The 57,671-nt window shown below is 69.6% G+C and carries 50 protein-coding genes (2 of these 50 running past the window's edge); 41 read left to right on the top strand and 9 right to left on the bottom strand.

Going from position 1 to position 57,671, the window contains the following annotated elements; genetic code table 11:
• The 7 genes from nusA to BM355_RS04180 form a co-directional block, all read left to right on the top strand.
• Positions 1–591: the 3' portion of a transcription termination factor NusA gene (gene nusA, locus BM355_RS04210; protein ID WP_091695068.1), read on the top strand. Its footprint begins 384 nt before the window's first position; the window shows 591 of its 975 coding nt (coding positions 385–975); the start codon falls outside the window, past its left edge; the stop codon is at positions 589–591.
• A 103-nt stretch (positions 592–694) separates the two neighbouring features.
• Entirely contained in the window at positions 695–1,060 is a 366-nt protein-coding gene (locus BM355_RS04205; RefSeq protein ID WP_091695065.1) for a YlxR family protein, read from the top strand.
• Between the two features lie 192 nt (positions 1,061–1,252).
• The gene (gene infB, locus BM355_RS04200; RefSeq protein ID WP_091695061.1) at positions 1,253–4,063 is read left to right on the top strand and encodes a translation initiation factor IF-2; all 2,811 of its coding nucleotides are present in this window, start codon (positions 1,253–1,255) and stop codon (positions 4,061–4,063) included.
• 51 nt (positions 4,064–4,114) lie between these two features.
• Positions 4,115–4,699, top strand: a complete 585-nt coding sequence (rbfA, locus tag BM355_RS04195; protein ID WP_091695057.1) for a 30S ribosome-binding factor RbfA — start codon at positions 4,115–4,117, stop codon at positions 4,697–4,699.
• Complete coding sequence (truB, locus tag BM355_RS04190; protein ID WP_091695054.1) at positions 4,696–5,700, top strand: tRNA pseudouridine(55) synthase TruB; 1,005 nt, start codon at positions 4,696–4,698, stop codon at positions 5,698–5,700. The genes rbfA and truB overlap by 4 nt, the downstream gene beginning before the upstream one ends.
• Positions 5,700–6,062 carry a hypothetical protein gene (locus BM355_RS04185; protein WP_091695049.1) on the top strand — a complete coding sequence of 121 codons (363 nt, stop codon included), beginning with the start codon at positions 5,700–5,702 and terminating at the stop codon, positions 6,060–6,062. Before truB ends, BM355_RS04185 begins: the two co-directional genes overlap by 1 nt.
• Before the next feature lie 40 nt (positions 6,063–6,102).
• Positions 6,103–6,462, top strand: coding sequence for a hypothetical protein (locus tag BM355_RS04180; protein ID WP_091695409.1), 360 nt, complete (start codon positions 6,103–6,105; stop codon positions 6,460–6,462).
• 66 nt (positions 6,463–6,528) lie between these two features.
• Here the strand turns inward: BM355_RS04180 and BM355_RS04175 are convergent, their stop codons facing one another.
• On the bottom strand, positions 6,529–7,236 hold the full coding sequence (locus BM355_RS04175) for a DUF937 domain-containing protein (protein WP_091695045.1): 708 nt from the start codon (positions 7,234–7,236) through the stop codon (positions 6,529–6,531).
• A 212-nt stretch (positions 7,237–7,448) separates the two neighbouring features.
• Between BM355_RS04175 and BM355_RS04170 the strand changes: the two genes are divergently transcribed.
• From BM355_RS04170 to BM355_RS04135, 8 genes are all read left to right on the top strand, one after another.
• A complete protein-coding gene (locus BM355_RS04170; RefSeq protein WP_091695041.1) occupies positions 7,449–8,432 on the top strand; it encodes a bifunctional riboflavin kinase/FAD synthetase in 984 nt (327 codons plus the stop codon).
• A gap of 6 nt (positions 8,433–8,438) precedes the next feature.
• Positions 8,439–9,266, top strand: coding sequence for a class I SAM-dependent methyltransferase (locus BM355_RS04165; RefSeq protein WP_245760582.1), 828 nt, complete (start codon positions 8,439–8,441; stop codon positions 9,264–9,266).
• A gap of 100 nt (positions 9,267–9,366) precedes the next feature.
• Positions 9,367–9,636, top strand: a complete 270-nt coding sequence (rpsO, locus tag BM355_RS04160) for a 30S ribosomal protein S15 (RefSeq protein WP_091695035.1) — start codon at positions 9,367–9,369, stop codon at positions 9,634–9,636.
• A 281-nt stretch (positions 9,637–9,917) separates the two neighbouring features.
• Positions 9,918–12,182, top strand: a complete 2,265-nt coding sequence (locus BM355_RS04155; RefSeq protein ID WP_091695032.1) for a polyribonucleotide nucleotidyltransferase — start codon at positions 9,918–9,920, stop codon at positions 12,180–12,182.
• Positions 12,183–12,315: 133 nt separating this feature from the next.
• A complete protein-coding gene (locus tag BM355_RS04150; protein ID WP_091695029.1) occupies positions 12,316–13,629 on the top strand; it encodes a M16 family metallopeptidase in 1,314 nt (437 codons plus the stop codon).
• 99 nt (positions 13,630–13,728) lie between these two features.
• Positions 13,729–15,306 carry an alanine/glycine:cation symporter family protein gene (locus tag BM355_RS04145; protein ID WP_091695026.1) on the top strand — a complete coding sequence of 526 codons (1,578 nt, stop codon included), beginning with the start codon at positions 13,729–13,731 and terminating at the stop codon, positions 15,304–15,306.
• Between the two features lie 79 nt (positions 15,307–15,385).
• On the top strand, positions 15,386–16,159 hold the full coding sequence (dapB, locus tag BM355_RS04140; protein WP_091695022.1) for a 4-hydroxy-tetrahydrodipicolinate reductase: 774 nt from the start codon (positions 15,386–15,388) through the stop codon (positions 16,157–16,159).
• A gap of 11 nt (positions 16,160–16,170) precedes the next feature.
• Positions 16,171–16,608: a hypothetical protein gene (locus BM355_RS04135; RefSeq protein ID WP_091695018.1), complete on the top strand. Its 438-nt coding sequence runs from the start codon at positions 16,171–16,173 to the stop codon at positions 16,606–16,608.
• A gap of 30 nt (positions 16,609–16,638) precedes the next feature.
• On the opposite strand, the gene BM355_RS04130 is transcribed toward BM355_RS04135, so the two are convergent.
• Entirely contained in the window at positions 16,639–17,940 is a 1,302-nt protein-coding gene (locus tag BM355_RS04130; protein WP_177227826.1) for a heparan-alpha-glucosaminide N-acetyltransferase domain-containing protein, read from the bottom strand.
• 41 nt (positions 17,941–17,981) lie between these two features.
• Between BM355_RS04130 and dapA the strand changes: the two genes are divergently transcribed.
• The 13 genes from dapA to dapF all read left to right on the top strand — a co-directional run bounded on the left by dapA (position 17,982) and on the right by dapF (position 32,720).
• Positions 17,982–18,905: a 4-hydroxy-tetrahydrodipicolinate synthase gene (dapA, locus tag BM355_RS04125; protein WP_091695013.1), complete on the top strand. Its 924-nt coding sequence runs from the start codon at positions 17,982–17,984 to the stop codon at positions 18,903–18,905.
• A 27-nt stretch (positions 18,906–18,932) separates the two neighbouring features.
• Positions 18,933–20,618, top strand: a complete 1,686-nt coding sequence (locus BM355_RS04120) for a ribonuclease J (protein WP_091695008.1) — start codon at positions 18,933–18,935, stop codon at positions 20,616–20,618.
• Between the two features lie 97 nt (positions 20,619–20,715).
• On the top strand, positions 20,716–23,946 hold the full coding sequence (locus tag BM355_RS04115; protein ID WP_091695004.1) for an FtsK/SpoIIIE family DNA translocase: 3,231 nt from the start codon (positions 20,716–20,718) through the stop codon (positions 23,944–23,946).
• Positions 23,925–24,542, top strand: coding sequence for a CDP-alcohol phosphatidyltransferase family protein (locus tag BM355_RS04110; RefSeq protein WP_245760581.1), 618 nt, complete (start codon positions 23,925–23,927; stop codon positions 24,540–24,542). The genes BM355_RS04115 and BM355_RS04110 overlap by 22 nt, the downstream gene beginning before the upstream one ends.
• Positions 24,529–25,074 (top strand): CinA family protein, encoded by a 546-nt coding sequence (locus BM355_RS04105; RefSeq protein ID WP_425435589.1) that lies wholly within the window; start codon positions 24,529–24,531, stop codon positions 25,072–25,074. Before BM355_RS04110 ends, BM355_RS04105 begins: the two co-directional genes overlap by 14 nt.
• Positions 25,071–26,372 (top strand): hypothetical protein, encoded by a 1,302-nt coding sequence (locus BM355_RS04100; RefSeq protein WP_091694998.1) that lies wholly within the window; start codon positions 25,071–25,073, stop codon positions 26,370–26,372. The genes BM355_RS04105 and BM355_RS04100 overlap by 4 nt, the downstream gene beginning before the upstream one ends.
• A gap of 176 nt (positions 26,373–26,548) precedes the next feature.
• Entirely contained in the window at positions 26,549–26,983 is a 435-nt protein-coding gene (locus BM355_RS04095) for a helix-turn-helix domain-containing protein (RefSeq protein WP_091694993.1), read from the top strand.
• Positions 26,984–27,094: 111 nt separating this feature from the next.
• Positions 27,095–27,331 (top strand): DUF3046 domain-containing protein, encoded by a 237-nt coding sequence (locus BM355_RS04090; protein ID WP_317726660.1) that lies wholly within the window; start codon positions 27,095–27,097, stop codon positions 27,329–27,331.
• A gap of 255 nt (positions 27,332–27,586) precedes the next feature.
• The gene (recA, locus tag BM355_RS04085; RefSeq protein WP_091694989.1) at positions 27,587–28,645 is read left to right on the top strand and encodes a recombinase RecA; all 1,059 of its coding nucleotides are present in this window, start codon (positions 27,587–27,589) and stop codon (positions 28,643–28,645) included.
• A complete protein-coding gene (locus tag BM355_RS04080) occupies positions 28,645–29,241 on the top strand; it encodes a regulatory protein RecX (RefSeq protein WP_091694986.1) in 597 nt (198 codons plus the stop codon). Before recA ends, BM355_RS04080 begins: the two co-directional genes overlap by 1 nt.
• Positions 29,242–29,287: 46 nt before the next feature.
• Positions 29,288–30,799, top strand: a complete 1,512-nt coding sequence (gene miaB, locus BM355_RS04075) for a tRNA (N6-isopentenyl adenosine(37)-C2)-methylthiotransferase MiaB (RefSeq protein WP_091694981.1) — start codon at positions 29,288–29,290, stop codon at positions 30,797–30,799.
• An 8-nt stretch (positions 30,800–30,807) separates the two neighbouring features.
• Positions 30,808–31,773 (top strand): tRNA (adenosine(37)-N6)-dimethylallyltransferase MiaA, encoded by a 966-nt coding sequence (miaA, locus tag BM355_RS04070; RefSeq protein WP_091694977.1) that lies wholly within the window; start codon positions 30,808–30,810, stop codon positions 31,771–31,773.
• A complete protein-coding gene (gene dapF, locus BM355_RS04065) occupies positions 31,770–32,720 on the top strand; it encodes a diaminopimelate epimerase (RefSeq protein WP_091694974.1) in 951 nt (316 codons plus the stop codon). Before miaA ends, dapF begins: the two co-directional genes overlap by 4 nt.
• A 21-nt stretch (positions 32,721–32,741) precedes the next feature.
• Here dapF and BM355_RS04060 read toward each other — a convergent pair whose 3' ends face one another.
• Positions 32,742–33,371 carry a class I SAM-dependent methyltransferase gene (locus tag BM355_RS04060; protein WP_091694966.1) on the bottom strand — a complete coding sequence of 210 codons (630 nt, stop codon included), beginning with the start codon at positions 33,369–33,371 and terminating at the stop codon, positions 32,742–32,744.
• Positions 33,372–33,532: 161 nt separating this feature from the next.
• Between BM355_RS04060 and BM355_RS04055 the strand changes: the two genes are divergently transcribed.
• The 3 genes from BM355_RS04055 (at position 33,533) to BM355_RS04045 (ending at position 37,943) form a co-directional block, all read left to right on the top strand.
• Positions 33,533–34,141: a GNAT family N-acetyltransferase gene (locus BM355_RS04055; RefSeq protein WP_091694961.1), complete on the top strand. Its 609-nt coding sequence runs from the start codon at positions 33,533–33,535 to the stop codon at positions 34,139–34,141.
• Between the two features lie 101 nt (positions 34,142–34,242).
• Positions 34,243–35,817, top strand: a complete 1,575-nt coding sequence (gene hflX / locus BM355_RS04050) for a GTPase HflX (RefSeq protein ID WP_091695398.1) — start codon at positions 34,243–34,245, stop codon at positions 35,815–35,817.
• Positions 35,814–37,943, top strand: a complete 2,130-nt coding sequence (locus BM355_RS04045) for an ATP-dependent DNA helicase (protein ID WP_091694957.1) — start codon at positions 35,814–35,816, stop codon at positions 37,941–37,943. Before hflX ends, BM355_RS04045 begins: the two co-directional genes overlap by 4 nt.
• Here BM355_RS04045 and lexA read toward each other — a convergent pair.
• The gene (gene lexA / locus BM355_RS04040) at positions 37,921–38,679 is read right to left on the bottom strand and encodes a transcriptional repressor LexA (RefSeq protein ID WP_091694954.1); all 759 of its coding nucleotides are present in this window, start codon (positions 38,677–38,679) and stop codon (positions 37,921–37,923) included. The genes BM355_RS04045 and lexA overlap by 23 nt on opposite strands.
• 233 nt (positions 38,680–38,912) lie before the next feature.
• Here lexA and BM355_RS04035 point away from each other — a divergent pair, with 233 nt between their 5' ends.
• The 8 genes from BM355_RS04035 to BM355_RS04005 all read left to right on the top strand — a co-directional run bounded on the left by BM355_RS04035 (position 38,913) and on the right by BM355_RS04005 (position 50,060).
• Positions 38,913–39,251, top strand: coding sequence for a LysM peptidoglycan-binding domain-containing protein (locus BM355_RS04035; protein ID WP_091694951.1), 339 nt, complete (start codon positions 38,913–38,915; stop codon positions 39,249–39,251).
• 111 nt (positions 39,252–39,362) lie between these two features.
• On the top strand, positions 39,363–45,521 hold the full coding sequence (locus tag BM355_RS04030; protein WP_091694948.1) for an Ig-like domain-containing protein: 6,159 nt from the start codon (positions 39,363–39,365) through the stop codon (positions 45,519–45,521).
• 85 nt (positions 45,522–45,606) lie between these two features.
• On the top strand, positions 45,607–46,722 hold the full coding sequence (locus BM355_RS04025; protein ID WP_091694942.1) for a histidinol-phosphate transaminase: 1,116 nt from the start codon (positions 45,607–45,609) through the stop codon (positions 46,720–46,722).
• A gap of 126 nt (positions 46,723–46,848) precedes the next feature.
• Entirely contained in the window at positions 46,849–47,466 is a 618-nt protein-coding gene (hisB, locus tag BM355_RS04020) for an imidazoleglycerol-phosphate dehydratase HisB (protein ID WP_091694938.1), read from the top strand.
• The gene (gene hisH / locus BM355_RS04015) at positions 47,466–48,107 is read left to right on the top strand and encodes an imidazole glycerol phosphate synthase subunit HisH (protein WP_091694935.1); all 642 of its coding nucleotides are present in this window, start codon (positions 47,466–47,468) and stop codon (positions 48,105–48,107) included. The genes hisB and hisH overlap by 1 nt, the downstream gene beginning before the upstream one ends.
• Positions 48,107–48,274: a hypothetical protein gene (locus tag BM355_RS14310; RefSeq protein WP_177227825.1), complete on the top strand. Its 168-nt coding sequence runs from the start codon at positions 48,107–48,109 to the stop codon at positions 48,272–48,274. Before hisH ends, BM355_RS14310 begins: the two co-directional genes overlap by 1 nt.
• A 38-nt stretch (positions 48,275–48,312) precedes the next feature.
• On the top strand, positions 48,313–49,110 hold the full coding sequence (gene priA / locus BM355_RS04010) for a bifunctional 1-(5-phosphoribosyl)-5-((5-phosphoribosylamino)methylideneamino)imidazole-4-carboxamide isomerase/phosphoribosylanthranilate isomerase PriA (protein WP_091694932.1): 798 nt from the start codon (positions 48,313–48,315) through the stop codon (positions 49,108–49,110).
• On the top strand, positions 49,107–50,060 hold the full coding sequence (locus BM355_RS04005) for an SseB family protein (protein ID WP_177227824.1): 954 nt from the start codon (positions 49,107–49,109) through the stop codon (positions 50,058–50,060). The genes priA and BM355_RS04005 overlap by 4 nt, the downstream gene beginning before the upstream one ends.
• A gap of 57 nt (positions 50,061–50,117) precedes the next feature.
• Here BM355_RS04005 and BM355_RS04000 read toward each other — a convergent pair whose 3' ends face one another.
• From BM355_RS04000 to BM355_RS03990, 3 genes are read right to left on the bottom strand one after another with little or no spacing between them, the layout of a single operon-like run.
• The gene (locus BM355_RS04000) at positions 50,118–50,684 is read right to left on the bottom strand and encodes a MarR family winged helix-turn-helix transcriptional regulator (protein ID WP_245760580.1); all 567 of its coding nucleotides are present in this window, start codon (positions 50,682–50,684) and stop codon (positions 50,118–50,120) included.
• Positions 50,659–51,366: an FMN reductase gene (locus BM355_RS03995; protein WP_091694929.1), complete on the bottom strand. Its 708-nt coding sequence runs from the start codon at positions 51,364–51,366 to the stop codon at positions 50,659–50,661. The genes BM355_RS04000 and BM355_RS03995 overlap by 26 nt, the downstream gene beginning before the upstream one ends.
• Complete coding sequence (locus tag BM355_RS03990; protein WP_091694925.1) at positions 51,363–52,544, bottom strand: LLM class flavin-dependent oxidoreductase; 1,182 nt, start codon at positions 52,542–52,544, stop codon at positions 51,363–51,365. The genes BM355_RS03995 and BM355_RS03990 overlap by 4 nt, the downstream gene beginning before the upstream one ends.
• Before the next feature lie 182 nt (positions 52,545–52,726).
• Here BM355_RS03990 and BM355_RS03985 point away from each other — a divergent pair, with 182 nt between their 5' ends.
• A complete protein-coding gene (locus tag BM355_RS03985; protein WP_091694922.1) occupies positions 52,727–53,338 on the top strand; it encodes an LURP-one-related/scramblase family protein in 612 nt (203 codons plus the stop codon).
• 42 nt (positions 53,339–53,380) lie between these two features.
• On the opposite strand, the gene BM355_RS03980 is transcribed toward BM355_RS03985, so the two are convergent.
• Positions 53,381–53,896, bottom strand: coding sequence for a hypothetical protein (locus tag BM355_RS03980; RefSeq protein ID WP_091694919.1), 516 nt, complete (start codon positions 53,894–53,896; stop codon positions 53,381–53,383).
• Between the two features lie 240 nt (positions 53,897–54,136).
• Here BM355_RS03980 and BM355_RS03975 point away from each other — a divergent pair, with 240 nt between their 5' ends.
• On the top strand, positions 54,137–55,531 hold the full coding sequence (locus BM355_RS03975) for an MFS transporter (protein WP_091694916.1): 1,395 nt from the start codon (positions 54,137–54,139) through the stop codon (positions 55,529–55,531).
• Here the strand turns inward: BM355_RS03975 and BM355_RS03970 are convergent.
• Positions 55,528–57,671: the 3' portion of an FtsK/SpoIIIE domain-containing protein gene (locus BM355_RS03970; RefSeq protein ID WP_091694913.1), read on the bottom strand. Its footprint extends 997 nt past the window's final position; only the last 2,144 of its 3,141 coding nucleotides appear in the window; the start codon falls outside the window, past its right edge; it ends in the stop codon at positions 55,528–55,530. The genes BM355_RS03975 and BM355_RS03970 overlap by 4 nt on opposite strands.

Here is a 57,671-nt window from a genome sequence, read left to right as displayed (position 1 = left end):
CAGGTCAACCTGGGATCGGTGGAGGCGGTGCTGCCGCCGCCGGAGCAGGTCCCCGGTGAGCACTACGGGCACGGCCGCCGACTGCGCGCCTACGTCACCGATGTCCACCGCGGGCTCAAGGGCCCCTCCATCACCCTGTCCCGCTCCCACCCCGGTCTCGTCCGCAAGCTGTTCGAGCTGGAGGTCCCGGAGATCGCCGACGGCTCGGTCGAGATCGTCTCCCTGGCCCGTGAGGCCGGGCATCGCACCAAGATGGCGGTGCGTGCCACGCGGTCCGGCGTGAACGCCAAGGGTGCCTGCATCGGCGAGATGGGCTCCCGTGTCCGGGCCGTGATGAGCGAGCTGAACGACGAGAAGATCGACATCGTCGAGCACTCTGAGGACCCTGCCGCCTTCATCGGACACGCGCTGTCCCCCTCCAAAGTGTCGAGCGTCACCGTGGTGGACGAGGCCACTCGTTCGGCCCGCGTGGTCGTGCCCGAACATCAGCTCTCGCTGGCCATCGGCAAGGAGGGGCAGAACGCCCGCCTGGCCGCCAAGCTGACCGGCTGGCGCATCGACATCACCGGAGACGGCGCGTCTGCCCAGTGAGGGGTTGAGCCCCCTCCACAGGGCCGAGAAGCGACGACTCGGCGTGGAAGCGGCTAGACTGCTGTGGATCCCTGCACGACACATCCCCTGCACAGGACGGTCCATGCCGACTCATTCAGTTCCGACTGAAGGGTCAGCACCCCTCCGCACCTGCATCGGATGCCGTCGCCGCGAGGATCAGAACCTGCTGGTGCGTCTGGCGCTGGACCCGAGCACGGAGACCCGATCCGTGACCGTGGACCTGCGCCGTCGACTCCCTGGCCGTGGTGCCTGGCTGCACCCTGCCACTGACTGCCTGCAGGTCGCGTTGAGGCGTCGAGCCTTCCACCGGGCCTTCCGAGGTCCCGTGGAGACCGACTCCCTAACCGACCTGTTCGAGCAGACGGTGACGAGTGCACCGCCCATGACCGCCGAGGAGCAGGACACACCGGCGTTGACGACCGACAACGAAAGCGGGTCAGAGATCTGATGGAAACCCGATGAGCACCAAGCGATGAGTGCCAGACGATGAACATCACCCCCAGCTCGACCATCGGTCGCGCAGCGCAGCCCGTCAGGGGCCTGCCGGCGACCGGAGCACACACCCAACGGTCCACCGCCGCGGTCGGCAGGAGCTAGACGCTCCAGCCACGGCCCCGGTTCGGACCAGAACAGGAGAACCGTGGCCAAGGTCCGCGTCCATGAGCTCGCCAAGGAGCTCGGCATCACCTCCAAAGAGGCGCTGAACAAGCTTCAGGAGATGGGCGAATTCGTTCGCTCCGCCTCATCCACCATCGAGCCCCCGGTGGTCAAGAAGCTGCGCTCCGCCTATGCGGACGCAGCCCCGAAGAAGTCTGCAGAGTCCAGCACCGCGGCACCGGCCCCGAAGAAGCCCGCTGCGGCGGCACCTGCCGCGCCGAAGACCGAGGCTCCTGCCGCGCAGAAGCCCGCACCGGCCAGCCCGGCCAAGCCCGGAGCACCGGTGCCCGGCCCCCAGCCGACTGCCGAGAAGAAGCAGACGCCTGCCGCTGAGGCGGCTCCGGCCCCGGAGCAGTCCGCCCCTGCGCCCCAGCCCGAGAAGCCGGCGGCCCCGCAGGCCCCTGCCTCCCAGGCGCCCACGCCCGGCCCGGCCGCACCCAAGGCGCCGACCGCACGCCCCGGTGCCCCGCGCCCCGGGAACAACCCCTTCACCTCGAAGCAGTCTGCACGGGACGAGCGTCCGGGTGGACCTCGCCCAGGTGGACCACGCCCCGGCGGCCCCCGTCCGGGCAACAACCCGTTCGCACCCAAGCAGGGCATGCGCTCGGGCCGTCCTGACGAGCGTCCCGGAGGACCGCGTCCCGGTGCCCCTCGTCCTGGTGCACCTCGTCCCGCCGGTGCGGGAGCACCGACTCCCGGCGGTGCCCGCCCCAGCCCGAACATGATGCCGGGACACATCACCCGGCCGGCCCCGGCCGGTGCTCGTCCCGGAGGCGGCCGTGGCCGTCCCGGTGGCGGACCCGGTGCAGGGACCGGTGGGCCTGCCGGCGGCGGCCCTCGTGGCGGTCGCGGCGGCCGCGGCGGCACCCAGGGTGCCTTCGGTCGTGGCGGCGGACCGCGTGGCAAGCAGCGCAAGTCCAAGCGCGCCAAGCGCCAGGAGCTGGAGCAGCAGACACGCGAGATCGGCGGCGTCAAGGTCCCCAAGGGCGACGGCACCGTGGTGCGTCTGCGCCGTGGCTCCTCGCTCTCCGACCTGGCCGAGAAGATCAATGCCAACGCGGCTGCGCTGGTGACCGTGCTGTTCCAGCTCGGTGAGATGGCCAACGCCAACCAGTCCCTGGACGAGGACACCTTCGCGGTGCTCGCCGAGGAGCTCGGCTACAAGATCGAGATCGTGTCCCCGGAGGACGAGGACAAGGAGTTGCTGGAGACCTTCGACATCGACCTGGAGGCCGAGCTGGCCGACGAGTCGAGCGAGGACCTCGAGAAGCGTCCGGCCGTCGTGACCGTGATGGGTCACGTCGACCACGGCAAGACCCGTCTGCTGGATGCCATCCGCTCCACCAACGTGATCGAGGGCGAGGCCGGCGGCATCACCCAGCACATCGGTGCCTACCAGGTGCCGTTCGAGCATGACGGCCGTGAGCGTCGCCTCACCTTCATCGACACCCCGGGTCACGAGGCGTTCACCGCCATGCGTGCCCGTGGTGCCAAGGTGACGGACATCGCCGTGCTGGTGGTCGCCGCGGACGACGGCGTCATGCCGCAGACCGTCGAGGCGCTGAACCACGCCCAGGCGGCCAATGTGCCGATCGTGGTGGCCGTGAACAAGATCGACAAGGACGAGGCGTCCCCGGACAAGATCCGTGGACAGCTCACCGAGTACGGTCTGGTGCCCGAGGAGTATGGCGGCGACACCATGTTCGTGGACGTCTCGGCCCGCAACAACCTGAACATCGATCAGCTGCTGGAGGCCGTCCTGCTGACCGCGGACGCCGCCCTGGAGCTGACGGCGAACCCGGACAAGGACGCACGCGGTGTGGCCATCGAGGCCAACCTGGACAAGGGCCGCGGCGCCGTGGCCACCGTCCTGGTGCAGTCCGGCACCCTGCGGATCGGTGACAACATGGTCGCCGGCACCGCCTACGGCCGTGTGCGCGCCATGTTCGATGAGAACGGTGATGCCGTGGAGGAGGCGACCCCGTCTCGTCCGGTGCAGGTCCTGGGCCTGTCCAGCGTCCCGCGGGCCGGCGACACCTTCCTGGTCACCGAGGATGACCGCACGGCTCGCCAGATCGCTGAGAAGCGTGAGGCCGCCGAGCGCAACGCCACCCTGGCCAAGCGCCGCAAGCGGATCACCCTGGAGGACTTCGACCAGGCTGTGGCCGAGGGCAAGATCGACACCCTCAACCTCATCATCAAGGGCGATGTGTCCGGTGCCGTGGAGGCACTGGAGGACTCGCTGCTGAAGATCGAGGTCGGCGACGACGTGCAGCTGCGCGTCATCCACCGCGGTGTCGGCGCCATCACCCAGAACGACGTCAACCTCGCCACCGTGGACAACGCCATCATCATCGGCTTCAACGTCCGCCCGGCTGAGCGCGTGGCAGATCTGGCCGACAAGGAGGGCGTGGACATGCGCTTCTACTCGGTCATCTATGCCGCGATCGACGACATCGAGGCCGCTCTGAAGGGCATGCTCAAGCCCGAGTACGAAGAGGTCCAGCTGGGTTCGGCCGAGGTCCGCGAGGTCTTCCGCTCCTCCAAGTGGGGCAGCATCGCCGGTTCGCTGGTGCGCACCGGTCTCATCCGCCGCAATGCCTCCGCCCGTCTGGTGCGGGACGGCAACGTGGTGGCCGAGAACCTCAAGATCGAGTCGCTGCGCCGCTTCAAGGACGACGCCACCGAGGTCCGCGAGGGCTACGAGTGTGGCATCGGCCTGGGCTCCTTCAACGACATCAAGGAAGGCGACGTCATCGAGACCTTCGAGATGCAGGAGAAGCCGCGGGTCTGACCCGCTGGAGCATCAGCACACATCACCCCATCCACGAAAGGAAGGTGCACCATGGCAGATCCGGCACGCGCGGCCCGGCTCGCGCAGCGGATCAAGGTGCTGGTCGCCGAAGCCCTGCGCAAGCGGGTCAAGGACGACCGGGTGGAGGCCGTGACCGTCACCGAGGTGCGGGTCACCAACGACCTCCAGCACGCCACTGTGTACTACACCGTGTTCGGTGACGACGCCGCGGTGGACGGCGCCCGGGAGGCCCTGGAGGCCAACCGCGGCGCCATCCGCCACGAGGTCGGTCGGAACCTGACCATCCGGTTGGTCCCGACCCTCGAGTTCGTGCCGGACACCGTTCCGGAGACCGCCTCGCATCTGGAGGAGGTCCTGCGCCAGACCAAGGAGCGGGACGCCGAGGTCGCTCGACTGCGCGAAGGCGCCGCCTTCGCCGGCGAGGCCGACCCGTACCGGACGTCCGAGGAGGCCGCGGGGATCCCGTCCGCTCCGTCTGCGGCCGGGACGGACACCCATTGGTCCGACGGCGACGAGCGGCAGCGGCCCGCCGGCGCCGACCAGCGCGACGCCCATGCCGAGCCCACCTGGGAGCGCGCAGGCGACGACAGCTGGGACGAGGACCTGCCCCGGTGAGCCGGGAGCTGCCCCCTGGCGCTCCCGGCACCGAGTCCTCCGGGCTGGTCCTGGTGGACAAGCCGGCCGGCTGGACCTCCCACGACGTCGTCGGGAAGGTCCGCCGGCTGGCCGGCACCCGCAAGGTCGGCCACGCCGGAACCCTGGACCCCATGGCCACCGGCCTGCTGGTGGTGGGGTTCAACAAGGCCACCCGTCTGCTGACGTCCATCACCGGTACGGACAAGACCTACCTGGCCACGGTCCGGCTGGGCCAGACCACCACCACGGAGGACGCCGACGGCGAGATCCTCGTGGAGCGCCTGGCCAATGCGGTGACCGAACAGCGCGTGCTCGACGCCATCGCCGATCTGACCGGCCACATCCAGCAGGTGCCCTCGGCCGTCTCCGCCATCAAGGTGGAGGGGCGCCGAGCCTACGACCGCGTGCGCTCCGGCGAGGACGTGGTCCTGCCCTCTCGTCCCGTCACGATCCACCGCTTCGAGCTCACCGACTTCCGGCGCTCCGAGGACGGTCGGATCGTGGACCTGGACGTCACCGTGGAGTGCTCGTCCGGCACCTACATTCGGGCGCTGGCCCGGGATCTGGGCGAGGCCCTGGACACCGGAGCCCACCTGACGGCGCTGCGGCGCACCGCCGTGGGCCCGTTCCAGATCGCCGATGCAGTGACCGTGGATCAGCTGACCGAGCGGTTCACCGCCACGGAGCTCTCCGCTGCGGCCGCCGGTCTGTTCCCGGTCCGCAACCTCAGCCATGAGGAGGCCGTCGAACTCTCCTTCGGCCGCGCGATCGGTCCCACCGCAGAGCGCACTGACTGGTCTGTCGCTCCTGGCGAGGCCGAGGCCCCCCTGGTGGCCGCGCAGACACCGGAGGGAGCCGTCATCGCGCTCATCCAGGACGGTGTGCGGGCTGGGGAGCCGGTGGCCCGTCCGCAGATCGTCTTCGCCCCCTCCACCGGGCCCGGATCTCGAGCCGACACCACGCCGGAAGGAGCCCGCTGATGATCCTGGACGGCTGGTTCTGGGCCGGAACCGTCATCTGCGCCCTCTCGCTGATCATCTGCGTGGTCATGACCGTGATCCGCACCTTCCCGGACGATGCCTCGATCCTCTCGCTGGTCGCCGTCGAGCTCTTCCTGGTGGTCTACGGGATCAGCGCGGCGGTGCGCACCGCCGGGGGCGAGACCATGTCCGGCCCCGTCTGGGAGTTCTGGGGGTACGTGGCCACGGCACTGATCATCGCGCCGATCGCCTTCTTCTGGGCGGTGACGGACAAGACCCGCTGGTCCAACCTCGTCATGGGCGCCGTGGGACCCACGGTGTTCGTGATGCTCCACAGAATGCAGGTGCTGTTCCTTGGTTGAACCCGTGAAGCGCAATCAGGGACTGGGACGGATCCTGGTGATGGTCTACGCGGTGTTCGCCCTCTCGGCGTTCGCCCGGTCTCTGTTCCAGATCCTGACCGACTTCTCCAGCGCGCCCCTGGCCTACCTGCTCTCGGCCTTCGCCGCGGCCGTCTACATCGTGGCGACGTTCTCCCTGGCCCGCTCTGGACGCACCGCCTGGCACGTGTCCCTGGTGGCGGTGCTGATCGAACTGGTCGGCGTCCTGGGCGTCGGGCTGTGGACGGTGCTGGACCCGGGTCTGTTCGCGGAGGAGACCGTGTGGGGTCACTTCGGTGCAGGCTACGGCTACGTCCCGGCCGTGCTGCCGGTGATCGGCCTGGCCTGGCTGCTCACGCACCGCCCCGCCCCCACGCGCTGAGGGGCGACGGGGCCGAAGCGGGCGCAGGCCACCAGCCGACCACCGGCTCAGGCCGCACCGCTCCGCTCAGCGGCGGCCACCCAGCAGACCGCCCAGGATGGAGCCCAGGTCCAGCTGACCGCCCTGGGGCGCCTGCACCGGCGGGACATCCTTCGCTCCGCCGCCCAGGATGCCCCCGAGCAGATCACCGAGACCGCCGCCGGCCAACCCGCCCAAACCGCCGGGCGCCGGCGACTGGGCCGGGCCACCCGCGGCTCCACCCGGCTGGGCCCCCTTGATCAGGTCCTCCACGAGCCCGCCGAGACCACCGGATGCCTGTCCCTGATCGGAGGGGGCGCTCTGGCCCGGTGCACCCGCGCCACCGCGGTTCATCACCTGATCGGCCAGCCAGGCCAGCACGAAGGGCGCCACGATCGGCAGGACCTTCTTCACCAGGGCGCCCAGATCGATGCCGGCCGGCCCGGCGGCGCTGAGCTGCTGGGCCAGCGGCTCGGTGTTCTGTCCGAGGGCATGCTGGACGATCTTCTGACCATCGGCCTCGTCCACGCGCTGCAGGTCCGGGACGTCACCGAACTGGCCCTGGTGCTGCCCGAGAGCCCCGAGCAGAGACTGCGCGCCCTGAGGGGAGCTCGCGTTGGACTGCATGCCGGCCACCAGGGAGGGCACTGCGGCCTGGACGGCTGCCAGAGCGGACTGCTGGTCCGTCCCCAGGCGCTGGGCGATCTGATCGATCGGCAGGCGGGAGATGAGGTCGTTGATCTGCGGGTTCGCCATGAGTGCCTCCTGTGCAGCGGCGGTCGGAACCGGCCGGTGGGCCGGGCTGGCACCAGAGTAGGCTCTCGCCACGGAGATGCACAGCAGGCCGCACACCCAGGAACGGGTCCCTGAACAGACCGCGGATGAGTGAGTGTCCGCGAGAGTGGATAATGGTCGGTGGCAGTGACCGGCCCCACCGGCCGGCGACCTCGAGACGAAGAAGGACCTCCGTGCACTACTGGGATGGACTGGCCGCCGTGCCGCAGGACCTGGGTCCCACGGTGGTGACCATCGGCAACTTCGACGGTGTGCACCGCGGGCACCGGCACGTCCTGGACCAGGTCGTCGCGGTCGCCCGCTCCCGTGAGCTGACCTCGGTCGCCATCACCTTCGATCCCCACCCCGCCGTGGTGCACCGTCCGCTCGAGCGGCACGAGTCCATCACGGCCTTCGGGGAGAAGTCGCGTCTGCTGGCCGACACCGGCCTCGACGGGCTGGTCGTCCTCCACTACACCCTGGAGTTCGCCCAGGCGACTCCGGAGGAGTTCGTGCGCTCGGTGATCGTGGACGCTCTGCATGCGGCGGTGGTGGTGGTGGGCCACGACGTCCGCTTCGGCCGGCACAACTCCGGAGACTTCGCCACCATGCAGCGGCTGGGCGCCGAATACGGCTTCGAGGTGATCGCCGTCGAGGACTTCGGTGAGGACCGGAGGTGCTCCTCGACCTGGATCCGCGATGCCCTGCGCGCCGGCGACGTGGCCGAGGCCGCTCAGGTGCTGGGGCGGAACCACCAGGTCCACGGGGAGGTGGTCCACGGCTTCGCCCGGGGGCGTGAACTGGGCTTCCCCACGGCCAACCTCTCCGACGAGGTCCAGGGCATGGTCCCTGCCGACGGCGTGTACGCCGGGTGGCTGCATGACGAGTCCGGTCGGCGCTGGCCCGCAGCGGTGTCGGTCGGCTCCAACCCCACCTTCGAGGGGGTGGCCCGTGTGGTGGAGGCCCACGTGATCGACCGTCCGCAGGAGCAGGTCGAGGACTTCGACCTCTACGGCCAGCAGGTCGCTGTGGAGTTCGTCCAGCGCCTGCGCGGCATGGTGGCCTTCGAGGGGATCGCCAAGCTGATCGAGCAGATGGACGATGACGTGGCGCGTACCCGTCAGATCCTCCTGGATGCCGAGTCCGCAGTCTCGGCGGATCCGGCCAGCCGGGGCTGAGCCCCGGTGGACAGGCCAGAGCACGACGACGGCCCCGCGGCTCCCAGCACCGCGCACCCTGCGGTGCCGCCCCGGCCACAGGGCGGTCCCCGGCTCACCGCGGACTCCCGCCGCCGGCTCGCTGAGGCGTTCCGGACCTCCGGCCAGCGCTACGACGCGATCAGGCCCTCCTATCCGGCCGCCGTCGTGCCCTTCCTGTGTCCTGACGGGGCACGGACCGCCGTGGACGTGGGAGCCGGCACCGGGCTGTTCACCCGGCTGCTGGTGGACCACGGGCTGCAGGTCACGGCGGTGGACCCCTCCGTGAGCATGCTCGAGGTGCTGGCGCGAGCGCTGCCTGCGGTGCGCGTGGTGGAGGGCACGGGGGAGTCGACCGGTCTGCCGGAGGGCTGTGCGGACCTGGTGACCGTGGCTCAGGCCTGGCACTGGATCGATCCGATGGCCGGGACCGCTGAGGCGCGGCGCCTGCTGCGCCGGGACGGGGGAGTGCTGGGGATCGTGGCCAACCAGTTGGACACCTCGGTGCCCTGGGTACACCGGCTGACCCGGATCATGCATGCCGGAGACGTGCATCCACCCCAGCGGCCTCCGCTGTTCGGTGACGGATTCGGGGATGCCGAGGGCCAGTGGTGGCAGTGGACCCAGCCGATGACGCCCTCCGGCATGCACGAGCTGATGGCCTCCCGGTCCTACCATCTGCGGGCGTCCGCGGCCGTGCGCGAGCGGATGCGGGCCAATCTGGACTGGTACCTGCACGAGCACCTGGGACATGCCCAGGATGCGGTGATCGAACTGCCCTACATCACCAGTGCCTGGCGCATGGAGCGGTGCTGATACAGTGGAGGGTTGGCGCCCGCTGCAGTCCGCGGTGGCAGGGTGCCGGTCGGCTCTGGCCGATCACCCTGATCGCGGTACAACTCGCAAGGAGTTAAGCGTGGCACTGGACCCCGCCGTCAAGCAGGACATCATCAAGGAGTACGCCACTCACGAGGGCGACACCGGTTCCCCCGAGGTGCAGATCGCAGTGCTCTCCCGTCGGATCTCCGATCTGACCGAGCACCTGAAGATGCACAAGCATGACCACCACACCCGCCGCGGCCTGATGGCCCTGGTCGGTCGTCGTCGGCGCATGCTGGGCTACCTGCAGAACACCGACATCGAGCGCTACCGCTCGCTGATCGAGCGTCTCGGCCTGCGCCGCTGACGCAGCAGAGGCGGCGTGTCCCCGGGTTTTCCCCCGACGGGCCGCCGCCTCTACTCTTGTCAGGGGAGGACCGCATCGGTTCTGCCCGCCTGAGGACCACCTCAGGATCACCTGAAACAACCACAGATGCCCGCCAGGAGCCGTTCCATTCGCGGTCCTCGACAGTGGCTTCCGGAACTCCGCGCCGCGCCGACCCTCGAGTCGGTCCGGCCCGAGGTCCGGGGGCTTCGATCGAAGACCGGGTGGTGGCTGCGGCGGGCCGGATGAAAGGACACCCACCCATGGAGGGTCCCGAGATCAAGTTCGCCGAAGCCGTCATCGACAACGGCTCCTACGGCAAGCGCACTGTCCGCTTCGAGACGGGCCGCCTGGCCCAGCAGGCCGCCGGCGCGGCCATGGTCTACATCGACGAGGAGACGTCGATGCTGTCCGCCACCACGGTGGGCAAGTCCCCGCGTGAGGGCTTCGACTTCTTCCCCCTGACCGTGGACGTGGAAGAGCGGATGTACGCCGCCGGCCGCATCCCCGGCTCCTTCTTCCGCCGTGAGGGTCGTCCCTCCACGGACGCCATCCTCACCTGCCGCCTGATCGACCGTCCGCTGCGCCCGGCCTTCGCCAAGGGCATCCGCAACGAGGTCCAGGTCGTGGTGACCGTGACCTCGATCGCCCCGGACGAGATCTACGACACCGTGGCCATCAACGCCGCGTCCATGTCCACCCAGCTCTCCGGTCTGCCGTTCTCCGGCCCGATCGGCGGCGTGCGCATGGCCCTGATCGACGACGGCGCCGGCAACCGTCAGTGGGTGGCCTTCCCCAAGCACTCCCAGCTCAAGGACGCCGTGTTCAACATGGCCGTCGCCGGCCGGGTCGCCGGGGATGACATCGCCGTGATGATGGTCGAGGCCGAGGCCACTCCGGACGTGTGGACCCTGGTCAAGGAGCAGGGCGCCTCGGCTCCCACCGAAGAGGTCGTGGCCGAGGGCCTGGAGGCCGCCAAGCCCTTCATCAAGGCCCTGTGCGAGGCCCAGGCAGACCTGGCCCAGCGCACCGCCAAGGCACCGGTGGACGTGCCCCGCTTCAACGACTACGAGGACGATGTCTTCCAGGCCGTCGAGCAGCACGCCACCGCCCGCCTGACCGAGATCTTCTCGATCGGGGACAAGCAGGAGCGCGAGACCGCTTCGGACGCCTACCACCAGGAGGTCCTGGAAGCACTGGCCGGCGAAGGCACCCAGTTCGAGGACCGTCGCGGCGAGGTCGCCAAGGCCTACGGCGCCGTGACCAAGAAGGTCGTGCGCCAGCGCATCCTCACCGAGCAGGTCCGCATCGACGGCCGTGGTCTGACGGACATCCGCAAGCTGACCGCCGAGGTCGAGGTCCTGCCGCGCGTGCACGGTTCGGCCATCTTCGAGCGTGGCGAGACCCAGATCATGGGTGTCACCACCCTGAACATGCTCAAGATGGAGCAGCAGATCGACTCGCTGGCACCGGAGACCTCCAAGCGGTACCTGCACCACTACAACTTCCCGCCGTACTCCACCGGCGAGACCGGCCGCGTGGGCTCGCCCAAGCGCCGCGAGATCGGCCACGGCGCCCTCGCCGAGCGCGCCATCGTGCCGGTGCTGCCCTCGCGCGAGGAGTTCCCCTACGCCATCCGTCAGGTCTCGGAGGCCCTGGGCTCCAACGGCTCGACCTCCATGGGCTCGGTCTGCGCCTCGACCCTCTCGCTGTTCAACGCCGGTGTGCCGTTGCGCGCCCCGGTGGCGGGCATCGCCATGGGCCTGGTCTCGGACACCGTGGACGGTCAGACCCGGTACGCGGCCCTGACCGACATCCTGGGCGCCGAGGATGCCTTCGGCGACATGGACTTCAAGGTCGCCGGCACCTCCGAGTTCGTCACCGCCATCCAGCTGGACACCAAGCTGGACGGCATCCCGGCCTCCGTGCTGGCCGCCGCGCTGACCCAGGCCCGTGAGGCCCGCCTGCACATCCTGGGCGTCATCAACGCCGCCATCGACGGACCGGACGAGATGAGCCCGTTCGCCCCGCGGATCATCTCGGTGAAGATCCCCGTGGACAAGATCGGCGAGGTCATCGGCCCCAAGGGCAAGATGATCAACCAGATCCAGGAGGACACCGGCGCGGACATCTCCATCGAGGACGACGGCACCGTGCTGATCGGCGCCACCGAGGGCACCGCCGCCGAGGCCGCCCGCTCGGCGATCAACGCCATCGCCAACCCGCAGGTCCCCGAGGTCGGCGAGCGCTACCTCGGCACCGTGGTGAAGCTGACCACCTTCGGCGCCTTCGTCTCCCTGACGCCGGGCAAGGACGGTCTGCTGCACATCTCCGAGCTGCGCAAGATCAATGACGGCAAGCGCGTGGAGGACGTCGAGGACGTCGTCGGCGTGGGCCAGAAGATCCAGGTGGAGATCACCAAGGTGGACGACCGCGGCAAGCTCTCCCTGGCTCCCGTGGTCGAGGAGACCGAGTCCGGCGAGGACAACGGGTCCGCTGAGGGCTCCGCCACCGAGCAGGACGCCTGATCCGCACGGTGATCCGCTGATCACCACGAAGGGCCGGTCCACCGCACTGCGGGGACCGGCCCTTCGGCGTTCCTGGCGGAGGGCTCCGAGGCTCGGTTTCCCTCCGCGTCGTCGGCCCTGACAGAATGCCCGGGTGAGCCCGACGATCCCCATCCCCACAGACTTCACCGGCACCCTGACAGGCCAGGGAGGTGCCGGCCAGGTCCGGCGCTCCGTCCTTCCCGGCGGCGTGCGGGTGCTGACCGAGTCCATGCCGGAGCAGCGCTCGGTGACCATCGGCTTCTGGATCGCCGTGGGTTCCCGGGACGAGTCGCCCGAAGGGTACGGCTCCACCCACTTCCTGGAGCATCTGCTCTTCAAGGGCACCGATCAGCGCAGCGCCATGGACATCGCCACGGCCTTCGACCGGGTGGGCGGGGAGTCCAATGCGGCCACCGCCAAGGAGTCCACCTGCTACCACGCCCACATCCTGGACACGGACCTGCCCATGGCAATCGAGGTCATCACGGACATGGTCACCTCCGCACTGCTGGACGAGACGGAGATGGAGGTCGAGCGCGGAGTCATCCTGGAGGAGCTGGCCATGGCCGCCGATGACCCCTCAGACGTGGCCCATGAGGCGCTGGCGGCGAAGGTGTTGGACGGGCATGCGCTGAGTCGGCCCATCGGCGGCACCCCGGAGACCATCCGTGCCGTCACCCGTGAGCAGGTCCTGGAGCACTACCGCCGCTGGTACCGGCCGGATGAGCTGGTCATCACGGCGGCCGGCGGCCTGGACCATGACGAGGTCTGCCGCCTGGTCCTGGAGGCCCTCCAGCGCTCAGGATGGGAGCTTCCCGACGACGCCGCACCGGTGCAGCGGCGCAGTCACCTTCCTGCCCGGGCAGAGGTGCTGGAGGGCGTCCACCACCTGGTCCGACCGGTGGAACAGGCCTCGGTGCTGGTCGGCGGACGCTCGCTGAACAGCATGGATCCGGACCGGTTCGCCCTCTCGGTGATGAACACCGTGTTGGGCGGGGGCATGAGCTCCCGGCTGTTCCAGGAGATCCGGGAGAAGCGTGGACTGGCCTACGCCACCTACTCCTTCTCCGCGGCGCACTCTGATGTGGGCTACTTCGGTCTGTTCGCCGGCTGCACCCCGGACCGGGCCGAGCAGGTGGCCGCCATGATGACCGACGAGCTGGAGCGGATCGCCCAGGACGGGATCACCCCGGAGGAGCTGGACCGGGCGCGGGGTCAGCTCTCCGGCGGCACCGTCCTGGCCTTGGAGGACACCGGTTCCCGGATGGCTCGGCTGGGCCGGGCCGAGCTGGTCACCGGTGAGTTCACCGACCTGGACGGGTCCCTGGCGCGGATCCGTGCCGTCACCTCGGACCAGGTGCGTGACGTGGCCGGCCGGCTCGCCGCATCACGACGCGCCACGGTCATCGTCGGTCCGCAGATGTGACGCGGGTTATGCTGTCGCCCATCCACTCCGCACTGGACCGTAGCGTCCACGCCGCCGGCAGAGGGAAGATCTCCGGCGGCTTCGAGAATGAGGGCATCCATGGACCTGTTCCTGGAGAATCTAGAGAAGACCCTGGGGGACATCGGCTCCTTCGTCTGGGGTCCCTTCCTGCTGATCCCGCTGCTGCTGGGCACCGGCATCTACCTGACCATCCGCCTGGGGTTCCTGCAGCTGATCAAGCTCGGCCCGGCCCTGAAGCTGGGTCTGCTGCGCCGCAGGGACGACACCGCTGAGGGAGACATCTCCCAGTTCCAGGCGCTGACCACCGCCTTGGCCGCCACGGTCGGCGTGGGCAACATCGTGGGCGTGGCCACGGCCATCGGCATCGGTGGACCGGGCGCCCTGTTCTGGATGTGGGTGACCGGCGTGTTCGGCATGGCCTCGAAGTACTCCGAGGCCTATCTGGGCGTGCGGTTCCGCACCACCGACGCCGCCGGCGAGAAGTCCGGCGGTCCGCAGTACTACCTGCAGAAGGGCATCAAGGGGCCGCTGGGCAAGATCCTGGCGCTGACCTTCGCCGTGTTCGCCTTCCTGGCCTCGTTCGGCATCGGCAACATGACCCAGGGCAACGCCATCGCCCTGAACCTGCAGAACTCGTTCAACATCACTCCGTGGATCACCGGCCTGGTGCTGACCGTGTTCACCATGATCGTGCTGGTGGGCGGCATCCGCTCGATCGGCAAGGTCACCGCCGGCTTCGTGCCGATCATGATCGTCCTCTACGTCCTGGGCGCCCTGTACATCCTGCTGGCCAACGTCACCGAGATCCCGGCCGCGCTGGGCCTGATCTTCACCGACGCCTTCACCGGCACGGCGGCGGTGGGCGGCTTCACCGGCTCGGTGCTGATCATCGCCATCCAGTACGGCGTGGCTCGAGGCATCTTCTCCAATGAGTCCGGCATGGGCTCGGCCGCCATCGCCGCAGCGGCCGCCCAGACCACCCACCCGGTGCGTCAGGGCCTGGTCTCGATGACCCAGACCTTCATCGACACCATCATCGTGGTCACCTGCACCGGCCTGGTCATCGTCACCACCGGTGTGTGGCAGCAGGGCAAGGACGCCTCCGCGACGATGACCGGCGAGGCCTTCACCCACGGACTGCCGGGAGAGTGGGGCCACTGGATCGTCACCCTGGGCCTGGTCATGTTCGCCTTCTCGACCATCCTGGGCTGGGCCTACTACGGCGAGCGCAACGTGGAGCGTCTGTTCGGCCGCGGCGGGGTGATGCCCTACCGGGTGATCTTCTCGCTGATCGTCTTCGTGGGCTGCACCGTCCCGCTGGCCGTGGTCTGGAACTTCTCCGACGTGATGAACGGTCTGATGGCCCTGCCGAACCTGCTGGGCCTGATCATCCTCTCCGGGCTGATCGCCCGCGAGACGCGTCATTACCTTAAGCACGATCCGAAGCTGACCGCCACCGAGGCCGAGGTCGAGGAGTTCATGCGCGGTCGTGAGGGCTGGGAGGACTGGAAGTCCGGCAACGTGGTGGGCTCCTCGCTCACGCACACCGGACGCATGTCCGCCGTGCAGGCCGATCAGCAGGCCCAGCACCACCCGAAGCACTCCACGCATGTGGACCGTCATCACGACCATCCCGGCAACCCCTACGACGACTGACCCGGTGACGGTCCCCAGGCCGGGACCGCGCCGCTGAACACGTCAGGTCATGCCCTCCAGGAGAACTATCCTGGAGGGCATGACCTTTTCGGCTGAGACCCCCTCCCGTCCGCGCGTGGCCATCCTCGGAGCCTCCGGGAAGATGGGCCGCCCGGCAGTGGAGGCGGTGGAGAGCGCCGCGGATCTGGAGCTGGTGGCCCAGCTCGGATCCTCCGATCCCCTGGAGACCATCCTGGAGGCCGGGGCCACCCATGTGCTGGACCTGACCGTCCCGGATGCCTCACCCCAGAATGTGGCCTTCGCCGTCGAGCACGGGCTGCACGTCGTCGTCGGGACCTCCGGCTGGAGTGATGACCGGCGCGCCGTGCTGAGCCGGCAGCTGGACTCCCACCCGCAGGTGGGGGTGCTGATCGCCCCGAACTTCTCCGTCGGGTCGGTGCTGGCCAGCGCCTTCGCCGCGCAGGCCGCCCGGTACTTCGAGTCGGTGGAGATCGTGGAGATGCACCACCCGGACAAGGTGGACGCCCCGTCCGGCACGGCGGTGCGCACGGCAGGACTGATCGCCGCATCCCGTGCGGAGGCCGGGCTCGGGTCCTCCCCGGACGCCACCACGCATGACCCGGACGGCGCGCGCGGAGCGCTGGTGGACGGTGTGCGGGTGCACGCGGTGCGGCTGCGCGGACTGGTGGCACATCAGGAGGTCATGCTCGGCGGTCCCGGTGAGCAGCTGGTCATCCGCCACGACGCCTTCGACCGCGGGGCCTACATGCCCGGTGTGCTGCTGGGCCTGCGCACGGTGGCCTCACGCCCCGGACTGACCTATGGGCTCGACGGCTACCTGGACCTGGGCTGAGGGAGGACGAGATGAAGACCAAACTCTGGCTGGCCGGGGTGATCGCCCTGATGCTGCTGTTCAGCGTGGTGGCCGTCCTCTCCGCGATCGGCTTCATCCAGGCGCCCCAGCCGGTGGCCAAGGCCCTGGGCGTGGCGGTGCTCATGGTCGTGGCGGTGGGACTGTGGACCCTCTACCGCGAGATCCGATTCGGGATCTCCATGGAGCGGATGGGCCGCACCCTGGAGTCCGAGGGCGCACTGCCTGCCGATGACCTGCCCCGCTCGCCAGGCGGACGTGTGGACCGGGCAGCGGCCGATGCCCAGTTCGAGATCTACCGCACCGAGGCCGAGGCCGCACCGCAGGACTGGCGGTCCTGGTACCGCCTGGCCCTGGCCTACGACGCCTCCGGAGACCGTACCCGCGCCCGGGGCACCATGCGCCGCGCCGCCGGGATGTTCCACGGCTGAGCCGAGCTGAGCCGCCCCGATTGGTCTGACCTACGGGCGCGGGCCGGCCAGTGTCCCGGCCACCCGGCCCATGCCCCACTCCAGAGGCCCACGGCGGCCGAACCCTCGGACCAGTGCGCCGATCACCAGGCACGCCGTCCAGTAGACGATCGTCAGGGAGACCCGAGGCCAATCGAAGGTGGGCTCCTCGAAGAGGTCCAGGGCGATCAGATGGCCCACGTACAGGGTCAGCGGCAGGGCACCGGCACCGGCCAGCGGCAGGACCACCCAGCTCAGCACCCCGCCCGGCACCGCATCCAGGGCCCGCACCACCACCAGGCACACCCCCAGCACCAGGGCGGAAGTGCCGCACGTGAGCAGCAGATCCAACGGCGTGCCGGTGTGCGGCGCGGCGAGCATGAACCACAGCGGCTCGCCCTGGACCGCCTCGGCAGACAGGTGGGATCCGGTCAGCAGCTGGGAGTCGAGCTGGTCCTCGGCCACTCCGGTCCGCTCGGCCAGCTCGGCACGCACGCCCTCCTGGGCCAGCAGCATCCAGGAGAGTCCGAACGCGCCGGCGGCCACCACCGCACCGCCGACCGCCAGGGCCAGTCCGGTCGCCCATCGGCCCAGGGGCAGGCGCCCCAGGCTCAGGCCGAATAGCACGTATCCCACCCACTGCAGCACCGGGTAGTACCCGGTCAGCAGCACATCCCAGACCAGCAGGGCCGGCTGGGAGAGGAGATCGGTGAAGGTCGGATTGGACCACAGCCGCCAGCCCTGTGTGTACTCCTCTGCCCCCACCGCCGAGCGCATTCCCACCGCGATCAGCCCGGCCAGCACGGGGGAGAGCAGCACCCAGCCCACGGTCCAGCCGGCCAGCGCCCGCACGCCCAGGCTGAGGAACGGCAGGGCGCACAGGAACAGCAGGGCGTAGTGGACCAGGATGACGGCCACGTTCATCTCCAGCAGGCCACAGGCCATCCCGACGACGGCCAGCAGCACCGCGCGCACGGCCACATAGCGCCGGTCCCAGGCCAGGCGAGGGCCCCGGTGCGGGCGCCCGGCCCGCTCGGGCGCACCGCGCGTGGAGGTCATCAGCGCCAGTCCGACGCCGGCGACCACGGCGAACAGCGCTGAGGACTTCCCGGCGAAGAGCAGCCCCACCCAGGTGGGCTCCACCGAGAATCCCTCGGGAGTCTCGGAGACCCGCGTCAGCGCCATGATGTGCGTGGCGATCATCCCCAGCAGGGCGATTCCCCGGGCGGCGTCGACACCCCGCAGCCGGGTCCCGCGCAGGGCCCGCGCTGCACCGGTGGAGGAGGTGCGGGGGCGGGCGGCGGCAGGTGTCATGGCTCCACGGTAGTGGGCGCCCCGCGTGTAACGTATTCGGTATGTCTGCACCCTCTTCGTCCTCGGCATCGGCTCGCTCTGAGCACACCTTCGGCACCGTGGTCCCGGCCATGGTCACCCCCTTCACCCAGGAGGGCGCACTGGACCTGGACACCGCGCAGGCGCTGGCCGCCCACCTGGTGGACCAGGGCGCTGACGGACTGGTCGTCACCGGCACCACCGGGGAGACCTCCACCCTGACCGACGAGGAGAACGTGCAGATGTTCCGCGCGGTCGTCGAGGCCGTGGGGGACCGGGCCCAGGTCATCGCGGGCACCGGCACCAATGACACCGCGCACTCGGTGCACCTCTCCCGGCAGGCCCAGCAGGCCGGTGTGGACGGACTGCTGCTGGTCACCCCGTACTACAACAAGCCCTCCCAGGAGGGCATCCGGCGTCACTTCGAGACCATCGCCTCGTCCACGGACCTGCCCGTGATGCTCTACGACATCCCGGGCCGCTCCGTGATGCCCATCCACCCGCAGACCCTGATCGCCCTGGCCGAGCACCCGAACATCCAGGGACTGAAGGACGCCAAGGCCGACTTCGACTCCACCACTCAGGTGCTGGCCCAGACCGACCTGGCGGTGTACTCCGGGGACGACGGACTGACCCTGCCCCTGATGTCGCTCGGCGCCGTCGGTGTGGTCTCGGTGAGCGCCCACGTGGCCCCGGGGCTGTATCGCGAGCTCGTGGACGCGGCCCTGGCCGGAGACCTGGCCACCGCCCGGGAGAAGCACTTCGCCCTGGATCCGATCCAACGTGCTGTGATGGGCCACATCCAGGGCGCCGTCTCGGCCAAGACCGTCCTGCACTGGCAGGGGATCCTGCCCACCTCCACAGTGCGCCTGCCGCTGACGGCGGCCACCACCGAGGAGGAGAACCTGATCAAGGCCGACCTGGCGGAGGCCGGCATCACCTTCTGACCGTACTCCAGAAAGGGGACACCGCCCATGTCCTCAGGCACAGGCCTGTCCACCCCTCCGGCGCTGCAGCCGGAGACCTGCCGGATCGTCCCGCTGGGCGGGATCGGCGAGGTCGGCCGGAACATGACCACGTTCGAGATCGACGGGAAGATCCTGATCGTCGACTGTGGCGTGCTCTTCCCGGAGGAGCACCAGCCCGGCGTGGACCTGATCCTGCCGGACCTGGACTACATCCGCGACCGGCTCGAGGACATCGTCGGGATCGTGCTGACCCACGGTCACGAGGACCACATCGGGGCCGTGCCCTACCTGCTGCGCCTGAAGCCGGGCATCCCGCTGATCGGCTCCACCCTGACCCTGGCGCTGATCGAGGCCAAGCTGGAGGAGCACCGGATCCGCCCGCTCACCCTCGCGGTGAAAGAGGGGGACACCGAACGGCTGGGACCGTTCGAGTGCGAGTTCGTGGCCGTCAACCACTCCATTCCGGACGCCCTGGCCGTGGCCATCCGCACCGAGGCCGGAACCATCCTGCACACCGGCGACTTCAAGATGGACCAGCTGCCCCTCGACGGTCGCATCACCGACCTGCGTGCCTTCGCCCGGCTGGGCGAGGAGGGCGTGGACCTGTTCCTCACCGACTCCACCAACGCCGAGGTCCCCGGGTTCACCACCACGGAGAAGGAGATCGGCCCGGTCCTGGAGGGCTTCTTCGCCCGGGCCCAGCGGCGGATCATCGTGGCCTCCTTCTCCTCCCACATCCACCGGGTGCAGCAGGTGCTGGACGCCGCTCGGATGCACGGCCGCAAGGTCTGCTTCGTGGGCCGGTCCATGGTGCGCAACATGGGGATCGCCGCCCAGCTGGGCTACCTGGACGTGCCCGAGGGCATCCTGGTGGACCTGAAGCAGGTGGACCAGCTGCCGGACGACCAGGTGGTGCTGATGTCCACCGGCTCCCAGGGCGAGCGGATGGCCGCCTTGGCCCGGATGGCCAACGGCGACCACCGGATCCAGATCGCCCCCGGGGACCTGGTGGTGCTGGCCTCCTCCCTGATCCCGGGCAACGAGAACTCCGTCTTCCGCGTGATCAACGGCCTGATGAAGCTCGGGGCTGATGTGGTGCACAAGGGCATGGCCAAGGTGCACGTCTCCGGGCACGCTTCCCAGGGCGAACTGCTCTACTGCTACAACATCGTCCGGCCCGTGCAGGTCATGCCGGTCCACGGCGAGACCCGGCACCTGATCGCCAACGGACGCATCGCCGAGTCCACCGGGATCCCCACGGAGAACGTGCTGCTGACCGAGAACGGCTCCGTGGTGGACCTCACGGCCGGCCGCGCGCGCGTGGTCGGCGAGGTCGAGTGCGGCTACGTCTACGTGGACGGCTCCTCGGTCGGCGCCATCACCGACTCGGATCTGAAGGACCGCCGGATCCTGGGGGAGGAGGGCTTCATCTCGGTGATCACCGTGGTGAACCGCCAGACCGGGACCATCGTCTCCGGCCCGGACATCCACGCCCGCGGGGTGGCTGAGGACGACTCCGTGTTCGAGGACGTCAAGCCCAAGATCGCCCGGGCCCTGGAGGAGGCGGTGCAGGCCAACGCCGAGCACACCACGCACCAGCTCCAACAGGTGGTGCGCCGCACCATCGGCACCTGGGTCAACCGGAAGCTGCGCCGCCGTCCGATGATCGTCCCGGTGGTGCTGGAGGCCTGAGCCCCGCAGCGCGGGGACCGTGAGATCGGCCTCTCTGGCCAGGGCGGTCCTGTGTTGCTCCGGGGGATCGGCGCCACGCCGCGATACGGTACCTAGCATGGCGACCCGTACTTCCCCCGCGCGCCAGAGCGAGTCGAAGCCCACCCGTGCCTCGAAGAGCTCCTCGGCGCAGGGCGCCCGCAGCTCCCGGTCCTCCAGCAGCACGCCGCGCACGCGGCGGCAGGAGACCGTGGAGCCAGAGGCGCCTCAACAGCCCTTCCTGGTCCGCGCCCTGCGCGCGTTCTGGATGACCTTCGCGACCCCGGTCGGCGCCGGTGTGCGCAAGATCGGCCGCGATGTCCGGATCGCCCCGGAGGACCGACGCGACGGCACCGGTCTGCTGCTGGTGGTCCTGGCCCTGGTGATCGGCTCGGTGGAGTGGTGGGGCCTGCGCGGCACCCCCGGCTACGGCACCGTGGTCCACCACATCGGTGCTGGCACCCTTGGCTGGGCCGCGCTGATCCTGCCGGTCGTGCTGCTGATCGGCGCGGTCCGCTGCTTCCGCCATGCCCCGGAGCATCGGGACAACGGGCGGATCTCGATCGGCCTGGTCGTGCTGACCGTGGCCGTGGCCGGCATCGCCCACCTGGCCGCCGGCGTGCCCAGCGTGAACGAGTCCTTCCAGAGCATGCTCGCCAGCGGAGGCATGGTGGGCTACCTGGCCACCAGCCCGCTGGCCACCCTGGTCACTCCGTGGCCGGTCTGGGCCCTGATGATCGCCCTGGCCTTCTTCTCCGTGCTGATCATCACCGCCACCCCCGTCACCCAGATCGGCTCCCGCCTGCGCGGGGCCTACGCGTGGCTGATGGGACAGGACTACGACGACGACGCCCACCGCGAGCGCAAGGCGGCGAGGAAGCAGGGGGCCGGCTCGCAGGACGCGGACGGCTCCCGGGCGGACCGGGATGGACAGGACCCACACGACCAGTCCTACCTCGACGACGAGAAGGACGCCCGGGCCAGCACGGGTTCCCGGGGCTCCGGCTCCTCCACCCCCCAGCGCCGGAAGCGCAAGGGTCTGTTCGGCCTGGGCGGAGCCGCCGAGGACGCTCCCCAGGACGCCTCCGTCCGGTCGGACGGCCAGCACGGCGAGCACAGTGACGCCTACGAGACCGCGGTGATCGACGAGACCGACCACGCCGGGCAGGACCGGCACGGCTCGGCCACCGAGGCCATCCCGAACCTCTCCTCCGGACGCGGCTCCTCCGCGGCCGAGCAGCGTGAGGACGATGCCGAGCACGCCGCGCCTGCCGCTCCGGCGGTGCCGGCCGGCGTGCGCCGCCCCACCGCCTCGGAACTGGCGATCGCCCGGGCCAAGGAGAAGGCGGGGCTGGGCACCCAGGAGGGGGCCGAGGTCGGGAATGACTCCGGCCAGCCCACCGGACCGGAGACCCAGGCGCTGTCCACCGTGCCGGCACCGGCTCCCGCGGTGAAGGCCGCTGCGGTCTCCCGCCCGGCCGAGATCCCGCCCATGCCGGCCCGCTCGGAGCAGCTGCATCTGGACGGGGACGTCACCTACACCCTGCCGGATTCGGCTCTGCTGCCGGCCGGTCCTCCGCCCAAGGAGCGCTCTGAGGCCAACGACCAGGTGGTCCAGGCGCTCAGCGAGACCCTGCAGCAGTTCAAGGTGGACGCCGAGGTCACCGGGTTCTCCCGAGGACCCACGGTCACCCGGTACGAGATCGAGCTGGCTCCGGGCACCAAGGTGGAGAAGGTCACCGCCCTGTCCAAGAACATCTCCTATGCGGTGGCGTCCTCGGACGTGCGCATCCTCTCGCCCATCCCGGGCAAGTCCGCGATCGGCATCGAGATCCCGAATGCGGACAAGGAGGTCGTGGCCCTGGGTGATGTGCTGCGCTCCAACGCCGCCCGCAAGACCGATCACCCCATGGTGATGGGCGTGGGCAAGGACGTGGAGGGCGGCTACGTGGTGGCCAACTTGGCCAAGATGCCGCACATGCTGGTGGCCGGCGCCACCGGCGCGGGCAAGTCCAGCTTCGTGAACTCGATGATCACCTCCATCCTGATGCGCTCCACCCCGGACGAGGTGCGCATGGTCATGGTGGACCCCAAGCGCGTGGAGCTCACCGCCTATGAGGGCGTGCCGCACCTGGTCACCCCCATCATCACCAGCCCCAAGAAGGCCGCCGAGGCCCTGCAGTGGGTGGTGCGGGAGATGGACACCCGGTATGACGATCTCGCCGCGTTCGGGTACAAGCATGTGGACGACTTCAACAAGGCCGTCCGGGCCGGCAAGGTCACCCTGCCGCCGGACTCCAAGCGCGTGCTCAAGCCCTACCCGTACCTGCTGGTGATCGTGGACGAGCTGGCCGACCTGATGATGGTGGCCCCGCGGGACGTGGAGGATGCGATCGTGCGCATCACCCAGCTGGCCCGTGCCGCCGGCATCCACCTGGTGCTGGCCACCCAGCGTCCCTCGGTGGACGTGGTGACCGGTCTGATCAAGGCCAACGTGCCCTCGCGCATGGCCTTCGCCACCTCCTCGGTCACCGACTCCCGCGTGGTGCTGGACCAGCCCGGCGCGGAGAAGCTGCTGGGTCAGGGTGACGCCCTGTTCCTGCCCATGGGCAAGTCCAAGCCGATGCGCGTCCAGGGCGCCTGGGTCAACGAGTCCGAGATCCACGCCGTGGTGGAGCATGTGAAGTCCCAGATGACCGCGCAGTACCGCCAGGACGTGGTCCCGGAGAAGACCGAGAAGGTCATCGACGAGGACATCGGGGACGATCTGGACCTGCTGCTGCAGGCCACCGAGCTGGTGGTCACCACCCAGTTCGGCTCCACCTCCATGCTCCAGCGCAAGCTGCGGGTCGGCTTCGCCAAGGCCGGGCGCCTGATGGACCTGATGGAGTCCCGCGGCGTGGTGGGCCCCTCGGAGGGCTCCAAGGCCCGCGACGTCCTGGTCAAGCCGGACGACCTGGCCGGAGTGCTCGCCACCATCAAGGGAGAGACCCCGCCGGCCGCCGCGCCCAGTGAGGCCGCCCCGGAGGCGTACGAGGAGGATGTGGTCCACCGCGATGCGGACACGCCGGACCCTGCAGGGCACACCGGACAGGCCCAGCACGACGACGGCCGGCCGCCTCGGCCGGTCAGCGCCGGTGGGCATCGGCCCACCGACCAGGAGCTGGTGGCCCAGTCCCTGCCCCGGGACCTGGTGGCCGAGGACCTGGACCGCCGCGCCGCGGCGGCCGGACCGGCCCAGGACTGGTACGACGACGGCTACGGCGATGAGGAAGACGGTGAGGACGCGTGGCAGCTGACCGGCCGGTGAGTCCCGAGCGGGTCTCCAACTGGAACCTGCCCAACATCCTCACCTCGGTGCGGATCCTGCTGGTCCCGCTCTTCGTCTGGTTCCTCTGGGCCGGCGGGAGCTTCGGGCAGGACTCCCTGGCCATGCGGTGGGCGGCCTTCGCCGTGTTCGCCGTGGCCATGTACACGGACAAGCTGGACGGGGACATCGCCCGGGCCCGCGGCCTGATCACCGACTTCGGCAAGATCGCCGACCCCATTGCGGACAAGCTGCTCACCGGCTCCGCGCTGGTGGTGCTCTCCCTGCTGAACGAGCTGTGGTGGTGGGTGACCATCGTCATCCTGGTCCGCGAGTGGGGCATCACCCTGATGCGGTTCGTGGTCCTGCGCTACGGCGTCATGCCGGCCTCACGTGGCGGCAAGCTCAAGACCGTGCTGCAGACCCTGGCCCTGGGCCTGCTGCTGATGCCGCTGGGGTCCGTGGTGGGGGACTGGTGGCCCTGGGCCGGCTGGATCGCCATGGGTGCGGCCCTGGTGGTCACTGTGGTGACCGGACTGGACTACGTCCGCCAGGCCATCGCCCTGCGAGCCACCGCGATGGCCGATCGTGCCCGCTGAGCTGCCGGCCGTCGTCGTGCAGGCCCTGCTGGAGCGGGGACTGACCGTGGCGACCGCTGAATCCCTGACCGCCGGGCTGCTGGCCGCCACGCTGGCCGATGTCCCGGGAGCCTCCGGGACCCTGCAGGGCGGCGTGGTCGCATACCAGAACCACGTCAAGGAGCAGGTGCTCGGCGTGGACGGCGACCTCTTGGCCCGCCGTGGGGCGGTGGACGGGGACGTCGCGGTGCAGATGGCCCAGGGCGCCCGCAGAGTGCTCGGTGCCGATGTGGGATTGGCCACCACCGGGGTGGCCGGACCGGAGCCGCACCAGGGGAAGCCTGTGGGCACCGTGCACCTGGGGATCAGCGGGCTGGGGGAGGACCGGTCCCTGCTGCTGCGGCTGGAAGGTGACAGGCCCACCATCCGGAGGGCTACGGTGAAGCTCATGCTCGAACACCTGCAGGACCTGCTCAGCAGGCACATCCCCCCTGCCGACTCCCGTGGCCTCGACCTGTCCGGCGATCACCTCGCCGAAGGTGAGCACCGATGAGCGGGGAACGTCAAACCATCACCGTCGGGCTGATGGCCGATCCCGGACTGCCCGCCGAGATGGCGCGGAAGGTCAACCGGTCCCTGCCCGATCTGCTGCCCCAACGCGTGGACAGCGAAGTCGACTGGGTGGTGGACGTGGTGGACGAGGCGCTGTCCCTGAACGAGGACGGGGACGTGGACCTGCCCAACCGGGCCCCGGATCTGCTGCGCTCCCACGGCTGGGACATGGTCCTGTACATCACCGACCTGCCCCGCTTCGAGGACAACGTCCCCGTGGTGGCCGAGGTGGCCCCCGCCCAGCGTGCGGCTGCGCTCTCCCTGCCCACCCTGGGCGTGCTGAACCTGAAGAAGCGGGTCACCGAGACCCTGGCGCGGATGGTCGGACATCTGCACGCCGGACAGATCGCCACCACCGGCGCCATCCCCACCGTCACCTCGGATCGTGATGACCCGGATGCGCTCAAGGAGCTGACCCCGCTGGAGGGCACCACCTCCGGAACCATCCGGGAGGAGCTGGCCGAGCCGCAGGCCGGCGACACCCACGCCGAGGTCGAGCAGATCTACTCGCCCACCGCGCTGAACAAGCTGCGGCTGCTGACCGGCATGGTGCTGTCCAACCGACCGGGACGGCTCCCGCTGGCCATGACCAAGTCCGGTGCGGCAGCGGCTGCCGCAGGTGCCTACGGTGTCTTCTACGGGTCCATCTGGGTGCTCTCGGACGTGATCGTGCTGCCGCGGCAGATCTTCGTGACCGTGCTGGCCATCGCCCTGATGACCGCCTGGCTGATCGCCACCAACGGCCTCTGGACCCGGGCCAAGAAGCGTGAGGGCGGGCGGCGGTGGGCCGCCATGGACAACACCGCCACCGTGGTCACCGTGGTGACGGCGGCCGTGATGATGTACGCCACCCTGTTCCTGATGCTCTTCGTGGCAGCCCTGATCCTGATCCCGGAGCACTATCTGGCCGGCGAACTGGAACACGAGGTCAGCTGGGTGGACTACCTGGACCTGACCTGGCTGGCCACCAGCATGGGGATCATGGCCGGTGCGGTGGGCTCCAGCTTCGACGACGACGACGCCATTCGGGACGCGACCTACTCCCTGCGCGAGTCCGAACGGCGATCCCAGTTCAAGCAGGAGCAGAAGGAAGCCGATGAGCAGGGCAATGAGCCGCCTCCCGTGGACGAGGTCGACCGGCATGGTCGGCGCCTGGGGACGGCCGGAACGGCCGACGGTGAGAACGCCGGACATCTGACCGCGCCGGGGACCTCCCAGACCTCCGAGGGACGGTCCTGAGCCTGGGAATCCGCTGAGAGACTGGTGCGGACCCCCTGGCTGCGGGAACAATGGAGGTAGGAGGCGGGTTGTACGGAACAGTGGCACAGGAACCTGTCCCACCTCAGCCCGGACCCGGCGGATCGGACACACCGGTCCCGCCGCCCCCAGGATCCATACAGGAGTGCGTAGTAGACATGATGAGGCAACCGGTCACCGTCAACGGCATCACCCGCTGGACGGACGCCGGTCACACAGAACCGACCGCCCCCGCCGAGCCCAAGGAGCACGCCATGCCAGTCCTTCGTCAGGAGATCGGAGACGTGCTGCGTGATGTGCGCCAGCGTCAGGGACGCACCCTGCGCGAGGTCTCTCACAACGCCCGGGTCTCCCTGGGGTACCTCTCCGAGGTCGAACGCGGTCAGAAGGAGGCCTCCTCGGAGCTGCTCTCCTCCATCTGCTCGGCGCTGAACGTGCCGCTGTCGCTGATGCTGCGCGAGGTCTCGGACCGCATCGCCCTGCAGGAGGGCGTGCACATCCCGGACACCGTGCCCGCCGAGATGGCCGACGCCTTCGGCCACGGCTCCTTCGAGCTGCAGGACGGGATGGATCAGCTGGCCGGCAGCCACTGACCCGGATCGCCTCCGCGACCCACCGACTCCACGGCCCTCGCACCCCTGGTGCGGGGGCCGTCGTCGTTCGCCGCCGAGATCGGCGAGTGGCCTGGACCGATGAGAGGATGGATGCCGATGAAGCACAGTGACTTCCGACGCATGATGGAGGACGAGTTCGGCTCGGCCAACGCTGCCGTGATCGCCTCCACCCTGGTGCTGCCGACCCTGGACCAGACCGCTGACGCCGCCCTGGCGTCAGGACGACGACCCCGCGAGGTGTGGCTGGATGTCTGCCGCCTGCAGGGGGTGCCCCCCGAGCGCCAGCTGGGCGTGGACCGGCCCGTGCGTGACACCGGCGTGGAATGACGACACGCCTCCGCACCTGTTCGAAAGCATGTTCGAAGATCGGTAGAGTTCTCAGCGATGGCCTCGATCCACGGAGCCTCCCGGTCGGCTCCTGCACAGGTGTCCGTGCCGCCGAGGTTCTCCCCAGCGCTGCGGCCCGCAGAGCCGGTCGACGCTAACGTGTCCGAGCGCCCCAGTAGATTCATCACCAGCACCGGGAGAACATCTCCCGGACTGTCCTTCCCATCGAGCAATACGAGCAACACGAGGTGAACCATGGCGACAGCCACTGATCGCGAGAAGGCTCTCGAGGCCGCCCTGGCCCAGATCGACAAGCAGTACGGCAAGGGATCGGTGATGCGTCTGGGTGATGACGCGCGAGCCCCCATCGAGACCATCTCCTCCGGCTCGGTCGGACTGGACGTGGCCCTGGGCATCGGCGGATTCCCCCGCGGCCGTGTCGTGGAGATCTACGGTCCGGAGTCCTCCGGCAAGACCACCGTGGCCCTGCATGCGGTCGCCAATGCCCAGCGCAACGGCGGCATCGCCGCGTTCATCGACGCTGAGCACGCCCTGGACCCGGAGTACGCCAAGAAGCTGGGCGTGGACACCGATGCGTTGCTGGTCTCCCAGCCGGACACCGGCGAGCAGGCCCTGGAGATCATGGACATGCTGGTGGGCTCGGGCTCGCTGGACATCATCGTGATCGACTCGGTGGCCGCCCTGGTTCCGCGTGCGGAGATCGAGGGCGAGATGGGTGACAGCCACGTCGGTCTGCAGGCCCGCCTGATGTCCCAGGCCCTGCGCAAGGTCACCGGTCGGCTGGCCCAGACCAAGACCACCGCCATCTTCATCAACCAGCTGCGCGAGAAGATCGGCGTGTTCTTCGGCAGCCCGGAGACCACCACCGGCGGCAAGGCCCTGAAGTTCTACGCCTCCGTGCGCGTGGACGTGCGACGGATCGAGACGCTCAAGGAGGCCGGCAACCCCGTCGGCAACCGCACCCGCGCCAAGATCGTCAAGAACAAGATGGCCCCGCCCTTCAAGCAGGCCGAGTTCGACATCCTCTACGGGGAGGGCATCTCCCGTGAGGGCAGCCTGATCGACATGGGCGTGGAAGAGGGGATCGTCAAGAAGTCCGGTGCCTGGTTCACCTATGACGGCGATCAGCTGGGGCAGGGCAAGGAGAACGCCCGGCGATTCCTCAAGGACAACCCGGACCTGGCCTTCGAGATCGAGCGGCGGATCCTGGAGAAGCTGGGCATCGGCGTCAAGGCCGAGGACGCAGAGGCGGAGCCCACCCTGCGCGCTGTGCCCGGCAACGCCACAGCCTGATGCGCTCCCGGGGGAGGGGGACCTCGGATCCCGAGGTCCCCGACCACCTGGCGGAGGACCCCGAGCCGGATGCGGAGGAGGTGGCGCGGGCGATCGTCCTGCGCCAGCTCACCGCCTCGCCCAAGTCTCGCCGCCAGCTCGAGGAGAAGCTGGCCGCGCGCAACGTCCCGGACGAGGTGGCCGCCTCCGTGCTGGACCGGTTCGAAGAGGTCCAGCTGGTGGACGACGCCGCCTTCGCCCAGATGTGGGTCCGTTCCCGCCAGCGCAGTCGTGGACTGGCCCGGGGCGCCCTGCGCCGTGAACTGCAGCAGAAGGGGATCACCGGCGACCAGGCCGAGGAGGCGCTGGACGAGGTCTCCGAGGACCAGGAGCGTCAGGCCGCCCTGGAGCTGATCCACAAGAAGCTGCGGGGGCGCACCGTCCCGGCCGGCTCCTCATCTCAGGACCGCGCTGACCGGGACAAGCAGGTGCGCCGACTGGCGGGCATGCTGGCCCGCAAGGGATACGCCCCGGGCATGGCCCTGGGGCTGGTGCGCGAGGTCCTGGACGCGCAGGGTGAGGACGACACCGACCTGGTGGCCCGGGGCGATCTTTGATCTCGCCTCCCCGGTGGCCCCGGCGCACGGCCACTAGAATGGTCCGGTGACTCTCACCGCCGATCCCCGTGCCGAACGCACCTATCAGGTGCGCACCTTCGGCTGCCAGATGAACGTCCATGACTCCGAACGCATCTCCGGACTGCTCGAGTCCTCAGGGTATGCACCCGCCGGGGAGGGCGTGGAACCGGACCTGGTGGTGTTCAACACCTGCGCGGTCCGAGAGAACGCCGACAACCGTCTCTACGGCAATCTGGGCAATCTGCGTTCGGTCAAGGACAACCACCCCGGCATGCAGATCGCCGTGGGCGGCTGCCTGGCTCAGAAGGACCAGCAGACGATCATCTCCAAGGCCCCCTGGGTGGATGTGGTCTTCGGCACCCACAACATCGGGTCCCTGCCGGCTCTGCTGGAACGCTCCCGCCACAACCAGCAGGCCGAGCTGGAGATCCTCGAGGCGCTGGAGGTCTTCCCCTCCACGCTGCCCACCAAGCGCGACTCGACCTACTCCGGGTGGGTCTCCATCTCCGTGGGCTGCAACAACACCTGTACGTTCTGCATCGTCCCCTCCCTGCGCGGCAAGGAGAAGGACCGTCGTCCCGGGGAGATCCTGGCCGAGGTCCAGGCCCTGGTGGACGGCGGTGCTGTGGAGGTCACCCTGCTCGGCCAGAACGTGAACACCTACGGAGTGGAGTTTGGAGACCGGGGAGCCTTCGCCAAGCTGCTGCGCGCCTGCGGGCAGATCGAGGGGCTGGAGCGCGTCCGGTTCACCAGTCCGCACCCGGCCTCCTTCACCGAGGACGTCATCGAGGCCATGGCGGAGACCCCCAACGTGATGCCCCAGCTGCACATGCCGCTGCAGTCCGGATCGGACCGGATCCTCAAGGACATGCGCCGCTCCTACCGTTCGGCCAAGTTCCTGCGCATCCTGGACTCGGTGCGTGAGCGGATGCCGCACGCGGCCATCACCACCGACATCATCGTCGGCTTCCCCGGAGAGACCGAGGAGGACTTCCAGGACACCCTGGACGTGGTGGAGGCCTCGCGCTTCTCCTCAGCCTTCACCTTCCAGTACTCCATCCGACCGGGCACTCCGGCTGGGGAGATGCAGAACCAGGTGCCCAAGGCGATCGTGCAGGAGCGCTTCGAGCGTCTGACCGCCCTGCAGGACCGGATCAGCGCCGAAGAGACCCAGAAGCTGGTCGGCACCTGCCAGGAGCTGCTGGTCACCGCCCACGCCGGCACGAAGGGCGCCGAGACCGGCCGGCTCTCCGGCCGGGCGCCGGACAACCGCCTGGTGCACTTCTCGGTGCCCGCCGGCGCAGAGCAGCCCCGTCCCGGGGACTTCGTGACCGTGGCCATCACCGAGGCCCACCCGTACCATCTGGTGGCCGACCCGGAGCTGGACCCCACCGGCACCGGGTACACGCTGCGACGCTCCCGCGCCGGAGACGCCTGGGATCGGGCCCAGGCCGACTCCTGCGGTGTCCCCACTGCTGGCACCGCCCCGGGCGGAGCGACCCTGCTCGGCATGCCCACCCTGCGCCCGCGCAGCTGACGCCCCCCATGCGGCAGAGGTCTGCGTCAGCACTGCCCGTCGTCGCCCTGGTGGGCCCGACGGCGTCCGGCAAGACGGCATTGGGCGTCGCGGTGGCCCAGCGGCTGAGGGGTGAGGTGGTCAATGCCGACGCGCTGCAGTTCTACCGCGGCATGGACATCGGCACGGCCAAGGCCAGCGAGCACGAGCGCGGGGGAGTTCCGCACCATCTGCTGGACGTGCTGGAGATCGACCAGGCCGCCTCGGTGGCGGACTTCCAGGGGTGGGCCCGGGAGGCGATCGCCCAGATCCGCGCGCGCGGACACCTCCCCGTACTGGCCGGCGGGTCAGGACTGTACGTCCGCGCGGCCGTGGACACTCTGGAGTTCCCGCCCACCGACCCGCAGGTCCGAGAGGAGCTGGAGACCCGTGCCCAGCAGGAGGGGACCGCTGCCCTGCGGGCGGAACTGGCCGTCGTCGACCCGGCGTCTGCGGAGCGGGTGGGCGATGACCGCCGCGTCATCCGGGCCCTGGAGGTCCACCGGATCACCGGCCGTCCGTTCTCCTCCTTCATGCCCGAACGCAGGTATCACCATGACGTGGGCCCCGTGGTGCAGATCGGGCTGCGCATCCCGCGCGAGGTGCTGCACGAGCGCATCCAGCGTCGCGTGGAGCTGATGGTGGAGCGCGGACTGCTGGAGGAGGTCCGCGCACTGGACGCCCGTGGGCTGCGAGAGGGGCCGACGGCCGCGCGGGCGATCGGGTACCAGCAGATGCTGGACGTGCTGGACGGCCGGTGCACCCTGAGGCAGGCGGTCGAGGAGACCGTGGTGGCCACGCGTCGGTTCGCCCGCCGGCAGGAGACCTGGTTCCGGGGCGATCCGCGGGTTCTCTGGCTGGATTGGGACGCCCCAGACCTGGTGGACCAGGCCGTGGCCGTGGTGCACGCCGCGACGGAGGAGCGGGCTCCCGGCACACCTAGACTGGAGCCATGACCTCTCCTCACCTCGATCCCGAGCGCCAGAGCGCCGCCCAGCAGCAGCTCTCCGGCCTGCGCTTCACCAAGGGCCACGGCACCGGCAACGACTTCGTGCTCGTGGAGGACCAGCGAGGGGACATCGAGTTGACTCCGGACCACGTGCGCGTGCTGACCGACCGCCACCTGGGGATCGGTGGCGACGGCCTGATCCGGGTGGTGCGCTCCCAGGAGCTGCTGGAAGGGCGTGATCTGCTCGAGGCCGCCCCTGACGCCGAATGGTTCATGGACTACCGCAATGGGGACGGGTCCATCGCGGAGATGTGCGGCAACGGGGTGCGGGTGTTCGTGCACTACCTGGCCCAACGTGGGCTGGTGCAGCTGGCCGAGGGCGGAGCAGTCACCATCGGCACGCGTGCCGGTGCTCGCACGGTGCGGCGAACGGCCCACGGCTATGCGATCGACATGGGTCCTTGGTCCTACATCGACGAGGAGCTCGCCCTGGAGCGCGCGGCTGACTCCCTGGTGCTGGCCGCCGGTCTGCAGGATCCACGTCCGGCGCTGAGCATCTCCATGGGCAACCCGCACACCGTGGTGGCTCTGGCCGAGGACATGGAACTGGACGGGCTGGACCTGCACCAGGTGCCCAACGTGGATCCGGCACCGCCGCACGGGACGAACGTGGAGTTCGTGGTGCCCGCCGAACCCCTGGTGCAGGAGGGAGTGGGCCGGTTGCGGATGCGGGTCCACGAGCGGGGCGTGGGGGAGACCCAGTCCTGCGGGACCGGTGCGTGCGCGGCTGCGGCCGCCGTGCGCGCCTGGGCAGGAGACGCCGGCTCGGATCAGTGGATCGTGGACGTTCCCGGTGGCGCGGTGGGCGTGGAGTTCGTGCCCGGCCCGGACGGCGCTGAGCACGTGGTGCTCTCCGGCCCGGCCGAGCTGGTGTTCGACGGCCAGATGCCCTGAGGCGGGCCCGGACAGTCAGGCTCAGCTCTGTGGTCGACGGGTCACAGTCAGGATGCGGAAGCCCTTGACGGTGTCCGCCCGCTCGGCAGTGAACTCACCGGGGGCGATCTCCTCCAGTGCGCCGCGCATCCACGGCAGCAGCGAATCCGCGCCGAGGTTCTTCTGCACCACCAGCCAGGCCGTCCCTCCGGGGGCCAGTTGCGGCAGCCACAGCAGCAGCAGCTCGTGCAGGGCCTGCTTGCCGATCCGGATGGGCGGGTTGGACCAGATCAGATCGTAGGTCTGCTCGTCCGGGACCTCGTCCGGGCGCTGAACGCTCACATTCTCCAGGCCCAGGGCGGCGGCATTGTCCCGGCACAGTCGGGCGGCGCGGTCGTTGACCTCCACGCCCAGCACCTGGGCCTCCGGACTGCGCAGAGCCAGGGTCAGCGCCAGCGGACCCCAGCCGCACCCGATGTCCAGGAACCGTCCGGACTGCGGAGGATCGGGCACCACCGAGAGCATCGCCGCGGTGCCCTTGTCGATCCCGTCGGGGGAGAAGATGCCGTTGGAGGTCTCCACCTCCACGCGGCGACCGGCCAGCTCCACGGTGAGCGTCCGTCGTCGTTCCTCTGTCCCGGGCTCGGCCGAGAAGTAGTGTGCGCCATCCATCACCGCCCGAGCCTACCGGCTTGACACGGGCCGTAGGATGGTCGCCATGTGGATCTTCCTGCGCTGAGCCCTCGCTGGCCCGCCCGTGACGGCTCCGGACCCTGCTGACGATGAGCGGTCCGTGATCGCCCGCACCCGTCCATCATGACCTGAGGATCCACATGCCCTCTTCTCTGTACCGCACCGCCGTGCGCCTGCGACCCTACGAGCCGCAGGACGAACGCTCCTGGCTGCGCTGCCGTGCCCTGTCCTTCCTGGACTCCCAGTACTACGACGACGTCCGCACGGCACATCCTGCGCCGTCGCCTGAGCAGGGGGAGACGGTCTCCTGGGTGGCCGTGGATGCTCAGGCGAGTGACGTCGTCGGGATCCTGGAGGTCGAGGTAGGGCAGGAGGGGACCGACGAGTCCCACCTGGCCACCATCGACACCGTGGCCGTCCACCCGGACTGGCGGGAACACGGGATCGCCTCCGCGTTGTTGGACCAGGTGATGCTGCTGCTGCCGTCTCAGGTGACCGAGCTGGACGCCTGGACCCGAGAGGACGCCGCGGCCCGGTCCTGGTACCGCTCCCGGGGGTTCGAGCTGGATCAGGAGTACCTCCACGTCTACCAGTCCTGGGATGAGACGACTCCTGGACTGACCGTCCCCACCGGGTTGCGCGGTCCGGTCACCGCCTTCTTCCACGCCGGCCTCGCCGATGAGGACCACTGGCGTTCCACCTTCCGCAGGGTCCACCGCTGCGGCCGATTCCTTCGGAGGATCCCATGAGTCCACGAGACCCCGCCCGAGACCACCACGACGACGGCCCAGACGCCTACCGCGTCCGGCCCACCGACTACGCTGAACAGCACACTGCAGACCAGGAGACCATGACCCACGCATCCGACCCCCAGAACGAGTCCCAGATCCAGGACGTGATCGACCGGATCCTCGCCGCCGACGCGGCCCGGGCCTCCTCACACAGCACCGACGCCCGTCAGCCGGAGGCCGACCAGAGCGAGGGACTGCTCTCCGGCCGCGCGCTGGCCCTGTCCGAGGGCGGCCACGGCCACACCGACGACGACGGTGAACAGTACGACTTGGCCGCACGCCAGGCCCTGCGCCGCGTGGGAGGACTCTCCACCGAACTCGAGGACGTCACCGAGGTCGAGTACCGCCAGCTGCGCCTGGAGCGCGTGGTGCTCGCTGGCATCTGGACCGAGGGCACCGCCGAGGACGCCGAGAACTCCCTGCGCGAGCTCGCCGCCCTGGCCGAGACCGCCGGCTCCGAGGTGCTGGACGGCGTCATCCAGCGGCGCCACACCCCGGACCCGGCCACGTTCCTGGGCAAGGGCAAGGCCGAGGAGCTGCGTGAGATCGTGGCCATGACCGGTGCGGACACCGTGGTGGTCGATTCCGAGCTGGCCCCCTCCCAGCGCCGCGCTCTGGAGGATGTGGTCCGTGTCAAGGTGATCGATCGGACCGCCCTGATCCTGGACATCTTCGCCCAGCACGCCAAGTCCCGTGAGGGCAAGGCACAGGTGGAGCTGGCCCAGCTCGAGTACCTGCTGCCACGCCTGCGCGGCTGGGGCGAGTCCATGTCCCGTCAGGCCGGTGGCCGTGCCGCCGGCGGTGAGGGCATCGGCTCCCGTGGTCCCGGTGAGACCAAGATCGAGCTGGACCGTCGCCGGATCCGCACCCGGATGGCCAAGCTGCGCAAGGACATCGCCGCCATGAAGCCGGCCCGCGAGACCAAGCGGGCCAACCGCAAGCGCAACCAGGTGCCGTCCGTGGCGATCGCCGGGTACACCAACGCCGGCAAGTCCTCCCTGCTCAACCGCCTCACCCACGCTGGCGTGCTGGTGGAGAACGCCCTGTTCGCCACCCTGGACCCCACCGTCCGCAAGGCGGTCACCCCGGACGGCATCGGATACACGCTCTCGGACACGGTCGGCTTCGTCCGGTCACTGCCCACCCAGCTGGTGGAGGCTTTCCGCTCCACTCTGGAGGAGGTGGCTGACGCGGATGTGATCCTGCACGTGGTGGACGCGTCCCATCCGGATCCGGAGGGCCAGATCGCCGCCGTGCGTCAGGTGTTCACCGATGTGGATGCCCGCCGGATCCCGGAGATCATCGTGCTGAACAAGGCCGATGCCGCGGACCCGTTCGTGATCGCCCGCCTGCGTCAGCGTGAGCCGCGCTCCGTGGTGGTCTCGGCGCGCACCGGTGAGGGGATCGACCAGCTGGAGCAGATGATCTCCGAGGCCATCCCGCGGCCGAACGTCGCCTTGGACCTGCTGATCCCGTTCACCCACGGAGAGGTGGTCTCACGACTGCACTCACCCGAGGCGGAGATCATCTCCGAGACCTACGAGGCCGAGGGGACCAGGCTGCGCGTGCTGGTCCGGGAGGACATCGCCGACGAGCTGCGTCCCTACATCCAGGGCAGTGGCCCCGCCGCATGACCTCGAGCAGGACCCCGCAGGGCACAGAGGCGCATCAGCCGCCGGAGAACGAGCCCCGTACGGACGCCGAACGCGAGGCGCTGCGCCTGTTGGACGCCGCTGTTGAGAGCCTGGGCGGGCAACGGCGGGACGGGCAACGGCGCATGGTGGTCGAGGTGGCCCGGGCCCTGGAGACCGGCACCCACCTGCTGGTCCAGGCCGGCACCGGCACCGGCAAGTCGCTGGCCTACCTGGTGCCCGCCCTGCGGCATGCCGTCGACGCAGAGAAACCGGTGGTGGTGGCCACCGCCACGCTCGCGCTGCAGGCACAGATCATGCACCGGGACGCGCCGGCACTGCTGGAGGCGCTTCAGGGCGAACTGCCGCGGCCACTGGACGTCGCCCTGATCAAGGGGCGGGCCAACTATCTGTGCAAGCACAAGATCGAGGGAGGATTCCCGGACGAGGACGGCCAGACGCTGTTCGGGATGGCCGACGACGGTGAGGCCATGACTGGGATGGCGGCCGCGAGCACGGATCCCACGACCCCGCTGGGGCGTGAGGTGCGGCGCCTGCGCGAATGGGCCGAGGAGACCGAGACGGGTGACCGGGATGACCTGGACCCGGGAGTCTCCGACCGGGCCTGGCGGCAGGTCTCCGTCTCGGCAGTGGACTGCATCGGACCTCAGCGGTGCCCGATGGCCGAGGAGTGCTTCTCCGAACGGGCGCGGTCCCAGGCCGCTGACGCCGACGTGGTGGTCACCAACCACGCCATGCTGGCGATCAGCGCCTTCGAAGGGCTCGCGGTGCTCCCTGAATTCGATGCGGCGATCGTGGACGAGGCGCACGAACTGCAGGACCGAGTCACCGGAGCGGTGACCGGACAGCTCTCCGGAACCATCGTGCAGGCCGCTGTCTCCTCCGTGCGCCGGCACACGGCTGCGGCCGTGGAGGACCTGTCCCAGGCCGGAGCCGCGCTGGATGCGGCCTTCGCCGCCACGCCCACCGGGCTGCTGCCGCAGGGGCCCAACGAACTGCAGCAGAACGCCCTGCGCGCCGTCAGCCAAGCCGCCCGGCAGGCACTGAGCGACTCCAAGCCCACTGGAGGGGCGTCGTCGGGAAGTGGGGAGTCCCCCGGGGGAGCGGACAGCGGCCGACAGATGGCCCGGGCCCGCCTGCTCACCGTCCTGGAGGTTGCCGACCGCATCCTGGCCGCGGTGCCGGACACCGAGCACCCTGAAGTGGTGTGGGCCAGTCGGCCCGGTCACTTCGAACCGGGCGTGGGATGGGTGCCCGGAGACGAGACCGCGCCTCCCGTGCTGTACGTGGCACCCCTGTCCGTGGCCGGGAAGCTGCGTGAGGGACTGTTCGGACAGGCGACGGGTGTGCTGACCTCGGCCACACTCGCGGTGGGGTCCTCCTTCGACCCGGTCGCCGGATCGCTCGGACTGATGGGGCAGGGAGCACCTCGGTGGACCGGGATCGATGTCGGCAGCCCCTTCGACTATCCACGTCAGGGGGTGCTCTACGTGGCTCGGCACCTGCCCCGTCCCGGTCGCACCGCCAGTCCGGAGTCCTGGGACGAGCTCGAATCCCTGCTGCGGGCATCCCGCGGCGGGGCCCTGTGCCTGTTCTCCTCCAAGAGGGCCGCCGAGGATGCCGCTGAGGCGATGCGCACCCGGCTGGGGCCATCACCGCAGATCCTGTGCCAGGGGGACGCGACGCTGTCCGCGCTGGTCCGCCAATTCGCTGCGGAACCGGACACCTCCCTGTTCGGCACGCTCAGCCTGTGGCAGGGCGTGGACGTGCCCGGTGAGGCCTGCCGACTGGTGGTGATCGACCGGATTCCGTTCCCGCGCCCGGACGATCCGTTGGCCACGGCCCGCTCGCGGGACATCGCCCGTCATGGCGGCAACGGTTTCATGGCGGTGTCCGCCACGCACGCGGCCATCCGTCTGGCCCAGGGGGTGGGACGTCTGATCCGCACCCAGGAGGACCGCGGCGTGGTGGCCGTCCTGGACCCCCGGCTTGCGACCGAGCGTTACGGCGGCTACCTCCGCTCCACGCTGCCCGACTTCTGGGGGACCACCGACCCTCAGGTGGTCCAGGGCGTCCTGGAGCGGCTCAGAGGGCCCGCAGCACCGTGACGACCTTGCCCATCACGGTGGCGTGGTCGCCCAGGATGGGTTCGTAACTGCTGTTCTGCGGCAGCAGCCAGGTGTGTCCGTCCCGCTGGCGGAAGGTCTTCACCGTGGCCTCGTCGTCCAGCAGGGCCGCCACGATCTCACCGTTCTGTGCTGAGCTCTGACGCCGCACCACGACCCAGTCGCCATCACAGATGGCCGCGTCCACCATGGAGTCTCCCGAAACCTTCAACATGAACAGCTCGCCTTCACCGGTGAGCTGACGCGGCAGCGTCATGACGTCCTCGACCTGCTGGTCGGCCAGGATCGGACCACCTGCGGCGATCCGGCCGACCAACGGGACCGGCACGGCCGAGCCCTCGACGGCGGCCGTGTGCAGAGCGGTCACCGTGGCCCCACGGTGCTCGGTGGTCGAATCGCCCGGCTGGACGGAGCCGGATCCCAGAGGCGTGGATCCATGCTGCACGGGTGCGCCGTCGGCATCCAACAGCACCTCCATGGCCCGGGGTCGGCCGGGGTGGCGACGGATGTAGCCCCACTTCTCGAGCTGGGAGAGCTGGTGGGTCACCGAAGACAGGGACGCCAGTCCAGCGGCGTCGCCGATCTCGCGCATGGACGGTGGATAACCCTGGTGGGCGATCGCCGTGCGGATCGATTCCAGGATCGCCCGCTGGCGCTCCGTCAGGGGGTGCGGCCCCTGTCCATCGGTCTGTGCCTCGGCGCTGGTCCGGCCTGCCATAGGGATCGTCCTTATCGTGTCCGTGCTGCCTGGTGATGTGCTTCTCGGTCGGCCAGCGGTGGTTCCACTGCTGTTAGACCGTTGGATCTGACGCTACGTGAGCGTGGCCCCAGATTCAAAGATATGTTCGAACGTGTCTTGTCCGCGTTCGAACGGATGTGCTAGAACAGGAACACGTCATCCGAACATGCGTTCGATGCGTCCGGACCTTCCGGGCAGAAAGGCTGATCACCATGAGCACCACCCGTACCGCGACCGACATCCGTCTGAACCGTCGAGGCCGCTTCTTCCTGCACGGACTCCCGGTGATGATCCTTGCCGTCCTGATCACCGCAGCCGCCGTCTTCTTCGGATCCACGGCCCTGACCCCGGCCGCCGCCTCCGGCGATCAGGCTCCGGCTGCCGTGGAGACCCATCTCGTCGGCTACGGAGAGACGCTGTGGTCGATCGCCGGTGAGATCGCTCCGGAGCGTGACAGGACGACCACCATCGAGCAGATCGGCGCCATGAACTCTCTGACGGACAGCGAGCTGCAGCCCGGTCAGCTGCTCTACGTTCCGCAGTTCGGCTGATCTCCGAGGGCGGATCCGGGTCGGATCAGGCGGGGGCCCCACTCACCTACACTGGATGAGGCGACCGTGGGTGCGGTATGTCATCAGTCTGATGGGGGAGGACCGACACCGATGGGAGCATGGGGCCGGGGCTGGCGTGGAGCATCGAAGCCGGCGGCCTTCTCAGCGGTCGGAGCCCTGGTCATCGCCGGATCTGTCCTGTATCCCGGCATGGAGACGGCGGATCTCGACCTCCACGATGGAGCCATCTGGGTCACCAAGGAGGACAACGGCTTCATCGGGCATCTGAATCATTCCTCCCACATCCTGGACGGAGGATTCCGCGCCCCCTTCGAGAACTACTCGCTGCACCAGCAGGACGAACACGCCGTCATGGTCGATCCGGCCAGCGGTGCCCTGGTCTCCATCGACGCCTCACTGATGTCCTCAGGCGACCAGACCATGCTCCCGGCCACCGAGCACTTCGCACTCGGCGGGGGGTCCTTCTCAGCCAACTCGGCCGAGGACGGGACCGTCTTCGCGGGGACCTTCACGCCGGCTCCCGTCCTGTCCTCGGAGGACCCGCTGTATGAGGCCGACGGCGCCGTGGCCAGCACGACGACGACCACGGGGACCGTGCTTGTCGCTGACCTCGCCTCCGCAGAGCTGATCAGCTTCGTCGCCTCCGAGGACGACAACGCCTGGGAGGAGTCCTCTCGCGAGTCGCTGACAGCGCTCGCCTCGATGACCTCCCCGGTCGTCACAGCCGTTGGAGACACCGGCGTCGTCGTGGATGCCGACTCCGGGACGGTGGTCTGGCCTGGGGGTCAGGTCCAGGACGACCGCCTGGTCGGGGCCGTTCCCCAGCCGGGCGGACCGAACTCCGGTGTCGTGGGACTGGCCACGTCTGCCGAGCTGCTGAGTGTGCGACTGGAGAACGGATCGGTCACCTCGGTGCCCCTGTCCGCGCCGGACGACGCTGCCGCCGGGGCCCTTCAGCCGGGCGGATCCGCAGACGAACGCACGATCACCGCACCGGTCTTCGCCGCCGGCTGTCTCCATGCGGCATCACGGTCCACCGGCTACTACCTGCGGGACTGCGCGGGCGACCATGACGATGAGATCGTTCCCATTCCAGAACTCTCAGGATCCGGCTCCCTGGTCTTTCGCGTCAATCGTGACCAGGTGGTGCTGAACGACACCGGCGAGGGAACCACCTGGATGGTGTTGGACCAGATGAAGGTGGTCTCGAACTGGGACGACCTGGAGCCCCCGAAGGGGAAGGGCGAGGACACCGAGGAGGAGTCCGACGAGGTCACCCAGCAGACGGCTCTGCCGGAGCGCCAGGAGGAGAACCGGCCCCCCGTGGCCGTCGATGACAGCTTCGGTGTGCGGGCGGGGCGGACCACCCAGCTGCCGGTGCTCTTCAACGACTCCGACCCGGATGGGGATGTCCTGGTCGCCCGGATGGTGGGCGAACAGCCTGGCATCGGAACCGTGCAGCGCATCCTGGACGGCGTCGGACTGCAGATCGTGGTGCCCGAGGACGCGACCGGCACGGCGACGATCCGCTATGAGGCTCGGGACGGCCGTGCTGACGGCGTGGATGATGCCGAGGTCAGGCTGCGTGTGGTTCCAGAGTCGGAGAACTCCGCACCGACCCAGGAGCGGGTGCCGGTGCTGCGGGTCCCCGCCGGAGAATCCGTCTCGGCTCAGGTGCTGCCGGACTGGATCGATCCCGACGGAGACGACCTGCAGCTGGTGGGTGCCACAGCGCCGGACGATGACGCCGTCCGCACTCGCCCAGACGGCCAGTTCACCTTCCAGGACAACTCCGGTGAGGCTGGACTGCGTGAGGTCGAGCTCACTGTCTCGGACGGGAGGGAGACGGCGACCGGCAAGGTGCAGATCGAGGTCCTGGAACGGGGGAGTGTCGAGCCGCCGGTCACCTTGGCCGACCACGTGACCGTCCAGGTCGGACAGGTCGCCACGGTGACTCCCTTGGCCAACGACCAGGATCCCCTCGGCGGATCGCTGCGTCTGGCGTTCGTCCAGCAGGTGCCGGCCTTGGACATCGCCTACTCGGCGTCCGGGGGGACCGTCCAGATCTCCGGGGATTCCCCGGGCACCCACTACCTGGAGTACATCGCCGCCAATGAGCTGGACTCTGCCCCGGGCCTGATCCGGGTGGACGTGGTGGACAGCGACGAGGACAGCGGACTCCCCGTGGCCGTACGTGACACCGCCCTGCTGCCGGCAGGAGGGGACGTGCTGGTGAACGTCCTGGGCAATGACACCGATCCGTCGGGCGGGATCCTGGTCGTCCAGGGCGTCCGGCCGGTCACCGGCGACTCCGGAGGAGCCGCACCCATCAAGGTCGCCGTCGAAGACTTCAACCACATTCGGGTGGTGGACACCGGTGGGCTGGCCCGCCCCATCACCTTCACCTACGAGGTCTCCAACGCCCAGGGCACCTCTCTGGGCGAAGTCACCGTCGTCCCGCTTCCCCAGCCAGAGGTGCTGGAGCCCCCAGTGGCCGTCCCGGACACCGCGGTGGTCCGGGTGGGCGACGTGGCCACGATCGACGTCCTGGCCAATGATGTGCACCCCAACCAGGAGGACCTCATCCTTGAGCCGGAGCTGGCCGAGGCGCCGTCTCCGGAGCGTCTCGACGCCTTCACCTCCGAAGGGAAGCTGCGAGTCCAAGCCGGGAACGACCCCGGAAGGACCCAGGTCTCCTACACCGTCCGTGGTCCGGACGGCCAGAGGGCCTCGGCAGTCGTGGACATCACCATGGTCGCCATGGACCGTGCGAACAACTCTGCCCCTGTTCCGCCCACGGTGCGGTCTCGGGTGTTGGCAGGCGAGTCCGTGTCCATCCCCATCGCCCTCGAAGGATCTGATCCGGACGGCGACTCGGTCACCCTGGTCGGCGTGGACTCGCCCCCGAAGCAGGGCTCGGTGCGCATGGAGCAGGGCCGCCTGGTCTACCGCGCGGCGGACGACTCCGCCGGCACCGACACCTTCACCTACCTGGTGACCGATCGTCTCGGTGCCACTGCGGTCGGAACGGTCTCGATCGGCATCGCCCGCTCCCTGGAGGTCAACCATCCGCCCGTCGCCCTGGACGACTCCGTCGAGGTCAGACCCGGGCGCACCTTCACCACCAACGTGCTGGCCAATGACGCCGACCCGGACGGAGACCAGGTGGCGCTGGTGCGTGACGGATTCACCCCCAGCATCCCGGAGACCTCCATCGAGATCATCGAAGGCCGGGTCCAGGTCACGGCGCCCGAGGAACCGGGCTTCCTCAACATCACCTACACGATCGCCGACCCGGCAGGAGCCCAGGACACGGGCAACCTGGCTGTGACCGTCAGCCCGGAGGCACCTCTGCTGTCGCCGATCGCTCGGGATGATGTCCTGGGACACGAACAGATCGCCGATGAGGACCAGGTCGTCGTCTCGGTCCTGACCAATGACGAGGATCCCGACGGTGCCGTCGGGGACCTCACCGTGACCGTGGACGATGCTGCGGCGGAGGCCGGGGTGCAGGTCGACGGCCAGGACGTCGTGGTCCCCGTCGGCTCCGGAGCCCAGACGGTGAAGTACACGGTCACCGACATCGACGGGAACGTCGGCCACGCCTTCATCCTGGTCCCCGGCAACGACAACAGGCCGCCGTGGCTGCTGACGGGGGAACCGCTGCAGGTCATGGCAGGGGAGTCCCTCGACGTGGACCTCCAGGACCATGTCGGCGTCCGAGACGGCCGTCGTCCCCGGCTGACCGAGGACTCCTCCGCCACTGCGGCTCCCACCAGTGCCTCGCTGGAGGTGCGGTCTGCCACGACGATGGCGTTCACCGCGGCCGAGGACTTCTCCGGGAACGCCTCGGTGAACGTCACCGTCACCGACGGCGAGAACGGCACGGATCCGAACGGCCTGGTCTCCACGCTCTCGATCCCGGTGACGGTGCTTCCCCGGCCCGAACAGAACAACCCGCCCAGGGTGCAGTCCACCCAGATGCAGATCGAACAGGGCGGGGATCCGGTGACCCTGGACCTGGCGCCGCTGGCCAGCGATCCGGACGGGGATGACCTGAGCTTCGCGCTGGGGGAGCGCTCTGGGGATCTGGCGGCCACCCTGGAGGGGACCGTCCTGACCGTGACTCCGGCCGCCAATGCACGGAGGGGCGGGGCTGGATCCGTGGACTTCACCGTCACGGATGGGGACTCGGACCCGGTGGCGGCCAGGGTGTCGGTCGCCGTCGTCGGGACCTCACGCGAGCTGCCCCGTGCCATCGCCGATCTCGTCCAGGACGCCCGGTCCGGCGATCCGGTGGTGGTGCCCGCGCTGGAGAATGACGTCAATCCGTTCCAGGGTGAGGCCCCGTTGACCATCGTCGACACCCAGGTCGTGGTCGGCGAGGGCACCGCAACCACTGATGGCACCACGGTGACGGTGACGCCCGGCGAGAGCTGGTCCGGGCGCATGAGGGTCACCTACACCATCCAGGACATGACCCGGGACCAGGCGCGGCAGGCCCGTGGTGAGATCACGGTGGTCGTCAAGGGTGCGCCCGGCGCCCCCGGGGTGCCTCGCATCGAAGGGATCGACGACGGCCAGGTCTCCCTGTCCTGGGCCGCTCCGCCCGACAACGGCGCGCCGATCACGGGATACACCGTCACCGACACCACCACCGGCAGGACACAGGCCTGCAGCTCCACCACCTGCACCATCACGGGACTGGAGAACGCGGTGGAGCACCGGTTCACGGTGACGGCGACGAATGAGGTCGGTGAATCCGATCCTTCGGGAGCCTCTGCCCCGGCTGTCCCGGATGTGCGACCGGAGATGCCCGCCGCCCCGTCTGCGACGGCCGAGGACGGACGGGTCGACCTGACCTGGACGCCGCCGGCGAATCGCGGATCGGCGATCACCGAGTACCGTGTGCAGATCTCACCGGCGCTCTCCGGGGGCGCGACCCGCAGCACCGGGGCCACCACGTCGCTGCGGTGGGACGGGCTGGGCAACGGCGTGCCCTACCGATTCCGGATCCAGGCACTGAACCAGGCGGACGAACCCTCGGAATGGTCTCCGTGGTCGGTGGACGTCACCCCTGCGGGCAAGCCGTTCGCGCCGGGCACGCCCACGGCCGTCCGAGATCAGTCCGTCGTCGATGGCGGTGTGGTCCGGGTGGCGTGGTCGGCGGCCGATGACAACGGCGCCCCCTTGAGCGGGTACACGGTGACCGCCTACGCCGGGAACTCCGTGGCCGGCACTCGGCAGGTCGGGGCCGGGACCACCTCGCTGTCCTGGTCCGGACTGGAGAAGTCCACGGCCTACCGCTTCTCGGTGACCGCCACCAACAGCAAGGGTGATTCCCCGACGTCGGGGCAGTCCTCGGCAGTGACACCGTTCGGACTGCCGGGTGCTGTGAGCAGTGTTCGCACGTCGGCGACCGGTCAGGACAACACCCTGAGCCTGTCCTTCTCCGGTGCTGCCGCCAACGGCTCGCCGGTCCGGTACGAGTACTCCCTCGGCGGCGGGTGGACCAGTCTCGGTGCGGCGACCTCGGACACCATTCGGGTTCCGGCCAACGGGTCCACCTACACCGTCTCGGTGCGGGCCGTGAATGAGGCCGGGCCCGGCCCGACGGCTTCCGCCACCACAGTGGCCGCCTACGGGCCGTACGCCATGCCGCAGATCGCCGCCTCGTCTCACCAGGGCGGCGTGAAGTTCAGCTGGAACCCGGACACGGTCCGCGCGGGCAACGGCCGTTCGGTGACGTTCGCCGTCACGGTGAACGGCTCCAGCGTTCCCAACTCCGGCTCCTATGAGTCCCCGCAGACCAAGGCGGCCACGGACTATCGGATCCAGATCCAGGTCTGCGCCGCCGGCGGGGCGGACTGTCAGGTGGCCGGCCAGTCGGCGCGTTCCGAGCCGATCCCGGACCCCACGGCGCGTCTGAGCGTGGGTCCGAAGTCCTCGATCTCCACGTGCACCGAGAACGGCGGCACGGAGTACTCGAACTGCTGGGACACCCAGATGGACTTCATCGGATTCCCGCCGGGTGAGCTCGCCGTGACCTGCACGCCGCGGGGAGCCGAGGGCTCGCATCGAGCCGGCGAGGTCTACGAGTACGCGACCGGCACTGTCACGATTGGTGCGGACGGCACCTACTCGGGTGTCCCCAGGTTCTGCATCCTCCATGACGGCCATAGCGACTTCCGCCTCCGCATGAAGGAACACGGCGTCGAGTCCAACGTCATCTACGGCCCCTGGCCGTAGGCCGGTCCCGCCCAGCGCCCGGTGATGTGCTGAGCAGGCACGTCACCGGGGGGCCGCGGCGCACGGCACCGCCTAGGCTGTCCGGGTGAGTGAGCAGGACAGAACTTCGACCCAACACGCCCTGGAGGCCTTGCCGCTGCGCGAGAACCTCCGCGGACTGACCCCCTATGGTGCACCGCAGCTGGATGTTCCGGTGATGCTCAACACCAACGAGAACACCCATCCGGTCCCGGAAGAGGTCGTCGCAGCCGTCACCGCCTCCGTGGCCGAGGCCGCCGCCACCCTCAACCGCTACCCGGACCGGGAGTTCACGGTGCTGCGCCAGCGCCTGGCCAAGTACCTGGGACACGGTCTCTCGGAGACGAACCTGTGGGCGGCCAACGGCTCCAACGAGGTCCTGCAGCAGATCCTGCAGGCCTTCGGCGGCCCCGGCCGTACCGTGCTCAGCTTCCCGCCCACCTACTCCATGTACCCGCTGCTGGCCTCCGGCACGGACACCGAGTACCTGGCCGGACAGCGTGCAGAGGACTTCTCCCTGACCGCCGAGTCGGCCGCCGCTCAGGTGCGCGAGCATCGGCCGAATCTGACCATCCTGTGCTCCCCGAACAACCCCACCGGGACCGCGCTGGGCCTGGACGTGGTGGAGGCGGTCTATGAGGCCGCCTCAGAGTCCCACGGCATGGTGATCGTGGACGAGGCCTACGCCGAGTTCGCGCTGGCCGGCACCGAGTCCGCCCTCTCCCTGCTTCCGGGGCGCCCCCGTCTGATCGTCACCCGGACCATGTCCAAGGCGTTCGCCCTGGCCGGTGCACGTCTGGGCTACCTGGCCGCCGCACCGGAGGTCACCGATGCCCTGCGACTGGTCCGCCTGCCCTATCACCTCTCTGCCGTCTCGCAGGCCACGGCCAACGCCGCACTGCAGCACGTCGAGGTCCTCCTGCAGAACGTGGAGGACATCAAGGCCCAGCGGGACCGGATCGTCGACGAGCTGCGCGCCCTCGGGCTGTCCCCAGCGGTGTCCGACTCCAACTTCGTCTTCTTCGGCGGGCTGGAGGACGCGCACGCCACCTGGCAGGGACTGCTGGACCACGGTGTGCTGGTCCGCGATGTCGGCATCCCCGGCCACCTGCGCGTCACGGCGGGCACGGAGGCGGAGACCACGGCCTTCCTGACGGCGCTGCGCCAGGTCCTGGGCCGGTAGACCCTGCGGCGTAGCACCCCGCCGAGGCCCGACGACGGCCCAGTAGACTCGAGTGGTCGAATCCACCTTCCAGCGGGAGGGCGCGGACGACAGTCTCTCCTCCCGATCAAGAATGGACACAGTGTGATGAGCGCGGAGCGCCTCGAAGGCCGCAAGGCACGCATGCAGCGGACCACCAGTGAGTCGGACGTGCTGGTGGAGATGGACCTGGACGGGACCGGACAGGCCACGATCTCCACCACCGTGCCGTTCTACGACCACATGCTCACCGCCCTGGCCAAGCACTCCCAGATCGACCTGACCGTCCAGGCCACGGGAGACACCCACATCGACGTCCACCACACGGTGGAGGACGTGGCCATCACCCTGGGTGAGGTCCTCAAGGCCGCCCTGGGGGACAAGCGTGGCATTCGCCGCTTCGGCGAGGCCAGCGTGCCGTTGGATGAAGCCCTGGCCCGGGCCGTCGTCGACGTCTCCGGCCGTCCCTACCTGGTGCACACCGGTGAGCCGGAGGGCCAGCAGTACCACCTGATCGGCGGCCACTTCACCGGGTCCATGACCCGCCACATCTTCGAATCCATCACCTACCACGCCTCGATCTGCCTGCACATGGACGTGGTTCGGGGTCGGGACCCCCACCACATCGTCGAGGCACAGTTCAAGGCGTTCGCCCGTGCCCTGCGTGCCGCAGTGGAGGATGACCCACGCGTGCAGGGCATCCCCTCCACCAAGGGTGCCCTCTGATGGCCGGTGCCCGTCCGTCCGTGGCCGTGCTGGACTACGGCTCCGGGAACATCCACTCCGCCGTGCGCGCCCTGGAGCGCGCCGGTGCTGAGGTGAGCCTCACCGCCGACCCGGACACCGTGATGAACGCCGCTGGCCTGGTGGTGCCCGGAGTGGGCGCCTTCGCCTCGGTCATGCAGGCACTGCAGCAGGTCGGCGCCACCCGCTGGATCGGGCGGCGCGTCGCCGGAGGCCGCCCCGTCCTGGGCATCTGCGTGGGGCATCAGATCCTCTTCGAGGCCGGTGTGGAGCACGGCGAACGGACGGAGGGCATGGGGGAGTGGCCCGGTGTGGTCGAGGCCCTGCCGGCGCCGATCGTCCCGCACATGGGCTGGAACACGGTCCGGCCTCCGGAAGGCTCGCAGCTGTTCCGGGGGATCGAAGACGAACGGTTCTACTTCGTCCACTCCTATGGCGTGCTGAACTGGGACTTCGATCAGACGATCCAGCACATCCGCCCCCCGCAGGTCACCTGGGCCCACCACGGTGCGGACTTCATCGCCGCGGTGGAGAACGGGCCGCTCTCAGCCACCCAGTTCCACCCGGAGAAGTCCGGGGACGCCGGGATGCAGCTGCTCTCCAACTGGCTGGAGACCCTCTGATGCCCTGGTGGACCACCCTGATGATCGCCTTCGGCGGACTGCTGCTGGGCGGGGCCTGGTCGCTGCGCCAGCAGAAGGCCCCCACCTGGCTGTGGGTCGCCGTGGCGATCTGCGCCGTGATGGCCGTGATCGCCGGCATCCTGCTGGCCCTGCCCGGCGACGCCTGACACCTTCCACCCGTCCCCATCCCCGAGAGGACCCCACCATGACCCAGACCACTCCCACCACCGGACCCGCGCTCGAGCTCCTGCCTGCCGTGGACGTGCAGGACGGCCAGGCCGTGCGCCTGGTCCAGGGCGAGGCCGGTTCGGCCACCTCCTACGGTGACCCGCTCGAGGCCGCCCTGGCCTGGCAGAACGCCGGCGCCGAATGGATCCACCTGGTGGACCTGGACGCCGCCTTCGGCCGCGGGGACAACCGCGATGTCATGGCCCGCGTGGTGGACGAACTGGGCGTGAAGGTGGAGCTCTCCGGCGGCATCCGGGACGATCAGTCCCTGGAGAACGCCCTGGCCATGGGCGCCACCCGCGTGAACCTGGGCACCGCCGCACTGGAGGACCCGGAATGGACGGCCCGGGTGATCGAGCGCTTCGGTGACCAGATCGCCGTCGGGCTCGATGTCCGGGGCACCACCCTGGCCGCCCGCGGCTGGACCAAGGAGGGCGGGGACCTCTGGGAGGTGCTGGCCCGCCTGGAGCAGGCCGGCTGCGCCCGCTACGTGGTCACCGACGTCACCAAGGACGGCACCCTGCGCGGTCCCAACACCGAGCTGCTGGCTGAGGTCTGCCAGAAGACGCGCAAGCCCGTGGTGGCCTCCGGGGGCATCTCCTCCCTGGAGGACGTGGCGGCGCTGTACGCCATGGTCGGCACCGGGGTGGAGGGGGCCATCATGGGCAAGGCCCTCTACGCCGGACGCTTCACCTTGGAGCAGGCGCTGCTGGTCTCGCGCGGTGTGTCCGTGGAGGATGCCGTGCGGCAGTCGCCCACCCCTGCCGCTGAGTGACCGTGCCCTCAGAGTCCTCGAACCACTCCGGCGCCGAGCGGCACCTGCCCGGGCACATCCAGGCCGCGATCGACCGCAACCTGGCCCGCCAGCACCGCGACGACCAGGGCCGTCCCGCAGACTCCGCTGGCGTGGCGTGGGAGGGGCGTGACCTGCGTGGGCCGGGCATCGAGGGCTCAGCGAATCCGCTGCACGCCTTCGACCACGACGACGGCACGGCAGACCCAGCATGGGCAGCGGTGCTCGGCCGGCTGGCTCAGGGCGAGGCCGACGAAGCCGATGTGGTCCGCACGCTCTCCCGGATGCGGGTGTTCGCCGCTGTGGTCCCGACGGTGGCTGAGACCTCGGAGCACGAGCACTCCGGACACGATCATGAGCACGGCGAGACCCTGCACGGGGACAAGGCGGCGGACGTCGCTCTGGTCTCCCTGCAGTCCCGGGACGGACGCCGTGCCCTGCCGGTGTTCACCTCGGTGCCGGCACTGACCAGCTGGAACCCGCAGGCCCGGCCGGTGGCCGCCTGGATGCCCCGAGCCTGCCTCTCGGCGGTGGACGAGGGCAACGAGATCGTGGTGGTGGACCCCGGTGCGGAGACCACGTTCGTGGTGCGCCGCCCTGCCGTGTGGGCTCTGGGCCAGCAGCAGGACTGGACGCCGTCCTATCAGGATCCGTCCCTGGCCCGCGCTGTGGGATCCGTGGTGGACCTGGTGCCGGGGCTGGAGCGGATCGGACTCGCCCCCGGAGCCGGGGTGGCCACACAGACCGCGTCCGGACAGGTGCTGCCCGGAGGCGGCGCGGGCCCGGAACTCAAGATCGTGGCCTTTCCCGAACCCGGCATGGACGAGGCCGGCCTGCGGCTGATGGCAGCCACCCTGCAGCAGCTGCTGGGGGAGATCCCCACTCTGGCCGAACGGGCCGACTCCGTGGAGATCACCGTCCAGACGGGCTGAGGCGGTGTCCTCCACGCTGGTGTCGGGTCCAGCTGGTCACATCGCCGTGGGTGGCGGTCAGGATCCCGTGTCCTCCAGGGATCGGCCCAGCCGGGAGAAGACCTGCAGCAGGGTCTCGGTCTCGTGCTCGTTCAGCTGATCCAGGAAGTCCTGCCGGACCTGCCGCGTGTGCACGGCGGCCGCCTTGCGGAAGACCCGGCGGCCAGCGTCGGTCAGCTCCGCCTCAGAGCCGCGTCGATCGTCTGAACAGGGCTGACGGGTGACCAGCCCCCGAGCCTCCAGCGTCTTGACCTGGTAGGTCAGACGGGACGGGGAGAACACCATCTGGCTGGCCAGCTGTCCCATGCGCAGTCGGTGGCCCGGAGCCTCGCTGAGCAGCAGCAGCACGTTGTAGTCGCCCAGGGACAGGTTCACCTGTTCCTTCAGGTGCCGTTCGGCGCGGTCCTGCAGCAGGGCCGTGGCCTCGAAGTAGGCCCGCCAGGCCTGCAGGGCCGCGTCCTTCTCCCGGTGCTCTGGCGTGGCGGACCGTGACCAGGCGCCCTCCTGCCGTGGGGCAGGAGCGTCTCCAGCCGTCGTCGGGAGATCTGTCTGTGGAACCTCAGTTCCCGCGGAGGAGTTGGTCAAAGGGGATCACCTCCAAGGGCTTGGACTCGCCCGTGCTGCGGCGCGGCCGAGCAGGCAGCCGCCCGACGACCTCGGCGAAGTCCACACCGGCCGCGCGCACCCGGGACTGCAGGGGAGCGGTGCGGGTGGACTCCGTGCCGCCCTCCACCTCGCCCCAGTCGTCCGAGGCGGCGAACACCGCGGTGGGCATGACCTTGGTGCGCAGGTAGCTGAAGAGCGGGCGCAGGGCGGTGTCGATCATCAGGGAATGCCGGGCGGTGCCGCCGGTGGCGCCGAGCAGCACCGGCACGTTCGTGACCGAGCCGTCCTCCACCAGGTCCCAGAAGGACTTGAACAGCCCCGAGTAGGAGGCCTTGAAGGTGGGGGAGACGGCGATGATGCCGTCGGCCTGCTCCACCTGGGACAGGGCCTGGGTCAAGGCCTCCGAGCGGGCGGGGTTGACCATGGCCTCGGCGAGGTCGGTGGCCAGCAGACGCAGCTCGATCACGTGCACCTCCGGGACGATGCCGCGATCCGAGAGGTAGGACGTGGCGGCCTCGGCCAGCCGATCGGCCAGCTTGCGGGTGGAGGAGGGGTCGCTCAGCCCACCCGAGACCACGGCGATGTGCCGTGCCTGCGAGGTGAAGGGATCTGTGGACTCGAAGGCGGACTCGAAGCCTGAGTCGAACGCGTTCTGGCTCACTTCTGCTCCTTCGCGCTCTGCTGCTCGGCCTCGGCCAGGGCCTGCTGGCGGTCGGCGTAGGCCTGGGATCCCTCGGCGCCGCCGGGCACCGGATCCTCGCCGCGGCGGTGACGCTCCACCAGGAACTCATGGGTGGGCGCCTCGGGGACATCGGCCGGCTTGAGGGCCGCGAACTCCTGGCGCAGCACCGGCAGGACCTCCTCGCCGAAGATGTCGATCTGCTCCAGCACGGTCTCGGTGGGCAGGCCGGCGTGGTCGATCAGGAACATCTGACGCTGGTAGTCGCCCACCCAGTCGCGGAACTCCAGGGTGCGCTCGATGACCTGCCGCGGGGAGCCCACGGTCAGCGGGGTCATCCGGGAGAACTGCTCCAGGGACGGGCCGTGGCCGTAGACCGGGGCGTTGTCGAAGTACGGACGGAACTCCTTGACGGCGTCCTGGGAGTTCTTGCGCATGAACGCCTGACCGCCCAGACCCACATACGCCTGGTGGGCCTTGCCGTGGCCGTAGTACTCGTAGCGCTGGCGGTAGAGCTGCACCATCTGGATGATGTGCTCCTTGTTCCAGAAGATGTTGTTGTGGAAGAACCCGTCACCGTAGTACGCGGCCTGCTCGGCGATCTCGGGGGAGCGGATGGAGCCGTGCCACACGAAGGGGGCCACGCCGTCCAGCGGCTGCGGGGTCAGGGTGAAGTCCTGCAGAGGGGTGCGGAACCGGCCCTGCCAGTCCACGGTCTCCTCATGCCACAGGCGGTAGAGCAGGTTGTAGTTCTCCACGGCCAGGTTGATGCCCTGGCGGATGTCCTTGCCGAACCAGGGGTAGACCGGGCCGGTGTTGCCGCGGCCCATGGTCAGGTCCACGCGGCCGTCGGCCAGGTGCTGCAGGTAGGAGTAGTCCTCGGCCAGGCGCACCGGATCCATGGTGGTGATCAGTGTGGTGGCGGTGGAGAGGGTCAGCTTCTCCGTGGTGGCCGCCAGGTAGGCGAGCAGGGTGGGCGGGTTGCCCGGAGCCACGAACGGGGGGTTGTGATGCTGGCCGGTGGCGAAGACCTCGAAGCCGGCCTGCTCGGCGTGCTGGGCGATCCGGACGGTGTCCTTGATGCGCTGGTTCTCGGTGGGGGTCGTGCCGGTGGTGGGGTCGGTGGTGATGTCACCGATGGTGAAGATGCCGAACTGCATGGGATGCTCCTTGGCGATGCGCGGGTCCGGATCAGCAAATCCGAGTCGTTGAAATTTGAATCACCTGGCACAACGACGTCCACCTCGAGAGTATTCCCTCACTTTTGAAACGCTCCACCCTCCACGCGCGGTGATCTCCGTCTCGGTGGACGTCCCGGTCCGCTCCGCCCAGACTGAGGTGAATGAGCCCGCGTTCCACGCCACCCGCCCAGCCTCCGTCCGAGCGATCCGCACCAGATCCCGGCCAGGCACACGTCCTGGTGCTGCAGCAGACCACCGGGATGCTCTCCAGCGACTTCGCGATCGAGGACGCCCAGGGCCGGCCGATCGCCCAGGTGCACACGCGCGGTTCGGGACTGGGGCGGATGTTCCTGGGCAGCCGCCAGTTCGAGGTCACCGATCTGAACGGTGCCACCCTGTTCCAGGTGCAGGACCTGGCCACCCTGGGCCGAGACCGGTACCAGGTGCTGGACGCCGCCGGCGGGCCGATCGCCCGGATCATCCAGCGCTTCACGCTCTTCTCCAAGCAGGTGGACCTGGAGGTCGCCGACGGCACGGTGCTCACCCTGCGCGGCAGCCTCTTCGAGTACGACTTCCAGATCATGGCCGGGTCCACGCAGGTGGCCGCGGTGAGCCGGCAGTGGTCCGGTCTCGGCCGGGCCCTGATGGGACACAGCACCTATGTGCTGCGCCTGGACCCGGGCATGCCCGAGCTGGTGCGCTATGCGGTGATCGGCGGCGTGATCTCCCTCGACCTGATCCGCGAGAAGGAGTCCAGGCGCCGGCGCCCCTGACAAGGACTCGTGCGCATACCGGACGAGGTCAGGACATGAGTGTCACCGGGGGACAGCAGAACGCTGGGCGTCGGCCCGCTGGAACCGCTGTGTCACCCAGAGCCGCATGATCGCCTCTGACTGATCGGTGCTCCACGGCTTCTCCGGGTCGGCGGGGACCAGCTCGTCCACCCAGCCGGCGCCGTCAGAGAGCTCCACATAGTGCTGGTCCGGGCCCAACGGGGTCATCTGCGTCCAGATCGAGGTGTGCTCCCCGTGGATCAGGGTCAGGTACTGGAAAGCATCCGGATCGGCATCGGCCCGGGCGATCACCTCCTCGAGCAGATCGCGGAACTGCACCCAGGACTGCAGCACCGCCGGCCCGGCCATCTCCTCGGTGACGTAGAGGTGCTGCGGCTCCGGTCCGCTCTCCGTGAGCGGATCCACCCACGGCAGACGTGCGGTGCCCGTCTCCCACTGGGACATGTACTGCAACAGCTCCTCCACCGGTGCCGGGGCAGCGGCTGCCAGGGAGGGCGTGGGGGCGGTGGTGACGGGGTCGGCCAGGGTGGTGGTCATCGTCTCTCCAATCGTGGACAGGGTGGGCATACGGTGTGATCGGACATCTCGGAGTGCACCAGAGACCCCGGACGGGATAAGCCCACCGCGCTCGCGGAGCCAGCACCTCTGATCAGGGTCTACCCTGGTGTGGTGTCTGCCCGGCCGTGTGGCTGTGAGGCGACCTGCAAGCATCCGGCGCGTGCCGTCGTCGGGAACCATCACTCTGCCCGCATCCTGCGGGACCGCACTGGAGGTGCCGTGGACTTCGCCGCCTATGGCCGTCTGCTGCAGGACGCGCGCCTGCGCAGGCTGCTCGGCGTGGGCTTCATCGCCCGGTTCCCGCACTCCGCGGCCGGTGTGATCCTGACCCTGCACGTGGCTGTGACCCTGGGCATGGGCTACGGCATGGCCGGACTGGCCGCCGCCGCCATGACCCTGGGCATCGCCGTGGGCGCACCGTGGCGCGGACGTCAGGTGGACAAGCACGGTCTGCGCCGGGCCCTGATCCCCTCGGTGATCGCCGAGGGGCTGATCTGGACGGCGGTCCCGCACCTGCCCTTCCCCTGGATGCTGCTGGCGGTGTTCTTCGGCGGTGTCTTCTCCCTGCCGATCTTCTCCGTGGTGCGCCAGTCCCTGGGCGTGCTCACGCGCGGCCCGGACCGGCAGACCGCCTTCGCCCTGGACTCGATCATCACCGAGACCATCTTCATGATGGGCCCGGCCCTGGGCGCCGTGGTGGCCACCAGCTGGTCCAGCGTGTGGGGGCTGATGATCGTGGGCTGGTCCGGGGCGGTGGCCGGTCTCTACCTGATGTGGTTCAACCCGCCCACCCGCTCCTCCCAGATCATGGCCCCCTCCCGCCCGGACGACTACACCGAGGAGGAGGACCAGCAGCGGGCCGTGCAGAGCGCTGTCCACGGCGCCCCAGCGCATCTGGACCTGACCGCCCCGGAGGTCCACACCGGCACCCTGCCGCGGATCAACCCGGATGGCACCCTCTCGGATGCGCACCAGCAGATTCCCGACGACGCCGCACCGGCAGGTGCCCCCGGCACCTCCCGCGGTGGCTGGGTGGGCAGGATGCGCACCCAGTTCTCCTGGGTGAGCGCCCAGGCGCTCGCGGTCCTGGTGGTCTCGATGGCCGCGGGCATCCTGATGGTGGGCACCGAGGTGTCCCTGGTGGCCGAGCTGGAGGCCGCGGGCATGGCCGGCCAGGTGGGCATCGTGTACGCGTTCTGGTGTGGCGCCTCGGCGATCGGCGGGCTGCTGTACGGGGCGATGAACACCAAGGTCTCCCCGCTGGTGCTGATGACCCTGTTCGCGCTGTGCGCCCTGCCGCTGGCGTTCGTGGACGGGGTGTGGCCGCTGGCCCTCGTCTCGATCGTCTCCGGACTGTTCACCGCCCCCACCTTGGCGGCGGCGTCCTCGATGCTCTCGCACATCGTGCCGGAGGAGCGCCGCGGCGAGGCCATGGGGTACTACGGTTCGGCGATGACCGCCGGTGCCGCCATGGGCGCGCCGATCGCCGGTGTGTTCATCGACCTGATCTCCCCGGAGGCGGGGTACATCTTCGCCGCCGGCGTGGCTCTGCTGATGGTGGCCGCCGCGTATGTGGTGCGGGCCTTCCGCCGGCGGGGCCGGGCCCGGGCCTAGGGTTCGGCGACGGACAGCTGGACGGCCACGCCCGGGGCGGGGTGGTCTGGATCGATCAGCACGGCACGGGCTGGGACCTCATGCACCGGGATGAGGCTCGGCCAGACCATCCGGTGCTCCGGAGTGGTTCCGTAGGGGACGTGGAAGCGGGTGGGGATCAGCCCGAGCAGACGCCCTCCGGCCAGTTCTCGGCCGCCGAAGACCGCGGCCGAGATGAGGCGCGAGGGGCTGTCTCTGAGCAGGGTGGCCAGGCGTTCCTCGAACGTCTCGAAGGTGCCTGCTGTTCGCTGCCCGGCGATCCGGCCCCACTGGGTGGCCACGATCAGCACCTGATCCCCGTCCTCGCGCCACGCGCTGAGGCGCTCCCAGATCCGCCCGAGGGCATCGGGGTCAAGATCATCCTGGCTGAGCCACAGGTCCTTGGAGTCGCACCCGCTCGGCGATCGGTGCGCCGGCCGGGGGAGCCAACCGCCGCCGTCGAGAATCACCAGGTGGGACGAGCCGGAGGTGACGTGGTCCTGTCCCATCTGGTCCAGCAGTGCGCGTGCGACCGCGGGAAGCCCGCCGGCTTCGGTGCCGATCCACGCGGCTGGTCCGTCGTGGAACGGCCTCCAGGCATGGACCTGCTGACGTCGGTGCCGTGGCTCGTCCACCAGCCCCAAGGGCACCTCGCCGGGGCGCGGAGCCTGGTTGTTCGGAGACGCCGAGGCGGACCAGCGGTCCGGCAGCCCGGGCAGCACCACGGGCTCAGGTCTCGGCAGCCCGGCGCTGCGGCAGAGCGTGGAGACATGCTCCACCAGTTCGGGCCAGCTGGCGACCGAGGCGTCGCCTCCTGTGCTCTGCGGGTGCCAGGGGCGCAGCGTCGTGGTGGAGGACAGGGCCGCGAAACGGGCCGTGCGGAACCGCTCGACGGCACGGCCTCCCCGGCGCATCACGGCCCGGCCGGGCTCATCAGCCGGGATGGCCGCGGCTGCTGCGGATCCGACCAGGTCCCAGGACTCCTGTTCTGAGGCGGTGCGCAGGGAGATGACCGTGCCCATGTTCGACCTGACATCCGGTCCCACGGCGCCCTGGGCACGCTGAGTGGCCAGCAGAAGATGGAATCCCAGGGAGCGTCCGGTGGCGGCCAGTCGCATCAGGACGGAGCTCGCGTGAGGGTGCTCATCGACCAGGACTCGCAGTTCATCGACGGCGACGATCAGTCGTGGCAGGTCCTGGGCCGGGTGCCGTGCGCGGTAGGCGGGGTAGTCCGGGACGTGGGCGTCCAGGAAGAGCCGTTCCCGCCGGTGCAGCTCGGCCGAGAGCGCATCCAGGGCGCGCATGGACGTGGCACCGGTCAGATTGGTCTCCACCGACATGGTGTGGGGCAGGGCGTCCAGGACCGAGAACGAGGATCCGCCCTTGAAGTCGAGGAGGATGAAGGACACCTCAGCTGGACCGTGACGGCTGGCCAGGCCCATCAGCACCGAGAGCACGAGCTCGGACTTCCCCGAGCCAGTGGTGCCGGCGACCAGCACGTGGGGGCCGTCCGCCACGAGGTCCAGGACGGTGGGCTCCTCTGCCAGGTCCAGCTGGACGGGAAGTGACTGGACCGCAGAGCCCTGTGGCGGTGCTGCGCTCACCTGCATCAGCTCTGCCGCTGGTGAGGTGCAGTTCTGCCGGTGTGTGGGCAGCGGCACCCCCAGCAGTTCATCGCTCATCCAGTCCAGGGTCGCCGATGAGATGCCCGCCCACTGCAGCTGACTGTAGGTCACCCCCTCCAGGCGTGCGGTGGCGTTGTCCAGATTTACCAGGTCCCCCTGGGCGCCCGGGGGGTCTTTCGCTGGCGACGAGGTCAGATGGACTGTGCCCCATCCCGGTGGCGCAGTGGCAGGAGAGCCGCCCCAGGACAGGACCGTTCCACCTCGGCCGACCTCGGCTGCGGCCATGAGCTCGTGCCGATCCTGGCCCTCGCGGCGCAGCAGGACCCCACGGCCGCTGGACTGTGCGTCTCGGAGCAGCTGGAGCAGAACCCAGTGGAGGACCGCTTCCACCTCGGCTGGTCGCCCCCGGACCACGGTCAGGTGACCGGGACCGATCGGTGAGACGGCCGGTGCACGAGTGGTGCTCCACGGATCCAGCTTCTGCCGGGTCCGCGCCG

This window comes from Micrococcus terreus (assembly GCF_900116905.1).
GTDB lineage: Bacteria > Actinomycetota > Actinomycetes > Actinomycetales > Micrococcaceae > Citricoccus > Citricoccus terreus.
This window is presented reverse-complemented; position numbering and strand designations above follow the sequence as displayed.

Bases quoted from the DNA above. Each gene is read 5' to 3' on its own strand.
- BM355_RS04120 (WP_091695008.1), top strand. From the start codon at position 18,933: ATGTCCTCAGGCACAGGCCTGTCCACCCCTCCGGCGCTGCAGCCGGAG.
- BM355_RS04030 (WP_091694948.1), top strand. From the start codon at position 39,363: ATGGGAGCATGGGGCCGGGGCTGGCGTGGAGCATCGAAGCCGGCGGCC.
- BM355_RS04080 (WP_091694986.1), top strand. From the start codon at position 28,645: ATGCGCTCCCGGGGGAGGGGGACCTCGGATCCCGAGGTCCCCGACCAC.
- hisB (WP_091694938.1), top strand. From the start codon at position 46,849: ATGAGCGCGGAGCGCCTCGAAGGCCGCAAGGCACGCATGCAGCGGACC.
- BM355_RS04055 (WP_091694961.1), top strand. From the start codon at position 33,533: ATGCCCTCTTCTCTGTACCGCACCGCCGTGCGCCTGCGACCCTACGAG.
- rbfA (WP_091695057.1), top strand. From the start codon at position 4,115: ATGGCAGATCCGGCACGCGCGGCCCGGCTCGCGCAGCGGATCAAGGTG.
- BM355_RS04060 (WP_091694966.1), bottom strand. From the start codon at position 33,371: ATGGATGGCGCACACTACTTCTCGGCCGAGCCCGGGACAGAGGAACGA.
- BM355_RS04135 (WP_091695018.1), top strand. From the start codon at position 16,171: ATGAAGACCAAACTCTGGCTGGCCGGGGTGATCGCCCTGATGCTGCTG.
- BM355_RS04035 (WP_091694951.1), top strand. From the start codon at position 38,913: ATGAGCACCACCCGTACCGCGACCGACATCCGTCTGAACCGTCGAGGC.
- BM355_RS04095 (WP_091694993.1), top strand. From the start codon at position 26,549: ATGATGAGGCAACCGGTCACCGTCAACGGCATCACCCGCTGGACGGAC.
- BM355_RS04045 (WP_091694957.1), top strand. From the start codon at position 35,814: ATGACCTCGAGCAGGACCCCGCAGGGCACAGAGGCGCATCAGCCGCCG.
- BM355_RS04185 (WP_091695049.1), top strand. From the start codon at position 5,700: ATGATCCTGGACGGCTGGTTCTGGGCCGGAACCGTCATCTGCGCCCTC.
- BM355_RS04175 (WP_091695045.1), bottom strand. From the start codon at position 7,236: ATGGCGAACCCGCAGATCAACGACCTCATCTCCCGCCTGCCGATCGAT.
- BM355_RS04180 (WP_091695409.1), top strand. From the start codon at position 6,103: ATGGTCTACGCGGTGTTCGCCCTCTCGGCGTTCGCCCGGTCTCTGTTC.
- recA (WP_091694989.1), top strand. From the start codon at position 27,587: ATGGCGACAGCCACTGATCGCGAGAAGGCTCTCGAGGCCGCCCTGGCC.
- dapB (WP_091695022.1), top strand. From the start codon at position 15,386: ATGACCTTTTCGGCTGAGACCCCCTCCCGTCCGCGCGTGGCCATCCTC.
- BM355_RS14310 (WP_177227825.1), top strand. From the start codon at position 48,107: ATGCCCTGGTGGACCACCCTGATGATCGCCTTCGGCGGACTGCTGCTG.
- BM355_RS04115 (WP_091695004.1), top strand. From the start codon at position 20,716: ATGGCGACCCGTACTTCCCCCGCGCGCCAGAGCGAGTCGAAGCCCACC.
- dapA (WP_091695013.1), top strand. From the start codon at position 17,982: ATGTCTGCACCCTCTTCGTCCTCGGCATCGGCTCGCTCTGAGCACACC.
- priA (WP_091694932.1), top strand. From the start codon at position 48,313: ATGACCCAGACCACTCCCACCACCGGACCCGCGCTCGAGCTCCTGCCT.
- BM355_RS04130 (WP_177227826.1), bottom strand. From the start codon at position 17,940: ATGACACCTGCCGCCGCCCGCCCCCGCACCTCCTCCACCGGTGCAGCG.
- hisH (WP_091694935.1), top strand. From the start codon at position 47,466: ATGGCCGGTGCCCGTCCGTCCGTGGCCGTGCTGGACTACGGCTCCGGG.
- BM355_RS04100 (WP_091694998.1), top strand. From the start codon at position 25,071: ATGAGCGGGGAACGTCAAACCATCACCGTCGGGCTGATGGCCGATCCC.
- BM355_RS03985 (WP_091694922.1), top strand. From the start codon at position 52,727: ATGAGCCCGCGTTCCACGCCACCCGCCCAGCCTCCGTCCGAGCGATCC.
- lexA (WP_091694954.1), bottom strand. From the start codon at position 38,679: ATGGCAGGCCGGACCAGCGCCGAGGCACAGACCGATGGACAGGGGCCG.
- miaA (WP_091694977.1), top strand. From the start codon at position 30,808: ATGCGGCAGAGGTCTGCGTCAGCACTGCCCGTCGTCGCCCTGGTGGGC.
- BM355_RS04155 (WP_091695032.1), top strand. From the start codon at position 9,918: ATGGAGGGTCCCGAGATCAAGTTCGCCGAAGCCGTCATCGACAACGGC.
- dapF (WP_091694974.1), top strand. From the start codon at position 31,770: ATGACCTCTCCTCACCTCGATCCCGAGCGCCAGAGCGCCGCCCAGCAG.
- BM355_RS04205 (WP_091695065.1), top strand. From the start codon at position 695: ATGCCGACTCATTCAGTTCCGACTGAAGGGTCAGCACCCCTCCGCACC.
- BM355_RS04145 (WP_091695026.1), top strand. From the start codon at position 13,729: ATGGACCTGTTCCTGGAGAATCTAGAGAAGACCCTGGGGGACATCGGC.
- hflX (WP_091695398.1), top strand. From the start codon at position 34,243: ATGACCCACGCATCCGACCCCCAGAACGAGTCCCAGATCCAGGACGTG.
- BM355_RS04090 (WP_317726660.1), top strand. From the start codon at position 27,095: ATGCCGATGAAGCACAGTGACTTCCGACGCATGATGGAGGACGAGTTC.
- BM355_RS03990 (WP_091694925.1), bottom strand. From the start codon at position 52,544: ATGCAGTTCGGCATCTTCACCATCGGTGACATCACCACCGACCCCACC.
- BM355_RS03980 (WP_091694919.1), bottom strand. From the start codon at position 53,896: ATGACCACCACCCTGGCCGACCCCGTCACCACCGCCCCCACGCCCTCC.